Source organism: Bartonella sp. 1-1C (genome assembly GCF_002810325.1).
GTDB classification, from domain to species: Bacteria; Pseudomonadota; Alphaproteobacteria; order Rhizobiales; family Rhizobiaceae; genus Bartonella; species Bartonella rochalimae.
Genome location: NZ_CP019489.1, coordinates 690,690 through 748,360, shown reverse-complemented (window position 1 = coordinate 748,360; position 57,671 = coordinate 690,690). Strand labels below are relative to the sequence as shown.

51 protein-coding genes and 2 tRNA genes (1 of these 53 only partly in view) are annotated in these 57,671 nt (G+C 34.1%); 28 read left to right on the top strand and 25 right to left on the bottom strand.

What is annotated here, in order from left to right; genetic code table 11:
- Positions 1 to 1,062, bottom strand: the 5' portion of a protein-coding gene (gene recG, locus B11cv2_RS03405; protein WP_100693319.1) for an ATP-dependent DNA helicase RecG. Its footprint begins 1,044 nt before the window's first position; 1,062 of the gene's 2,106 nt are visible here — the first part of the coding sequence; its start codon is at positions 1,060 to 1,062; the stop codon falls past the left edge of the window.
- A 383-nt stretch (positions 1,063 to 1,445) separates the two neighbouring features.
- On the opposite strand from recG, the gene dnaE reads away from it, so the two are divergent.
- Positions 1,446 to 4,934 carry a DNA polymerase III subunit alpha gene (dnaE, locus tag B11cv2_RS03400; protein ID WP_100693948.1) on the top strand — a complete coding sequence of 1,163 codons (3,489 nt, stop codon included), beginning with the start codon at positions 1,446 to 1,448 and terminating at the stop codon, positions 4,932 to 4,934.
- Positions 4,935 to 5,189: 255 nt separating this feature from the next.
- On the opposite strand, the gene B11cv2_RS03395 is transcribed toward dnaE, so the two are convergent.
- Positions 5,190 to 6,449 (bottom strand): FAD-binding protein, encoded by a 1,260-nt coding sequence (locus B11cv2_RS03395; protein WP_100693947.1) that lies wholly within the window; start codon positions 6,447 to 6,449, stop codon positions 5,190 to 5,192.
- A gap of 22 nt (positions 6,450 to 6,471) precedes the next feature.
- Positions 6,472 to 6,720, bottom strand: coding sequence for a zinc-finger domain-containing protein (locus B11cv2_RS03390; RefSeq protein ID WP_100693318.1), 249 nt, complete (start codon positions 6,718 to 6,720; stop codon positions 6,472 to 6,474).
- 328 nt (positions 6,721 to 7,048) lie between these two features.
- On the opposite strand from B11cv2_RS03390, the gene B11cv2_RS03385 reads away from it, so the two are divergent.
- Together B11cv2_RS03385 and B11cv2_RS03380 are read left to right on the top strand one after the other, a co-directional pair.
- Positions 7,049 to 9,205: an RNA degradosome polyphosphate kinase gene (locus tag B11cv2_RS03385; protein ID WP_100693317.1), complete on the top strand. Its 2,157-nt coding sequence runs from the start codon at positions 7,049 to 7,051 to the stop codon at positions 9,203 to 9,205.
- 32 nt (positions 9,206 to 9,237) lie between these two features.
- Positions 9,238 to 10,752 (top strand): Ppx/GppA family phosphatase, encoded by a 1,515-nt coding sequence (locus B11cv2_RS03380; RefSeq protein WP_100693316.1) that lies wholly within the window; start codon positions 9,238 to 9,240, stop codon positions 10,750 to 10,752.
- A 56-nt stretch (positions 10,753 to 10,808) separates the two neighbouring features.
- Here the strand turns inward: B11cv2_RS03380 and rnd are convergent, their stop codons facing one another.
- Positions 10,809 to 11,963, bottom strand: coding sequence for a ribonuclease D (gene rnd, locus B11cv2_RS03375; RefSeq protein ID WP_100693315.1), 1,155 nt, complete (start codon positions 11,961 to 11,963; stop codon positions 10,809 to 10,811).
- A gap of 133 nt (positions 11,964 to 12,096) precedes the next feature.
- On the opposite strand from rnd, the gene aspS reads away from it, so the two are divergent.
- The 3 genes from aspS to trbL all read left to right on the top strand — a co-directional run bounded on the left by aspS (position 12,097) and on the right by trbL (position 15,578).
- A complete protein-coding gene (gene aspS / locus B11cv2_RS03370) occupies positions 12,097 to 13,887 on the top strand; it encodes an aspartate--tRNA ligase (RefSeq protein WP_100693314.1) in 1,791 nt (596 codons plus the stop codon).
- A 115-nt stretch (positions 13,888 to 14,002) separates the two neighbouring features.
- The gene (locus tag B11cv2_RS07140) at positions 14,003 to 14,149 is read left to right on the top strand and encodes a hypothetical protein (RefSeq protein ID WP_158521544.1); all 147 of its coding nucleotides are present in this window, start codon (positions 14,003 to 14,005) and stop codon (positions 14,147 to 14,149) included.
- Entirely contained in the window at positions 14,124 to 15,578 is a 1,455-nt protein-coding gene (gene trbL / locus B11cv2_RS03365; protein WP_245406994.1) for a P-type conjugative transfer protein TrbL, read from the top strand. The genes B11cv2_RS07140 and trbL overlap by 26 nt, the downstream gene beginning before the upstream one ends.
- A gap of 18 nt (positions 15,579 to 15,596) precedes the next feature.
- Here trbL and B11cv2_RS03360 read toward each other — a convergent pair whose 3' ends face one another.
- Positions 15,597 to 16,229: a recombinase family protein gene (locus B11cv2_RS03360; protein ID WP_100693313.1), complete on the bottom strand. Its 633-nt coding sequence runs from the start codon at positions 16,227 to 16,229 to the stop codon at positions 15,597 to 15,599.
- Between the two features lie 221 nt (positions 16,230 to 16,450).
- On the opposite strand from B11cv2_RS03360, the gene B11cv2_RS03355 reads away from it, so the two are divergent.
- The 3 genes from B11cv2_RS03355 (at position 16,451) to parC (ending at position 19,259) form a co-directional block, all read left to right on the top strand.
- Entirely contained in the window at positions 16,451 to 16,753 is a 303-nt protein-coding gene (locus B11cv2_RS03355; RefSeq protein WP_100693312.1) for a hypothetical protein, read from the top strand.
- Positions 16,754 to 16,833: 80 nt separating this feature from the next.
- A complete protein-coding gene (locus B11cv2_RS07135; RefSeq protein ID WP_158521543.1) occupies positions 16,834 to 16,992 on the top strand; it encodes a hypothetical protein in 159 nt (52 codons plus the stop codon).
- A gap of 17 nt (positions 16,993 to 17,009) precedes the next feature.
- The gene (gene parC, locus B11cv2_RS03350; protein WP_100693311.1) at positions 17,010 to 19,259 is read left to right on the top strand and encodes a DNA topoisomerase IV subunit A; all 2,250 of its coding nucleotides are present in this window, start codon (positions 17,010 to 17,012) and stop codon (positions 19,257 to 19,259) included.
- Positions 19,260 to 19,348: 89 nt separating this feature from the next.
- Here parC and B11cv2_RS03345 read toward each other — a convergent pair whose 3' ends face one another.
- From B11cv2_RS03345 to rpe, 10 genes are all read right to left on the bottom strand, one after another.
- Positions 19,349 to 20,602 carry a multidrug effflux MFS transporter gene (locus tag B11cv2_RS03345; protein WP_100693310.1) on the bottom strand — a complete coding sequence of 418 codons (1,254 nt, stop codon included), beginning with the start codon at positions 20,600 to 20,602 and terminating at the stop codon, positions 19,349 to 19,351.
- Positions 20,603 to 20,669: 67 nt separating this feature from the next.
- Positions 20,670 to 21,002: a Grx4 family monothiol glutaredoxin gene (grxD, locus tag B11cv2_RS03340; protein ID WP_100693309.1), complete on the bottom strand. Its 333-nt coding sequence runs from the start codon at positions 21,000 to 21,002 to the stop codon at positions 20,670 to 20,672.
- Between the two features lie 99 nt (positions 21,003 to 21,101).
- The gene (locus B11cv2_RS03335) at positions 21,102 to 21,335 is read right to left on the bottom strand and encodes a BolA/IbaG family iron-sulfur metabolism protein (protein ID WP_100693308.1); all 234 of its coding nucleotides are present in this window, start codon (positions 21,333 to 21,335) and stop codon (positions 21,102 to 21,104) included.
- Between the two features lie 63 nt (positions 21,336 to 21,398).
- Positions 21,399 to 23,612 (bottom strand): phosphoribosylformylglycinamidine synthase subunit PurL, encoded by a 2,214-nt coding sequence (gene purL, locus B11cv2_RS03330; protein WP_100693307.1) that lies wholly within the window; start codon positions 23,610 to 23,612, stop codon positions 21,399 to 21,401.
- 243 nt (positions 23,613 to 23,855) lie between these two features.
- The gene (purQ, locus tag B11cv2_RS03325) at positions 23,856 to 24,524 is read right to left on the bottom strand and encodes a phosphoribosylformylglycinamidine synthase subunit PurQ (protein WP_100693306.1); all 669 of its coding nucleotides are present in this window, start codon (positions 24,522 to 24,524) and stop codon (positions 23,856 to 23,858) included.
- 11 nt (positions 24,525 to 24,535) lie between these two features.
- Complete coding sequence (gene purS / locus B11cv2_RS03320) at positions 24,536 to 24,775, bottom strand: phosphoribosylformylglycinamidine synthase subunit PurS (RefSeq protein ID WP_100693305.1); 240 nt, start codon at positions 24,773 to 24,775, stop codon at positions 24,536 to 24,538.
- Between the two features lie 82 nt (positions 24,776 to 24,857).
- The gene (gene purC, locus B11cv2_RS03315; protein ID WP_100693304.1) at positions 24,858 to 25,622 is read right to left on the bottom strand and encodes a phosphoribosylaminoimidazolesuccinocarboxamide synthase; all 765 of its coding nucleotides are present in this window, start codon (positions 25,620 to 25,622) and stop codon (positions 24,858 to 24,860) included.
- 148 nt (positions 25,623 to 25,770) lie between these two features.
- Positions 25,771 to 26,319 (bottom strand): alpha/beta hydrolase, encoded by a 549-nt coding sequence (locus B11cv2_RS03310; RefSeq protein WP_100693303.1) that lies wholly within the window; start codon positions 26,317 to 26,319, stop codon positions 25,771 to 25,773.
- A gap of 8 nt (positions 26,320 to 26,327) precedes the next feature.
- Positions 26,328 to 27,629, bottom strand: coding sequence for an adenylosuccinate lyase (gene purB, locus B11cv2_RS03305; RefSeq protein WP_100693302.1), 1,302 nt, complete (start codon positions 27,627 to 27,629; stop codon positions 26,328 to 26,330).
- A gap of 9 nt (positions 27,630 to 27,638) precedes the next feature.
- Positions 27,639 to 28,313 (bottom strand): ribulose-phosphate 3-epimerase, encoded by a 675-nt coding sequence (gene rpe / locus B11cv2_RS03300; RefSeq protein WP_100693301.1) that lies wholly within the window; start codon positions 28,311 to 28,313, stop codon positions 27,639 to 27,641.
- A gap of 157 nt (positions 28,314 to 28,470) precedes the next feature.
- Between rpe and B11cv2_RS03295 the strand changes: the two genes are divergently transcribed.
- Positions 28,471 to 29,010: a flavin reductase gene (locus tag B11cv2_RS03295; protein ID WP_100693300.1), complete on the top strand. Its 540-nt coding sequence runs from the start codon at positions 28,471 to 28,473 to the stop codon at positions 29,008 to 29,010.
- Between the two features lie 671 nt (positions 29,011 to 29,681).
- Here B11cv2_RS03295 and B11cv2_RS03290 read toward each other — a convergent pair.
- Entirely contained in the window at positions 29,682 to 29,963 is a 282-nt protein-coding gene (locus B11cv2_RS03290) for a flagellar biosynthetic protein FliO (RefSeq protein WP_158521542.1), read from the bottom strand.
- 211 nt (positions 29,964 to 30,174) lie between these two features.
- Here B11cv2_RS03290 and B11cv2_RS03285 point away from each other — a divergent pair, with 211 nt between their 5' ends.
- Positions 30,175 to 32,727, top strand: a complete 2,553-nt coding sequence (locus B11cv2_RS03285) for a PAS domain-containing sensor histidine kinase (protein ID WP_100693298.1) — start codon at positions 30,175 to 30,177, stop codon at positions 32,725 to 32,727.
- A 235-nt stretch (positions 32,728 to 32,962) separates the two neighbouring features.
- On the opposite strand, the gene purN is transcribed toward B11cv2_RS03285, so the two are convergent.
- Both purN and purM read right to left on the bottom strand, forming a co-directional pair.
- Entirely contained in the window at positions 32,963 to 33,574 is a 612-nt protein-coding gene (gene purN / locus B11cv2_RS03280; RefSeq protein WP_100693297.1) for a phosphoribosylglycinamide formyltransferase, read from the bottom strand.
- Positions 33,571 to 34,656 carry a phosphoribosylformylglycinamidine cyclo-ligase gene (gene purM, locus B11cv2_RS03275; RefSeq protein ID WP_100693296.1) on the bottom strand — a complete coding sequence of 362 codons (1,086 nt, stop codon included), beginning with the start codon at positions 34,654 to 34,656 and terminating at the stop codon, positions 33,571 to 33,573. Before purM ends, purN begins: the two co-directional genes overlap by 4 nt.
- Positions 34,657 to 34,873: 217 nt before the next feature.
- On the opposite strand from purM, the gene B11cv2_RS03270 reads away from it, so the two are divergent.
- The 6 genes from B11cv2_RS03270 to B11cv2_RS03245 all read left to right on the top strand — a co-directional run bounded on the left by B11cv2_RS03270 (position 34,874) and on the right by B11cv2_RS03245 (position 38,808).
- A complete protein-coding gene (locus B11cv2_RS03270; protein WP_199570346.1) occupies positions 34,874 to 36,031 on the top strand; it encodes an AI-2E family transporter in 1,158 nt (385 codons plus the stop codon).
- Positions 36,028 to 36,717, top strand: a complete 690-nt coding sequence (hdaA, locus tag B11cv2_RS03265) for a DnaA regulatory inactivator HdaA (protein ID WP_100693294.1) — start codon at positions 36,028 to 36,030, stop codon at positions 36,715 to 36,717. Before B11cv2_RS03270 ends, hdaA begins: the two co-directional genes overlap by 4 nt.
- Positions 36,718 to 37,296: 579 nt before the next feature.
- Positions 37,297 to 37,373 (top strand) — tRNA-Pro (locus B11cv2_RS03260).
- A 93-nt stretch (positions 37,374 to 37,466) separates the two neighbouring features.
- A complete protein-coding gene (locus B11cv2_RS03255) occupies positions 37,467 to 37,772 on the top strand; it encodes an ETC complex I subunit (RefSeq protein ID WP_100693293.1) in 306 nt (101 codons plus the stop codon).
- Between the two features lie 34 nt (positions 37,773 to 37,806).
- A tRNA-Arg gene (locus B11cv2_RS03250) sits at positions 37,807 to 37,883 on the top strand.
- Between the two features lie 559 nt (positions 37,884 to 38,442).
- Complete coding sequence (locus B11cv2_RS03245) at positions 38,443 to 38,808, top strand: response regulator (RefSeq protein ID WP_035005772.1); 366 nt, start codon at positions 38,443 to 38,445, stop codon at positions 38,806 to 38,808.
- A gap of 71 nt (positions 38,809 to 38,879) precedes the next feature.
- On the opposite strand, the gene rpsI is transcribed toward B11cv2_RS03245, so the two are convergent.
- Together rpsI and rplM are read right to left on the bottom strand one after the other, a co-directional pair.
- The gene (rpsI, locus tag B11cv2_RS03240; RefSeq protein WP_100693292.1) at positions 38,880 to 39,365 is read right to left on the bottom strand and encodes a 30S ribosomal protein S9; all 486 of its coding nucleotides are present in this window, start codon (positions 39,363 to 39,365) and stop codon (positions 38,880 to 38,882) included.
- 2 nt (positions 39,366 to 39,367) lie between these two features.
- Positions 39,368 to 39,832: a 50S ribosomal protein L13 gene (gene rplM / locus B11cv2_RS03235; RefSeq protein ID WP_100693291.1), complete on the bottom strand. Its 465-nt coding sequence runs from the start codon at positions 39,830 to 39,832 to the stop codon at positions 39,368 to 39,370.
- A 236-nt stretch (positions 39,833 to 40,068) separates the two neighbouring features.
- Between rplM and recJ the strand changes: the two genes are divergently transcribed.
- Positions 40,069 to 41,853, top strand: a complete 1,785-nt coding sequence (gene recJ / locus B11cv2_RS03230) for a single-stranded-DNA-specific exonuclease RecJ (protein ID WP_100693945.1) — start codon at positions 40,069 to 40,071, stop codon at positions 41,851 to 41,853.
- A 17-nt stretch (positions 41,854 to 41,870) separates the two neighbouring features.
- Here the strand turns inward: recJ and parE are convergent, their stop codons facing one another.
- The 4 genes from parE to B11cv2_RS03210 form a co-directional block, all read right to left on the bottom strand.
- A complete protein-coding gene (parE, locus tag B11cv2_RS03225; RefSeq protein WP_100693290.1) occupies positions 41,871 to 43,949 on the bottom strand; it encodes a DNA topoisomerase IV subunit B in 2,079 nt (692 codons plus the stop codon).
- A gap of 94 nt (positions 43,950 to 44,043) precedes the next feature.
- Positions 44,044 to 44,781, bottom strand: coding sequence for a lipoyl(octanoyl) transferase LipB (lipB, locus tag B11cv2_RS03220; protein WP_100693289.1), 738 nt, complete (start codon positions 44,779 to 44,781; stop codon positions 44,044 to 44,046).
- Positions 44,782 to 45,042: 261 nt separating this feature from the next.
- Complete coding sequence (locus tag B11cv2_RS03215) at positions 45,043 to 45,894, bottom strand: YgcG family protein (protein ID WP_100693288.1); 852 nt, start codon at positions 45,892 to 45,894, stop codon at positions 45,043 to 45,045.
- Positions 45,895 to 46,542, bottom strand: a complete 648-nt coding sequence (locus tag B11cv2_RS03210; protein ID WP_100693287.1) for a LemA family protein — start codon at positions 46,540 to 46,542, stop codon at positions 45,895 to 45,897.
- Positions 46,543 to 47,214: 672 nt separating this feature from the next.
- On the opposite strand from B11cv2_RS03210, the gene B11cv2_RS03205 reads away from it, so the two are divergent.
- The 7 genes from B11cv2_RS03205 to B11cv2_RS03175 all read left to right on the top strand — a co-directional run bounded on the left by B11cv2_RS03205 (position 47,215) and on the right by B11cv2_RS03175 (position 54,275).
- Positions 47,215 to 48,057, top strand: a complete 843-nt coding sequence (locus tag B11cv2_RS03205; RefSeq protein WP_100693286.1) for a septal ring lytic transglycosylase RlpA family protein — start codon at positions 47,215 to 47,217, stop codon at positions 48,055 to 48,057.
- Between the two features lie 100 nt (positions 48,058 to 48,157).
- Positions 48,158 to 49,330, top strand: coding sequence for a D-alanyl-D-alanine carboxypeptidase family protein (locus B11cv2_RS03200; RefSeq protein ID WP_100693285.1), 1,173 nt, complete (start codon positions 48,158 to 48,160; stop codon positions 49,328 to 49,330).
- 42 nt (positions 49,331 to 49,372) lie between these two features.
- Entirely contained in the window at positions 49,373 to 50,014 is a 642-nt protein-coding gene (gene tmk / locus B11cv2_RS03195; RefSeq protein ID WP_100693284.1) for a dTMP kinase, read from the top strand.
- Entirely contained in the window at positions 50,011 to 51,066 is a 1,056-nt protein-coding gene (locus B11cv2_RS03190) for a DNA polymerase III subunit delta' (protein WP_100693283.1), read from the top strand. The genes tmk and B11cv2_RS03190 overlap by 4 nt, the downstream gene beginning before the upstream one ends.
- 63 nt (positions 51,067 to 51,129) lie before the next feature.
- Positions 51,130 to 52,671, top strand: coding sequence for a methionine--tRNA ligase (gene metG, locus B11cv2_RS03185; protein WP_100693282.1), 1,542 nt, complete (start codon positions 51,130 to 51,132; stop codon positions 52,669 to 52,671).
- Positions 52,672 to 52,680: 9 nt separating this feature from the next.
- Positions 52,681 to 53,454 (top strand): TatD family hydrolase, encoded by a 774-nt coding sequence (locus tag B11cv2_RS03180; RefSeq protein WP_100693281.1) that lies wholly within the window; start codon positions 52,681 to 52,683, stop codon positions 53,452 to 53,454.
- A gap of 8 nt (positions 53,455 to 53,462) precedes the next feature.
- Entirely contained in the window at positions 53,463 to 54,275 is an 813-nt protein-coding gene (locus B11cv2_RS03175; protein ID WP_100693280.1) for an MBL fold metallo-hydrolase, read from the top strand.
- Between the two features lie 80 nt (positions 54,276 to 54,355).
- Here B11cv2_RS03175 and pcsA read toward each other — a convergent pair whose 3' ends face one another.
- Positions 54,356 to 55,117, bottom strand: a complete 762-nt coding sequence (pcsA, locus tag B11cv2_RS03170; RefSeq protein ID WP_100693279.1) for a phosphatidylcholine synthase — start codon at positions 55,115 to 55,117, stop codon at positions 54,356 to 54,358.
- Between the two features lie 178 nt (positions 55,118 to 55,295).
- On the opposite strand from pcsA, the gene B11cv2_RS03165 reads away from it, so the two are divergent.
- The 3 genes from B11cv2_RS03165 to B11cv2_RS03155 all read left to right on the top strand — a co-directional run bounded on the left by B11cv2_RS03165 (position 55,296) and on the right by B11cv2_RS03155 (position 57,503).
- Positions 55,296 to 56,516, top strand: coding sequence for a UbiH/UbiF family hydroxylase (locus B11cv2_RS03165; protein ID WP_100693278.1), 1,221 nt, complete (start codon positions 55,296 to 55,298; stop codon positions 56,514 to 56,516).
- Positions 56,517 to 56,845: 329 nt separating this feature from the next.
- Positions 56,846 to 57,190: a hypothetical protein gene (locus tag B11cv2_RS03160; protein ID WP_100693277.1), complete on the top strand. Its 345-nt coding sequence runs from the start codon at positions 56,846 to 56,848 to the stop codon at positions 57,188 to 57,190.
- Complete coding sequence (locus tag B11cv2_RS03155; protein ID WP_100693276.1) at positions 57,168 to 57,503, top strand: hypothetical protein; 336 nt, start codon at positions 57,168 to 57,170, stop codon at positions 57,501 to 57,503. Before B11cv2_RS03160 ends, B11cv2_RS03155 begins: the two co-directional genes overlap by 23 nt.
- Positions 57,504 to 57,671 lie beyond the last annotated feature (168 nt).

Genomic DNA, 57,671 nt, shown 5'->3' with positions numbered 1-57,671 from the left:
GGCTGTTTGTAAACCGATTTTTTCAGCAAGGGGAGTGATTGTAGCAAAGTGTTGTCGCGCAAGAACTTCTGTTGGAACCATTAAGGCTGATTGCCCTGAATTTTCGGCAATTTGAGCTATTGCCATCAGTGCAACTACGGTTTTTCCTGTTCCCACATCACCTTGAAGAAGTCTTAACATGGGTTCAGGTGAAGCTAAATCATTTTCGATATCTTTTATTGCTTTTATTTGTCCATTTGTAAGCTGAAAGGGTAGAATTTCAAGTAATTTTTTAGTATAAGTACCTGTCGGTGGGCGAGAAGTACCTGAAAGTGATTTAGTCTCTAGGCGTACAAGGCCAAGAGCTATTTGGTTAGCAAAAAATTCATCATAAGCAAGACGCTTACGTGCTGTACTTTCTAGAGTAAGATCATCAGGGTTGATAGGGTCGTGAATACGGCGTAAAGAAACAGCAAAAGAAGAAAAGTTATGCTCCTTTTTTATACTTTCTTCTATCCATTCTGGCAAAGAAGGAATAGAATCAAGAGCTTTTTTCGTTGCTCGTCTTAGTGTCTTTGTAGAAAGACCCGCAGTAGAGGGATAAATAGGTTCAATAAATGGCATCTGATCGAGTTGTTCATAAAAAAGTATATGATCAGGGTGAATCATTGAAAGCTGCCCTTTAAACCGTTCTACTTTACCTGATACGACTACTTTTTTTCCTTTTGGCAATTGCTTCTCTAGCCAAGAGCGTTGAGCGTGAAAAAATATTAAATTTATTATACCTGTTTGATCATAACCAATGACACGATAAGGTGCTCGACTATGATTCGTTGGTGGTATATGTTGATCGATAATAATTTCAAGAGTAACAATATCTCCTTCTTGTGCGGAAAAAATATTTGGTTGTTTTCTGCGGTCTATAACAGAATGAGGCATCAATCGGAGAAGATCAATAAGAGTAGGTTCGCGTTGCCCAAGGTTAATATTTAAAACTTTAGCAAATAAAGAACATATTTTTGTATTAACTCCAGCGAGGGTGTTAATAGGGGTAAAAAGGGGATTCAGAAGGCTTGGACGCATACGAAAATTTAGCTTTCTTTGTTTTTTTCTAGTATTTAGAAAGAACTTTTTGAAGATAAATCACTCAGTATATAAAAAATAGTTGCATTATTGTTTTCTTAAGACATGTATCATGGAATTAAATAGTCCGATAATGAAGAAAATAAGAACATGATAAAAAGATAATCAACATTAATCGTTTTATATGGTACTCTACCTTATTTATATATTTTTTTATTGTGGCTATAGTCATTTGTTTGATGGTCATTTATCGATCTCAATGAGATTAGCCCGTCTTCTGGATATTCTAGAGTGCTAGAATTGTGGCTTTGGTGTAAGCCAAAATTGTTTTTACAAGAATAAAAATTGCAATTTGGTATCTATTTTAATGGGAAATAGTGCAAGTGTTAGGAAAAAAAAGAAAAACATCCGATAACAAAAATTCTCTCCCTCGCTTTATTCACTTGAGGGTGCACTCAGCTTATTCGCTTCTTGAAGGTGCTTTAAAAATCAAACAAATCATTCAGCATGCCATTTCTGATCGTATGCCTGCCATAGCTATTACGGATACAAATAATTTATTTGGTGCTTTAGAGTTTTCACAATACTGTTTTTCTGATGGTATTCAACCTATTATTGGTTGTCAGCTTGCTATTGATTTTGGTGATGAAAATTGTAATTCACCTTTAACTAAATTGCGTCATTCTTCTGATTATTCTTCCATTGTATTATTTGCTGCGAGTGAAACAGGTTATTCACATTTGGTTCGACTTGTTAGTCGTGCATATCTTGATAAGAATGATACGGATCTTCCCCATATTAAAGCCGACTTTCTCTTAAGACACCATGAAGGAATTATTGCTTTAACTGGTGGACCAGGAGGGCCTATTAATTCGGCTTTAACTGAAGATAAAAAAGAACGAGCTATTGAGCGTTTAACTTATTTGAAGAAAATTTTTGGTGATCGTCTTTATATTGAATTACAACGGCATGGTTCTTATGATCGGAAAGTGGAAGAAGCGCTTATTGAACTAGCTTACACCTATGAGATTCCTCTTGTTGCTACTAATGAGGCATTTTTTCTCAATAAAGAAGGATATGCCGCTCATGATGCGCTCATGGCTGTTGCGGAAGGGAAAGTTGTTTCTAATCCAAATCGTAAACGTGTGACATTAGATCATTATTTAAAGTCACAAGATGAAATGGTTTCACTGTTTTTTGATCTTCCGGAAGCTTTGGAAAATAGTGTTGAGATTGCTTTACGATGTCATGCTTATGCACCAATTAGAAAACCGATTTTGCCTGGTTTTATAGAGCGATCTGCAGATACATCCTCTGTTTTAGAAGCAGAAGCTAAGGAATTATTAGATCAAGCCAAAGCCGGTTTAAAAATGCGTCTTGAGACAATTGGTTTAGCAGAAGGTTATACAATTGCAGATTATGAGCAGCGGCTTAATTATGAAATTTCAGTTATTACGCGGATGCAATTCTCTGGTTATTTTCTCATTGTTTCGGATTTTATCAAATGGGCAAAAGCTCATGATATTCCTGTTGGTCCAGGGCGTGGTTCTGGTGCTGGGTCGCTTGTTGCTTATGCGCTAACGATCACTGATGTTGATCCTTTACGTTTTTCTCTTTTATTTGAACGTTTTCTTAATCCAGATCGTGTCTCTATGCCAGATTTTGATATCGATTTTTGCCAAGAACGACGCGAAGAGGTTATTCGTTATGTTCAGCAAAAATATGGTTGCGATCAAGTCGCTCAGATTATCACATTCGGTAAATTGCAAGCACGTGCAGTATTGCGTGATGTTGGTCGTGTTTTAGAGGTACCTTATCGTCTGGTAGACTATCTGACAAAATTAGTTCCTGCTACTCCTGGTAGTAATATTGAGTTAGCACAAGCTATTATAGATGAACCAAAATTTGAAGAAGAAAAGAAAAAGGACCCTGTTATTGGGCGCATGTTAGATATAGCACTTCAGCTAGAAGGACTCTATCGTCATGCCTCTACTCATGCTGCAGGGATTGTTATTGGTGATCGTCCATTATCAGAACTTGTGCCGATGTATCGTGATCCGCGCTCTGATATGCCTGTAACTCAATTTAACATGAAATATGTTGAACAATCTGGATTAGTAAAATTTGATTTTTTAGGTTTAAAAACACTTACTGTTTTAAAGATGGCTGTTGATTTTGTTGCACGAAAAGGCACAAAGGTAGATTTATCGCATATTCCGCTTAATGATGAAGCAACTTATGCTATGATGTCACGCGGTGAAACAGTTGGCGTGTTTCAAGTTGAAAGTGCTGGTATGCGTAAGGCACTTATCGGTATGAGGCCAGATTGTATTGAAGATATTATTGCTCTTGTAGCGCTTTATCGTCCTGGTCCGATGGAGAATATTTCGACATATAATATACGCAAACATAAAGAAGAAGAAATTACCTCTATTCATCCTAAAATAGATCATTTAGTTAAAGAAACGCAAGGTGTTATTGTTTATCAAGAACAAGTGATGCAGATTGCTCAGGAGCTTGCTGGCTACTCACTCGGAGAAGCAGATTTATTGCGTAGAGCTATGGGTAAAAAAATTCATAAAGAAATGCAAGAACAACGTGCACGCTTTGTAAGTGGGGCTGTTGATGGTGGCCTTGATAAGGAGCAGGCTAATGTAATCTTTGATCTTTTAGCAAAATTTGCGGATTACGGTTTTAATAAGTCGCATGCTACCGCTTATGCGATTGTTTCTTATCATACAGCTTATATGAAGGCACACCATCCTGTAGAGTTTTTGGCTGCATCTATGACATATGATATGACAAATACAGATAAGCTCAATGATTTTCGACGCGAGGCATTAAGATTAGGAATTGAGGTTATTGCGCCCTGTGTGCAAACATCACACCGCATTTTTGAAGTTGGTGAGAATTGTATTTATTATTCCCTTTCTGCTGTTAAAGGAGTGGGAGATATGGTCGTTGATCATATTGTGGCTTGTCGTGGAGATAAGCCTTTTAGGGATCTAGAAGATTTTTGTGAACGTATTGATCCTCGTATTGTGAATAAACGTGCTATGGAGAGTTTGATTTACGCTGGCGCCTTTGATTGTTTTAATGTTGCTCGTGAAGTTCTATTAGCAAGCCTAGTAACTCTTAATGCACGTGCTCTTCGTATTCTTGATAATAATTCTAGTGGGCAAGTCGATATATTTGAGATGGTAGGTGGGTTAAAAGAGCCTTTGATTTTATCTCAAGCCTCTCCTTGGTCTGTTGCTGAGAAACTTCATTATGAATTTCAGGTAATAGGTTTTTATTTTTCTGCTCATCCTTTGAGTGAGTACCAAGATGTTCTTATTAAAAAACGTGTTCAGACTTGGAACAATTTTGCTGCTTCAGTTAAAGGGGGAGCTACTGCTGCTCGGCTTGCTGGAACTGTTGTAGCAAAACAAATTCGTAAAACAAAATCTGGTAAGAAAATGGGAGTTATCCAGTTTTCTGATACGAGTGGGCAATATGAAGCAGTTATATTTTCCGAAGGACTTTCTGTGTACGGAGATATGCTGGAGCTTGGAAAATCTTTTATCATTACAGTTATTGCAGAGGATCGCTCTGAAGGAATTAGTTTGCGTATTGAAACAATTCAGTCCTTAGAAGAACAAGCACTGCAATGTCATAAAATGATGCGCATTTTTCTAAAAACAATAGATACGCTATCACAAATTGAGCAGAATTTGAATTCTGAAGGCAAAGGAGAGGTAGCACTTATACTAATTCAAGAGGACGGCCTTCGAGAAGTTGAGATAGCTCTTCCAGAAAGGTATAAAGTGAATGCTCATGTAGTCAATGCTATAAAAGTTCTTTCTGGTGTTGTTGATGTCGAGTTAAGCTAAAGTTTATAGGATCAAGATTATTTTTTTGAGCAAGTAGTATTATATTTCTTTAGTGTTGTGAAAGTTATATTTTAAGTCATCTTGCAATATTAAAGTAAACTAGTATTAGCAAATTGACATTTGCAAAATAAACGCTTTATTTGCTTTACAAATTGTATTATTGACGTTTAGAATTTTTTTATATTTACTATGAAAATAGAAGCGTAATTTTGGTTTCTCAAGGCAATGAGACTATAACTTTTATAAATTTTTTACTTAATGCTTTTTAATATTATTTTTCGTCAGGTTCATGGCGTCATAAGAGTATAGCCAATCAAGGCGAGACATAATATTTTCTGGTGTATGAATTTTCATAAAGAAATTACGTGCAATTGCTATCGGCCCAGTTGCATGATAAACAAATCTATTAAAATCTCCACGTTTTTTTACAGCAGTAATACGTGGCTTGCGTATTTTTTCATAAAGTGCAGTGGCTTCAGCGAGTGAGAGATCATCCAAAGAGAGTACTTCTGCTAATGTGGCAGCATCCTCTATTGCCATAGCGGCACCTTGTGCTGCGAAGGGTAAAAATGCATGGGCACAATCGCCTAAAAAGACTTGCTGTTGTAAACCTAAAAAACGATTATGATTCATTTGAAATAATGGCCAATAGCTCCACTCATCAATGTGATCAAAAATTTGCAGAATTTTTGGATTCCAATCATTAAAAAGAGATTTGAGCTTCTCTTTATTTCCTGTTTTCTTCCATCTTTTTCCTAGATTTTCTCCATGAGTGATGGCTACGAAATTGAATGTTTTTATTGACTGAATGGGATAGGCAACAAGGTGATTTTTAGGTCCCATCCAAGCAGTAATTGTTTTTATATTTTGTAATAAAGAACAAAATTTGGGAGAAAGATTCTCAAATGATTTTGTCGCTCGCCATGCGATGAAGTTAGTGAAACTAGCTTTTTCATGAAAGGGGGAAAACTGTCGCAATGTTGACCAAACACCATCACATCCAATGAGAAGTGGCGTTGAATAAAATTGATATCGTTGTACTCCAGTTTTTTTTTCTATTGTGATTGTTTTTATTTTAATATTATCCCCTGTAGATTGAGCAGATGATATGATGCTTTCTCCCATTTTGTATTTAATAAGAGGGTTCTTAATAACAGCATTGTATAAAACGTTCTGTAAATCAGCTCGATGAATTGTAATATAAGGAGATTTCCAGCGCTTTTCAGATAAGTTAATAAGGTCTACATGTAAATGCGTTTTCAAAGATATACCATCTTTTAATTCAAGAAAACGCGGTTTAATACCTAATTTAATAAGTGTATTAAGAATTCCCCAACGGTCAAGAATGCGTGTTGCATTTGGAGTAAGTTGGATACCAGAACCAATACTATCAAGTTGCTTCCGCTTCTCAATAATAGTACTTGCAATTCCTTTATGAGCAAGCGCTAAAGCAGAGCTTAATCCCGCAATGCCTGCTCCAATGATAATTGGAGATTGATCTTTTAGCTGTTTCATATCAAAGAAAAAGAGAATCTTTTTATAAAGAATCTTCAAGATGATATGTACATCCTATAGGATTTGTCTGATTATGTGGTAGTGTATGATTATAGCGATAAAGTGTTGAACAATAGGGGCAAATTTTTTCATCAGCTGCTCCCATTTCAAGAAAAATATGGGGATGATCGAATGGTTGCGTAGCCCCTATACACATAAATTCTTTTACACCAATTTCAATTGTTTTGTATCCATTATCATTTTGAAAATACGGAATATTGTAATCAGCCATAATGCGTAAACTCCAGATAAATTATCTTAATAAGGTATGATTTAAATCATGTGTTTTAATTATTAATTTGTAATACGATACACTATAATACAAGATGCTTTTTCAGATAACTTATAAATGAAGGTAGATTCAATGATTTTAAAATATTCATATAGTTAATATGGAGAAAGTTAGTCATTATATTATATGATTGAGCTTGGACTTTTGAAATTTTTGCAGTTTACAAAATTTAATAAAAAATAGATAAAATTAGGATCGTATCTTCATAAGAGCGGGATTTTTATTTTGTAAAGGTTTCTATAAAATATAAAGAATCTTAACTGGATATATGAAACAAACGCTGACAGATCAAATTACTATGCGGGATATAACGATGGACAATCCAGCGCGATTTGTTAATCGCGAGTTTTCATGGTTACAATTTAATAATCGTGTTTTAATGGAAGCTGCAAATTCGAAGAATCCTTTATTGGAACGGATACAATTTCTTTCGATTTCAGCAACTAATCTTGATGAGTTCTTTATGGTTCGTGTTGCTGGTCTTGCTGCCCAAATTCGTGCAGGGATTACAGAATGTAGTGCAGACGGACGTACACCGCAGGAACAGTTGGATTTTGTATTAACTGAGATTGCATATTTACAAGCTAATCAGCAACAAGAATTACGTACCTTGCGTTATGAGCTAAAACAAAATAATATTGAAATTATCTGTTCTAATAAGCTTTCAGAAGTTGAAAAATTGTGGCTTGAAAGGTATTTTTTAAAGGAAGTTTTTCCTGTTTTAGCACCTTCTCTTATTGATTCTATACACTCTTTCCCTTTTGTTCCTAATTTAGGTTTTTCCCTTGCATTTCAATTATTACGGCGCGTTGATCAGCGTTCTATAATGGTGTTTTTACCTGTCCCTAATACTTTGAAGCGTTTTATACTTCTTCCTCAAGAGGAAAATAGTTTTCGTTTTATTTTATTTGAAGATCTTGTCTGTCTTTTTATTGATCGTTTATTTCCTGGTTATGACAACAATGGGGCTGGAACATTTAGAATTATCCGCGATAGTGATATTGAAGTAGAAGAGGAAGCAGAAGACCTTGTTCGTTTTTTTGAAACTGCTTTAAAAAAACGTCGTCGTGGAGAAGTTATTCGAATTGAATTTAATATGAAAATGCCTGAAAATTTACGTCAATTTATAACGGATTCACTTAGAGTACCTAGTCATTGTGTGACTGTTATCAATGGTTTATTAGCACTGAATATGATTTCAGAAATTGTTTCTATTCCACGTGATGATTTAAAATTTATTCCTTATAATCCTCGTATTCCAGAATGTATTTGTGAGCATGGCGGTGATTGTTTTGCAGCTATTCGTGAAAGCGATATTGTTATTCATCATCCTTATGAAACATTTGATGTTGTTGTACAATTTTTACGTCAGGCTGCCAATGATCCTAATGTAATTGAAATCAAGCAAACTCTTTATCGTACATCAAATGATAGTCCGATTGTTAGTGCTCTTATTCATGCTGCTGAACGAGGTAAGTCGGTGACAGCTTTGGTAGAATTAAAAGCGCGTTTTGATGAAGAGGCTAATATTCGCTGGGCACGTGATCTTGAATGTGCAGGAGTTCAAGTAATTTTTGGTTTTATTGAATTAAAAACACATGCCAAAATGTCTTTAGTGGTAAGAGATGAAGAGAACTGTCGTCGCTTTTATGTTCATCTTGGAACTGGAAATTATCATCCAATTACTGCTAAAATGTATACCGATCTTTCCTTTTTTACAACTGATGATGACATTGCTCGTGATGTCGAACTGCTCTTTAATTATCTTACCGAATATGCACAGCCAAATAAATCAATGAAAATAGCTTTTTCACCATTAACATTGCGTAGTTGTATTCTTGAACATATCAAAAAGGAAATTACCAACGCACAACAAGGGCGGATAGCTGCTATTTGGATGAAGGTGAACTCATTGGTTGATCCTGAAATCATTGATGCTTTATACTACGCTAGTCAAATGGGGGTGCAGATTGATTTGGTTGTGCGTGGTATATGTTGTTTACGTCCTGGTATTCCAGGGATTTCAGATAATATTCGTGTGAAATCAATTGTAGGACGGTTTCTTGAGCATAGTCGCATTTTCTGTTTTGGTAATGGTGAGAATTTGCCAAATGAGAATGCTATTGTTTATTTGGGGTCAGCTGATATGATGCCTCGTAATCTTGATCATCGTGTTGAAGTATTGGTTCCAGTTTTAAATAAAATAGTTCATCAACAAGTTCTTTCAAAAATTATGTTGGCTAATATTATTGATAACCAACAAAGCTTTGATATATTGGCTGATGGAACATCAAGACGTAGAACGCTGCGAAAAGGTGAAAAGCTATTTAACGCGCAGGAGTATTTTATGAGTAATATGCTTTTTTTTGAGTATGAAAATTTTTTTCAGATTTCTACTTCACATTTAATTGAGTTGCTTCAGTAGCAGACGAAAACACGTAAAGACTGAAATATCGAATGACATATACAAATACTCAAGGTTGGCTGAAAGGGTGTAAACCCATTGCAGTTATCGACATTGGCTCAAATTCTGTTCGACTTGTTATTTATGAAGGCCTTGTACGTTCACCGGCAGTTTTATTTAACGAAAAGATTTTTTGTGGTCTTGGTCAAGGTGTTGCAAAAACTGGAGCTTTGGAAGAAAAATCAATTGAGGTGGCACTACAAACATTGAAACGATTTTATGCTGTCTGTCAACAGGTTGGTGCAGATGAAATCTATACTTTAGCAACAGCAGCAGTACGAGAGGCAAAAAATGGATTGGCTTTTATTCAAAGTGCTGAAAGTATTTTACAAAATAAAATATATGTTCTTTCGGGGGGTGAAGAAGCTATTTATTCAGCTTACGGAGTTATTTCTACCTTTTATCGGCCAGATGGTATTTCTGGTGATCTTGGTGGTGGAAGTCTTGAACTTATTGATATTCATGATTCTAATGTAGGTGAAGGGATAACATTGCCATTAGGCAGTTTACGATTGCAATATTTGTCAAATAATGATTTTATTTTAGCAAAAAAAATTGTTCATGAGCAACTTTGTAAATCTTCTATTGTTATGCGTAAAGATACAGCTCATTGTTTTTATGCTGTAGGAGGAACTTGGCGTAACCTTGCAAAATTATATATGGTCATTAAAAATTATCGGTTACCTGTTATGCATGGCTATGAGGTTGATGCACAGGAGATGAAGGAATTTTTGCTTCTTGTTATCAATGGTTGTATTGACAAGATAAAAGAAATTTCAGTTATTCCTCAAAAACGTCGTCAGCTTTTAGCATATGGAGCAATTGTTCTTATTGAATTGATTCAATACATGAATTTTAAAAAAATAGCTTTTTCTGGAGCAGGGGTTCGCGAAGGTTTTCTTTATTCAAAATTACCACGAGAAGATCGTGTTTCCGATCCATTAATTACAGCATGTTTAAAAATGGCTATCTTAAGAGCACGCTCACCCAAGCAAGCAAGTGAACTGATTGATTTTACCACAGGTGCATTTGAAGCTTTTGGAATTTTAGAAACTGAAAATGAATGTCGTTATCGTAAAGCTGCTTGTCTCCTTTCTGATATTGGTTGGCGTATACATCCAGATCATCGGGGTAATGAATCAGCCAATCAGATAGCATTAGGATCTTATCCAGGAATTTCACATAAGGGCCGTATTTATGCTGCATTAGCAGTTTTTTTCCGTAATACAGGCTTATCATTTAATAAGGAAGCTCCTGAGATTCTTAAATTAGCAACTAGCGATATTGTTGAAAAAGCAAGAATCCTTGGTGGAATTATGCGTATCGCTAATCTTTTTAGTGCTTCTACTGCAGGAATTTTACCTAATTTATCATGGCAAAAGAAGCTAGACAATATTGTATTACATATTCCAGTACGCTATGCAAATTTAATAAGCGAGCGGCCTTATAAATGCTTACAGCAATTATCAAAAATAACTAAATTTCCCTTAGCTTTTGAAGTTTTTTGATTCCTTTGCAAGGTGAAGAATCAAAATATCTATTATAATATTTTTATATTTATAAACTAAAGTTTTTTGATCGTTACTTCTCCATTGTTATAATAAAATGCTATTTGACCTTTTAACATTTGTTCAGCTTTTTGACCAAAAATTTCATAACGCCAACCATTCATAGCAGGGATATTATGAATAATATTGCCATTAGAAATTTTTTCTAAATCACTAGACGTTGCAATAATTTGAGGTGCAATATTATTTTCATTTGCAACAAGCTTTAATAATACTTTAAGAAGATCAATTGTAACAGCTGTTTTATCATCAATAGCATTATACTTGGGAAGGGCAGGTAAAGTAGCAAGATCAGCTTTTAAGCCTTGGTGTATGGCTTTGATTAATGTATGTACAGCTGGTGAATGATGCCAGCTTTTGTTAATGCTACGTAAACGATACAGAGCAGCTTCATCCTTTGGTTGTTGGATTGCAATTTCAATAAGACATTCATCTTTCATTATATGGCGACGAGGGACATTATATTGGCGTGCTTCACGTTCACGCCAAGCTGCTATTTTTTGCAATACGGCGAGTTCGCGTTTTTTTGTGATTCTTCCTTTTACTTTTTTCCAAGCTTCATTTTCTGGTATATCATATGTTGTCGGTGTTAAGAGGAGTGTCATTTCATCATGCATCCAATGAGTACGTTTTTTTTCCTCTAATTGTTTTTTTAGTGCAAGATAGACGTCTCTTAGATAAGTAACATCAGAAACTGCGTAGAGCAGTTGCTTTTCAGAAAGGGGGCGACAGCTCCAGTCTGTAAAACGAGATGATTTATCAAGGTGATGTCCAGTGCAACGTTGTACAATTTGATCATAGGAAATAGAATCACCAAATCCACAGATTGATCCTGCTACTTGCGTATCAAAGAGGGGAGAGGGAATAATTCCTCCGAGATGATAAATAATTTCGATATCTTGGCGTGCAGCGTGAAAAACTTTAACAACTTTTTTATCAATCATTAGATCAAAAAATGGTTGTAGATTAATATCTTGTACCATTGGATCAATAAGTATTGTAATATCTTGTGATGCAACTTGAATCAGGCAGAGCTGAGGCCAGAAGGTTGTTTCACGTATAAATTCAGTATCTACTGTTACAAAATTAGATTTGCGCAAAGCGGCAATAGAAATTTCAAGATCTATAGTGTTTGTAATAAGTTCCATTATTTTATTATAGCTAAGTAGATTAAATTTGTCTTTTATTGTATTTTTTTTTAGTCTTTTTAATCATACCTTGACAAATGATTGTTAAAAAGCGTTTGTAACGTATGTAAGGTAATTTACAACCAAAGGAAAAAATATGCACCGTTACCGCAGTCATAATTGCGCTGCTCTTCGTAAATGCGATATGGGAAGGCAGGTTCGCCTTTCTGGGTGGATTCATCGTGTCCGTGATCATGGTGGAATTCTTTTTATTGATCTACGAGATCATTTTGGAATTACACAAATTGTTGTTGATCCTAATTCACCAGCATTTACAATTATAGAAAAGGTGCGTTCTGAATGGGTCATTCGTGTAGATGGAGAAGTACGTGCTCGTGCTGATGAAGTTATTAATACAGCTCTCCCAACGGGTGAAATTGAAATTTTTGCGAAAGAAGTTGAAATTCTTTCAAAAGCTGATGAACTTCCTTTACCAGTTTTTGGTGAGCCTGATTATCCTGAAGATATTCGACTAAAGTATCGTTTTCTTGATTTACGTCGAGAGACTATGCACAAAAATATAATGCGTCGTACTGAGATTATTGCTTCAATAAGGCGGCATATGCAAGATTGCGCTTTTACAGAATTTACTACACCAATTTTAACAGCTTCATCTCCAGAAGGAGCACGTGATTTTTTGGTTCCAAGCCGTATTCATCAGGGAAAATTTTATGCATTACCTCAGGCACCTCAACAGTATAAGCAGTTGTTGATGATGTCTGGTTTTGATCGTTATTTTCAAATAGCTCCATGTTTTAGAGATGAAGATCCACGAGCAGATCGTTTACCAGGTGAGTTTTACCAATTAGATATTGAAATGAGTTTTGTTGAACAGGAAGATATTCTTGTAACTATGGAGCCCATTATACGCTCTATTTTTGAGGAATTTGCAGATGGAAAGTCTGTGACGCAAAATTTTCCTCGTATTTCATATGATGAAGCAATGCAGAAGTATGGTTCAGATAAACCTGATTTGCGTAATCCAATTATTATGGAAGATGTTTCTCAGCATTTCCGGGATTCTGGTTTTAAGGTTTTCTCTCAGATTTTAGCGAGCGATCAGAATGCATGTATTTGGGCTATTCCTGCAAAAAATGGAGGTAGTCGTGCTTTTTGTGACCGCATGAATGCATGGGCTCAGGGTGAAGGGCAACCAGGTCTTGGTTACATTTTTTGGCGTGAAGAAAATGGAAATTTTGAAGGAGCCGGCCCTATTGCTAAAAACATTGGTGAGCAAAGATCCGAAGCTATTCGTGTGCAACTTGGACTTGAAAGTGGTGATGCTTGTTTTTTTGTTGCAGGAGATCCAAAGAAATTTGCATCTTTTTCTGGAGCAGCACGTACACGGATAGGAGAGGAATTAGGACTTATTGATCGAGAATGTTTTTCTTTTGCTTGGATTATTGACTTTCCATTTTTTGAATGGAATGAAGACGAAAAAAAACTTGATTTTGCGCATAATCCTTTTTCAATGCCTCAAGGTGGTAAAAATGCTCTTGATTCTCAAGATCCTCTTTCTTTGAAAGCTTTTCAGTATGATCTTGTTTGCAATGGTTATGAAATTGCATCAGGTGGAATTCGTAATCATTCACCGGAAATGATGCTTAAAGTTTTTAATCTTGCAGGTCTTTCTCAAGAGGTTGTGGAAGAGCGCTTTGGTGGTCTTTATCGTGCATTTCATTATGGTGCACCACCACATGGCGGTATGGCAGCAGGTATTGATCGCATCGTTATGCTTTTGCAAGGTGTAAAAAATTTACGCGAAGTTTCTTTATTTCCAATGAATCAGCAAGCGCTTGATCTTTTAATGAGTGCTCCATCCGATGTGTCTGCTGTGCAGTTAAGTGATCTAGGGATTCGAATTACCCCAACAGTTAAAAATAATTAAGGGAGCTGAATTACACTATTTATGTATGTAACTTTGGATAAAATATCTATAATCTAACCAACTTTTACAAATCCGTGCCCTATTAACTGCTCAACAAACAGCTCAAGCAACAAAAATGGCAGCTGAACTAGATGAAAAAGCACGTACTGATGCTAGAGTAAAACAACAGACTACTTGGAAGTTTATACCAAGTGCTCCAAGAAATTGGCTCGACTATGATTTTGGAACAACAACCTATGATTATGAAACACCAAGTGATTAGTATGAGATATAAACTTACTTTAGGTCTCTTAATAACAGTTGGAACAGTAATATTTGTTGATTCAGCAATGGCGGAACAGCTTACCAGTAATGGAATAATGGATGACGTATTGGAACATTTTCATAACGCAGCTTTTATATGGAGAGAAACAATTACAACGGCCGCATCTCGGTTCTTTTGGGCATTAACTACGATTTCAATGGTCTGGACATTTGGCATGATGGCTTTGCGCAAAGCCGACATTGGCGAATTTTTTGCAGAATTTGTTCGTTTCACCATGTTCACTGGTTTTTATTGGTGGCTTTTGACAAATGCTACTGATGGCATGAACATTGCAGGTACTATAATAAAATCATTACAAACTCTAGGCGCTCAAGCAAGTAACTTACATATGAAAGCTTTTACACCATCCAGCGTTATTGATGTAGGATTTCAGATATTTCATAATACTATATCGAATGTTTCGTGGATGAGTCCATTTAGTTCATTGGGTGCTTTTTTATTGGCTGCTAGCGTTTTGATTATTGTAGCATTAGTTGCGATCAATCTACTTCTTGTCATGGTGTCAGCTTGGATTCTACTATATGCTGGTGTTTTTTTTCTCGGTTTTGGTGGAAGCCGTTGGACTTCTGATATAGCTATCAACTACTACAAAACAGTGTTGAGCATTGCTGTTCAACTCATGTCAATGATACTATTGATTGCAATTGGCCAGACTTTTCTTAATCACTATTATACACAAATAAGTAAAGGCATAACTTTGCAAGAATTGGCTGTTATATTGGTTATTTCTTTAACCTTGTTATCCTTAGTCAATAAGGTTCCTCTAATGATTTCTGGAATTATGACAGGTGCCAATTTAGGTGCAATCGGTAACACAGTGGGTGTCGGCACAGCAATAAGCGCCACTGCGGCAGCAGCCACAGGGGCAGTGATGACCGGTAAAGCGGTAGCAGGAGCTGTTTCCGAAGTAGCTGGTGGTGCGTCTGCTCTTAAAGCCGCATACCAAAAAGCAGCATCTTCTATGAATTTTAGTAATGATACGCCAAGAATTGGTGATGTACTTAAACAAAGCAAAAACAGTGATAAGGGTCAGGAAGTGGCCACTATGAGCAGTTCACCATATGCCCAAGCTGCCGGTTATGCCAATATGGATAGTTCTTCAAATATTAGAGGTTTTGACACAGTGGTTCAAGCCGCTAAATTGGCCACAGGAACCACTTCAGAATTGGCCAAAGGCATTGGCTCACAAATAAAGAAAGGATTACAAGAACGAATTAAAGAGACGACAGGTGGAAAAATCGCTCAATCTATCCGTGAAAGCATGGAGCCCAAAGAAGAGAGCCAAGAAAATCAATTCTGGGAAAATAGCTTGAGCAAAGCTGATATAAACGACGAAGTTGCAGCATTCGTGAACAAAAGAGATTAATCAATAGGAGCATATTTCTTAGATTAATTCATCGGCCTGCTTTCGTTGAGTCATTGCCCATACCCGTTTAACTTGACTTTCACTACACCCAGCTAATTTAGCCGTTTTCTTTATACTGTGTCCTGCTGTCCGCAATGCCACAATCCGATCATGCATAGCATGATCTGTCTTTCGTCCGATATACTTTCCAGCTTTCTTTGCTAATTCTATTCCTTGATGTAACCTCTTTCGTCGATTTTCGTAATCATCACGAGCCATCTGTAAAGCTAACTTCAAAAGCATATTCTGAACCGACTCCAAAACAATTTTGGTACTACCATCTGCATCAGCGGCCAATTCAGACAGATCGATTATACCGGGCACTGATAATCGTCCACCACGCTCCCTGATTGATGCAATCAGACGTTCAGCCTCGGGTAGTGGTAAGCGTGAAATATGATCGATCTTCTCGGCTAAAACAACGTCTCCTGGTTGCAAGTCTGCAATCAAGCGTAGCAGCTCTGGTCGATTAGCACTCGCACCCGACGCCTTTTCACGATAAACACCAGCAATATAAAAACCTGCAACCTTAGCATCTTCTATAATGCTGTCTTGCCGACTTAAATCCTGTTTGTCGGTGCTAACGCGCATGTAAATCCTAGCAATCTTCATGACATCCTACTAAGTTAATTTGGATATACTTTAATTGACTATTCTATCACAAATAGCTAAAAATAAAATTAGTGAGGTCTATTTGACTAGGTCATTTTTAACTATTCAAAATGGCCAAAATTTTACATAAAATATTTTTAATTAAAGGTACATATATTTTCTATTGTTCTTATTTCATTTTTAAATTAAAAATTAGGAATATATAACATAAGGAGTTTCTTATGAAAAAAATGCCTAAGAGTTATATAACTAATGCTGAACGCAAAAAATTGCAAGCAAGTGGGTTATCTCAAAATTGTATTTATATACTTGAAGCAGAAGCAGCAGAAAAAGCTAATGACGGCCAAACAAAATGGGAGTGGTTAGCAATGATTGAGTATCCAGCGCACTCTCTTTTATGCCTTAGAAAATGGCGTGGTGCACAGTTTATTCGTGATATGGGTTTTTCTACCAAGAGTGCAGATGAAGAATATGGTTCAGACTGGCTAGATAAAGGCGTTGTGATAGGAGGTAATCATTACTGATAAATTACAAGATTTTTTTTTAACAACATGTGTACGTACAAGAGCTTGAGAAGACAATAATATCAAAAGAATTGCATTATATGCGGAATAATTTTTGCAATTATCTCCGTGAAGTTGGTAAAAGTGGTGATTTGTCATTACTTATTGATACGGAGCACTATTGTATCGATGCTACTTTAGCACGCTATGCTAATAGCAAATTTGAGCGGTTTTATAGAAGGCTTGTTCCTTATTTTTAAAATTGCTACCTTACATTATGTCTGATGAGATGATTCGATCCTTTGATAAGGAGCATATTGAGCCAATAGAATTGCGATCTGCTTTGCAAGAACGCTATTTGGCTTATGCACTTTCTACTATTACACACCGTGCTTTGCCTGATGTACGTGATGGGTTAAAACCTGTTCATCGACGTATTGTTCATGCGATGCGCTTACTCAGACTTAATCCTGGACAAGCTTATGCTAAGTGTGCCCGGATTGTAGGTGATGTAATGGGAAAATTTCATCCTCATGGCGATGCATCTATTTATGACGCATTGGTACGTTTAGCTCAGAGTTTTTCTGTTCGCTATCCATTAATTGATGGACAGGGTAATTTTGGTAATATTGATGGAGATAATGCTGCAGCCATGCGTTATACAGAAGCACGTATGACTGAAGTGGCAATATTACTTCTTGAAGGAATTAATGAAAATGCGATTGATTTTCGTTTAACCTATAATGAAGAAGATGAAGAGCCTATCGTTTTACCAGGAGCGTTTCCTAATCTTTTAGCTAATGGTTCAGCAGGTATTGCTGTTGGTATGGCAACGTCTATTCCGCCACATAACGTTGCAGAACTTTGTGATGCCGCATTATATTTGATTGCTAATCCCCATGCAGATCATAAAGATTTAAGTCAATTTGTGCTTGGGCCTGATTTTCCAACAGGCGGTATTTTGGTTGAACCTAAAAAAAGTATTGAGGATTCTTATCGTACAGGGCGTGGATTATTTCGGTTGCGTTCACGTTGGCATCAAGAAGAGGGGAATCGAGGTTCTTATGTGATTGTTGTTACAGAAATTCCATATCAGGTACAAAAATCACGCCTTATTGAAAAAACAGCAGAGTTATTACTTGCTCGGCGGTTACCGATGCTTGAAGATATTCATGATGAATCAGCAGAAGATATTCGGATTGTACTCGTTCCAAAAAATCGCACAATTGATCCAGAACTTTTGATGGAGTCACTTTTTAAGTTAACGGATTTTGAAGTGAGGTTTCCTCTTAATCTTAATGTATTAACTTTAGGGAAAGTGCCTAATGTCCTTTCTTTACGTGAGAGTTTGCAGCAGTGGCTTCAACATCGTAAAGAAGTGCTTATTCGCCGTTCAAATTATCGACTGAATGAAATTGATTGTCGATTAGAGATTCTGCAGGGGTATCTTATTGCATATTTGAATCTTAATGAGGTGATACAAATCATTCGTGAACATGATGAACCCAAAAAAGAATTAATTTTGCGCTTTAAATTAACCGAGAATCAGGCTGAATCTATTTTAAATATGCGATTGCGTTCTTTGCGTAAGCTTGAAGAATTTCAACTTCGTAAAGAGTTTGATTCTCTTAAGATTGAAAAGGAAAAATTACAGAGTTTATTAAATTCCAACATCAAGCAATGGAAAGTTATTGCAGAGGAGATTACAAGAGTTCGTAAAATTTTTGGTCCTGAAACTTTCTTGGGAAAAAGGCGTACAACATTTGAAGATGCACCAAGGCATGATGAAAATGATATTCATCAAGCGATGATTGAAAAAGAACCCGTTACTATTGTTATTTCCGAAAAAGGTTGGGTGCGTGCTTTAAAGGGCCATTTGAACGATTATAAAACTCTTTCTTTCAAAGAAGGCGATGGTTTGAAGCTAGCATTTCCAGCATTCACTACAGATAAAATCATAGTGATAAGCACTGGCGGAAAGTTTTTTACTATTAGTGCCAATACTTTGCCTGGAGGAAGAGGTCATGGCGAACCAATTCGTATTTTAGTAGATATGAATAATGAGCACGATATTCTCACAGCTTTTGTACACAATGTGCAGGGCAAAAGACTTTTAATTTCATCCTATGGCAATGGCTTTATTGTTTCTGAAACTGATATTATTGCTAATACACGAAAAGGAAAGCAAGTGATGAATGTAAAATCTCTTGATAGTTTGAAGCTTTGCATTCCAGTAGAAGGCGATTACATTGCAATAGTTGGAGAAAATCGAAAAATGCTTATTTTTTCTATTGAACAAATACCAGAAATGAGTCGTGGTAAGGGTGTCCGCTTACAACGTTATAAAGATGGTGGTATTGTCGATGCCAAAACTTTTACTTTATCAGAAGGTTTGAGTTGGCAAGATACAGCTGAGCGTAGTTTTAATCGCCAGGCTAATGAACTCGTTGAGTGGATGGGAACGCGCGCGGGAACTGGGCGTTTAGTTCCGAAGGGATTTCCAAAATCAGGTAAATTTTCTAGTTAGTACGATGTAGTGTGTTTGATTGCTTGCTTATAAAAGTATCGTAAAAAATATTAAAGATTTTATTATAGCAAAAAACTTTATTTTATTAACTAGATTGATTCAGAATTATGTTGCGTAAAAAAACGCCCATGTTCAGCCCATAAGACAAGAAGAATAGCTGTGAGACTGAGAAAGAAAAATCCTGCTGAATTAGGAATTGTTGTTTCATCAAAGCATTGTGCTATGAAAAAGCCAAGGCCTGTACCGATGGATGTTTGAAGAAAACCAGATACAGAAGACGCAGTTCCAGCGATTTTTCCTAGAGGTTCAAGGGCAAGTGTATTGAAATTAGCCATAATACCACCACATGTAAACATTAACATACAGTATAATATCATAAAGAATGGAAAAGATATAACGCCGTCTTTTAAAACTGACCAAAAAAACCAAATGCATGAAATACTAGCAAACAGGAGAAGCATTGTATGAGAAATTCGTCGCATTCCAAAGTGCCCAACGAGACGAGAATTGAGGAAAGATGATACAGCTTGAAATGCAGCACCAAGAGCAAAGGCAGCAGGAAACCACATGCCTAAATTATAGATTCCTTCATAAACTTGTTGCGATGTATTAATAGCAGTAAAAATGCAACCTAAAATAATAGAAGTTGCGAGTGTATAGCAAAGTGTTGAACGATTAGTAATGATAAGCCGTAAGTTATTTTTGACGGAAGAAAAAGAAAGAGATCGTGGTGTATAAAGGGTTTCAGGCAAGCGTATTTGAATCCAAATCATCAATCCAAAACCAACAATTGCCATGAATATAAAAATTAATTGCCATTGTCCAAATAACAAAATAATTTGCCCTATTGCTGGCCCAATCATTGTTGCAAGAAGAAAAATCATCATGACTATGGACATGACTTCTGCCATTTTTCGACCGTCGTAGAGATCGCGTATAATGGATATTGTGAGCACACGCATGGCTGCTCCTCCAACACCTTGTAAGATACGTAGAATAAGTAATATATAAAAACTGGATACAAATATACATCCAATTGCTGCAAATGAGTAACAAGCAAGGCCTATAAGGGTAAGTTTATGCCGTCCATAACGGTCACTTATTGGGCCAAAAAATATTTGCGTAGCACCATAGCTAATAAGATAACAAGAAATGATATAATGCTGATCATTTTCATGAGTAGCATGCAAGCTGTTTAAAATATCAGGCATAGCGGGCAGCATGATATCAATTGCTATCGAGTTAATTGCCATAAGTGCTGCAATGAGGATAACGAATTCTTTATATCCAATTTTTTTTTTAATTGTATCTATATGCTTTTGTTCGTCGGCAGAATATGACATATGTATCCTTAAAATAAAAAATTGCGACTGAACAATACTTAAAAGAATTCGAATAAATTAGAGATATTTATGATTTAGTAAAAGTTATGCTTTTCTCTTTCAAAAGTTCTTGTAACTCATTGTTTTGAAACATTTCTTTGACAATATCACAGCCACCAATAAATTCACCTTTAATATAGAGTTGTGGAATTGTTGGCCAATTTGAATAATCTTTTATTCCTTGACGTAATTCATTAGAAGTTAAAATATTAACTCCTTTATAATTTACCCCTAAATAGTTAAGAATTTGAACAACTTGTCCAGAAAATCCACATTGAGGAGAACTAGGGGTTCCTTTCATGAATAAAACAACTTCGTTTGTTTTAATTTCATTATCAATAAAATTATGAACAGTAGTCATCATTATTCCTCAAGATTGTGGATTTAGAAAAACACACATTTATACCCATGTCATTTTTTAATCGTATTCACAGAATGAATGCAAGAGAAAATTTTGAGATTATTTAGGAACACTTGTTTGCAGACTTAAAGCGTGAAGAACGTTTCCCATATTTCCTTTAAGAGCATCATAGACCATTTTATGCTGTTGAACACGGCTTTTTCCTCGAAAAATTTCTGAAATAACTTCAGCTGCGTAATGTTCGCCATCTCCAGCAAGATCACGAATTGTTATTTTTGCATTAGGAATGCTTTCACGAATAAGGACTTCAATTTCATCTGCACTCATTGCCATGGACATTCTCCTCGATTTGTTTATTTTTTATGAAAATTAATCTATAATTAGTAGAAGTGAATATTATTTACCTTTGTCCATAAACTTTGGAAACCAATTTTCATAAGCCTGTGTAAGTTCAGTTATTGAAAGTGTGAATACATCTTTTATATCAAGCGTATCACCTTCAACTGTACCGAGCTCTATTAAAGGAATTGTATTTGTTTGTGCAAGCATTTTAAGATTATCTAATGCATCAGGTTTGACAGCTAAAAGGTAACGTCCTTGATCTTCACCAAAAAGTTCAGCATGATGTGGTGTTTGATTACTTAATTCTACTTTGATTCCTTTATCTGCTTTAATTATCATTTCCGCAAGAGCAATGGCTAAGCCTCCATCAGAGATATCATGAGTGGCATGAACAAAACCACTATGGATAACATTACGAACAAATTCACCATGTTTTTTTTCAAGATGTAAATCGACACAAGGTGGAGCTCCTGCCTCAATATTTAAAATATTATGCATATAGACTGATTGACCTAGATGTGATCCGCAAGAACCAACTAAAACAATAATATCTCCATTCTGCATACCATGGATCGTAGCCATTTTTGACCAATCATCAAGGAGCCCAACACCAGCTATTGTTGGTGTAGGAAGAATTGCCTCTCCATTAGTTTCATTATAAAGAGAGACATTTCCTGAAACGATTGGAAAATCAAGTATTTTGCAGGCTTCACCTATACCTTTGAGTGCTAAAACAAGCTGCCCCATAATTTCAGGTTTTTCAGGATTACCAAAATTGAGATTATCTGTAGCTGCAAGTGGTATTGCACCTGTGGTACTTATATTGCGCCAGCATTCTGCAACGGCTTGCTTTCCTCCTTCATAGGGATCAGCTTCGCAATAGCGTGGTGTTACATCAGTAGAAAAAGCAAGAGCACGTTTATCATTATTGCTTACACGAATAACACCCGCGTCACCTCCTGGTCTAACAAGACTGTTCCCTTGGATCAGGGTATCATATTGTTCATAAACCCAGCGTCGTGAGCTTTGATTCGCAGAATTCAAAAGTGTAAGAAGTACGTTACCAAGATTGTCAACTTTTTCAACTTCTTCTACTTTTAGAGTAGTCTTTTTAAAGGGTTCTGTCCAAGGACGATCATAGATAGGTGCTTCATTACCCAGTTCTTTGATTGGGAGGTTTGCTACTTCTTTTTCTTTATGTAGTACACGGAAACGTAAATCATCAGTAGTCTTTCCGATAACAGAGAAATGAAGTCCCCATTTGTGAAAAATTTCTGCAGCTTGTTCTTCTAATTCTGGCTTCAGTACCATAAGCATACGCTCTTGGCTTTCAGAAAGCATCATTTCATAGGCCGTCATATTATCTTCGCGAACTGGTACTTGATCAAGATTAAGTTCTATACCTAGATCTCCTTTTGCTCCCATTTCCACTGCAGAAGAAGTCAGTCCTGCCGCTCCCATATCTTGAATAGCAATCACAGCTCCTAATGCCATTAATTCTAAACAAGCTTCAAGAAGGCATTTTTCAGTAAAAGGATCACCTACTTGAACAGTTGGGCGTTTTTCATCAATTGTATTATCAAATTCGGCGGAAGCCATTGTTGCTCCCCCAACACCATCACGACCTGTTTTCGCACCAAGATAAACGACAGGAAGCCCTATACCTTTTGCTTTAGAATAAAAAATAGAATCTATCTTTGCAATACCAGCTGCAAAGGCATTAACAAGGATATTATCATTGTAGCGTTTATCAAAATTAACTTCTCCACCAACCGTGGGTACACCAAAAGCATTACTGTAACCACCAATTCCAGAAACAACACCAGAAACAAGATGACGTGTTCGAGGGTGGTCAGGAGAGCCAAATCGTAATGCATTCATAGTCGCAATAGGGCGAGCACCCATCGTAAAAACATCACGTAGAATGCCTCCAACACCTGTTGCAGCACCTTGGTAAGGTTCAATATAAGAAGGGTGGTTATGACTTTCCATTTTAAAAACAACGCATTCACCATTACCAATATCAATGACTCCTGCATTTTCTCCAGGACCTTGAATGACACATTTTCCTTTTGTTGGTAAGGTTTTGAGCCATTTTTTCGATGACTTATAAGAACAATGCTCATTCCACATGGCAGAAAAAATTCCAAGCTCTGTAAATGTTGGTTCTCTACCAATTAACTCCAAAATACGTTGATATTCATCAGTTTTTAAGCCGTGGTTTGCAATTAGTTCTGGTGTAATGGCAATATCATTGCAAAGGGTCATTAGTTTTCTTCCATTAAATTAATCAAAATTAATATTTATTACTGCCTTTAATCCAGTAATCTGGATTATTAATTTTTATTTTTAGATCAACAATAATGTGTCTATAGAGTAATATATTTCATTATGATGGGCGAGGAAACATAACTGATAAAATTTACTTTATATATTTTCGTATTACTAGCTATTCTGTATAGAGAGTTAATATGAAAACATTTGAGAATTCAAAAAAATATTTTTTTATGATCATGATACTAATTCTAAAACACTTTGAAAAAGTAAGCGACCATCAGTGCCACCATGCGCTGCTTCAATAAAATTTTCAGGATGAGGCATCATACCAAGTACATTACCAACTTTATTGATAATGCCAGCTATATCATTTATCGAACCATTAGGGTTTTCACCTTTTGCATAGCGGAAAACAATCTGTCTATTATCTTCCATTTGTTTCAATATATCATTATCAACAAAGTAATTACCATCATGATGAGCAACAGGGCAGCGAATAATTTGCCCTCTTTTATAAAGTCGGGAAAATTTCGTTTCAGCATTGGTTACTTCAAGTTTTACTTCACGGCAAACAAATTTCAACGAAGCGTTACGCATTAAAGCACCTGGCAATAGTCCTGCTTCTAACAAAATTTGAAAACCGTTACATACTCCTATAATTGCTACACCCTGTTGTGCTTTTTCGCAAACAGCTCGTAAAACTGGTGTTCTTGCCCCAATAGCACCACATCTTAAATAATCACCATAGGAAAAACCACCAGGAATAACAATCATATCCACATTGGGAATTGTTGTTTCTGTTTGCCAAATTTTAAATGGCTGAATACCTGTTATGTCATACAATGCTGCAATCATATCTTGATCACGATTTAATCCGGGTAATTGAATGATAGCAGTTTTCATGGCTAATTCACTTAAAGAAGTTCTATTGTATAATTTTCAATAACAGTATTCGCAAGCAATTGTTTACACATTTGTTCAAGTGTTTGTTTTGCAGATTCAATAGGCATATCATTAAGGACAATATCAAAAACTTTTCCTTGGCGGATAGATTGAATATTTGTAAAGGTTAAGCTATTTAAGGCATTAACTATTGCTTCCCCTTGTGGATCAAGGACGCTGTTTTTTAAAGTAACTGTGACACGTGCCTTCATTTTTTTTCCTATTATTTAAATAACTCTTTTTTGAAGAGTAGTATTTTTGTTAAGTAAGCTGAGATTGCACTATTTTTTCTTTTTATTTTACTAAAACTGGACCACTAGGTCGTGGAGGTTCGTTTTCATTCATGATACCAAGACGTCTTGCAACATCTTGATAGGCATCAATAAGCCCACCCATATCACGCCGAAAACGATCTTTATCCAGTTTTTCTTTTGTTTGAATATCCCATAAGCGAGAAGAATCAGGCGAAATTTCATCTGCGAGAACAATACGCATTGTTTCACCTGTCCATAAACGACCAAATTCTACTTTAAAATCAACCAACTGGATACCAACGCCTGCAAACAAACCAGAGAGAAAATCATTAATACGAAATGAAAGCTGCATAATATCTTCTACTTCTTGTGGAGCAGCCCACCCAAAAGCAACGATATGTTCTTCTGTTACCATTGGATCATCAAGAGCATCATTTTTATAGTAAAATTCAATGATAGATTGTGGAAGAGCTGTTCCTTCTTCTAACCCTAAACGCTTAGAAAGAGAACCTGCAACGATATTACGTACAACAACCTCTAATGGAATAATTTCAACCGCTTTAATAAGTTGTTCACGCATATTAATACGCTTAATAAAATGTGTTGGAATTCCTAAACGACCAAGCTGAGTGAAAATATATTCTGAAATACGGTTATTTAAGACTCCTTTACCATCGATGATTTCATGTTTTTTTGCATTAAATGCAGTGGCATCATCTTTAAAAAACTGAATATAAGTTCCTAGTTCAGGCCCTTCGTATAGGATTTTGGCCTTTCCTTCATAAATGCGGTGGCGACGATTCATCATATTTCTCTATTCGTTTAGAGGTGTAAAATGTTGCTATAAAGGAAAACATTATCCTAATTAGTAAGAATTCTCAATGATTGCTATAATATTTACTACAGTTTTTATTATTTAAGTATGTATATGTAAAAGAGAGTTTATAATTGACTTAGAGTTTTGCAAAGAAGTGAGAAAGAATTATTAATCCTTCTGGCCAAGGTCCATGTCCAGACTCTGCATTAATATGACCAGACTGTCCAGCATCAACGAAAAGCGCACCCCAATCATGAGCAAGTTTTTTTGCTACTGAAAATTGGCAAAATTCATCATTATGGCTAGCTATAACCACTGAAGGAAAAGGTAAATTTTTACGATGATATGGACCAAATGTCATTAAATGTTTGGGACGTATTTTTTCATTCTCTACATCTGGTGGAGCCACAAAGAAAGCACCACGGATTTTTTCTGGATTATGTGCAATTGCGTGAATAGCTGTTGGAACTCCTAATGAATGAGCAATAATAGCAATAGGTTTATTAGCCTGTCCAATAGCAATTTCAACAGCATTAACCCATTCTTCGCGGACAGGTTTTGACCATTGGATTTGTTGTACGCGGCGAGCCGTAGATAATTTTTGTTCCCAGCGTGTTTGCCAATGGTCAGGGCCAGATCCTTTATAACCGGGGATAATAAGAATATCGAGTTGATTTACTTTCATGAGATTTTTTATCCAAAAACCTGTTTAAAAATTGTATCAACATGTTTAGTGTGATAAGAAAGATCAAATTTTTCACGAAGTTCTGTTTCACTTAAAATCTTTGAGATATCTTGATCTTTTAGTAATTCTTCTAAAAAATCTTTCCCTTGTTCCCAGACTTTCATTGCATTACGTTGTACAATTTGATACGCATTTTCACGACTAGTACCAGCTTGTGTAAGTGCTAAAAGTACACGCTGTGAATAAATAAGGCCACAAAATTTATTGAGATTTTTTTTCATATTTTCTGGATAAATAATTAAATTTTCAATTACAGATGTTAATCGTGCAAGAGCAAAATCGAGTGTAATAGTAGCATCAGGGCCAATATAACGCTCAACAGATGAATGAGAAATATCACGTTCGTGCCAAAGTGCTACATTTTCCATCGCAGGGACTACAAATGCGCGCACCATACGAGCTAATCCAGTTAAATTTTCTGTTAAAACTGGATTACGTTTGTGAGGCATTGCCGATGATCCTTTCTGACCAGAGGAAAAATATTCTTCTACTTCAAGAACTTCTGTTCGTTGCAAATGGCGTATTTCTACGGCTAATCTTTCAATAGATGAAGCGATAATACCAAGTGTTGCAAAAAACATGGCGTGACGATCACGTGGTATAACTTGAGTAGAAATAGTCTCACTATGCATACCTAATGCTTTTGCTACATATTTTTCAACACGTGGATCAATATTAGCGAAAGTTCCAACTGCTCCAGAGATAGCACAGGTGGAAATTTCTTCTCGCGCGGCGAGCAAACGTTTATGACAACGAGAAAATTCAGCGTATGCGAAAGCAAATTTGACTCCAAATGTCGTAGGTTCAGCATGAATACCATGACTACGTCCAATAGTAATTGTATCTTTATGTTCAAAAGCACGTTTTTTCAATGCAGTAAGAAGATGGTCTATATCTTGTAGAAGAATATCAGTAGCGCGCATCAATTGGACATTGAGTGTCGTATCTAATATATCTGATGACGTCATGCCCTGATGAATAAAACGAGCCTCTGGTCCAATAAACTCAGCCAAATGAGTTAAGAATGCTATAACATCATGCTTAGTAATTGCTTCAATTTCATTAATACGATTCACATCAAATTTGGCAATTGCACCTTTTTCCCAGATGGTTTTAGCTGCTTCTTTAGGAATAATACCAAGCTGAGCCATTGCATCACAAGCATGTGCTTCAATTTCAAACCAAATACGATATTTTGTTTCTGGTGACCAGATTGCCACCATTTCAGGACGAGAATAACGTGTGATCATGATTTTTCCTTATTGTGAGAGGATTGCAGCTTGGCGCAGTGCATTAATACGTGTTTTGTAAAGCTCTTTGTTACCATTTTTATAAATTGCAGAGCCTGCTACAAATACATTTGCACCTGCTTTTGCAGTTTTTCCAATTGTATCAATGGTAATACCACCATCAACTTCAAGATCGATAGGACGATTAGCAATCATATTTTTTATTCGTTTTATTTTATCTTCCATGTCTGGAATAAAATTTTGCCCACCAAATCCAGGGTTAACTGTCATGATAAGGATGAGATCTAATTGATCCAGCAAATATTCAAGTACATGTTCTGATGTGCTTGGATTTATTGCAATGCCCGCTTTTTTATCCATTGCTTTGATCATTTGTAATGAACGATGAAGATGAGTACTTGATTCTGCATGAATGGTTATAATATCTGAACCCGCTTTTGCAAAAGATTCAAGATAAGGATCTACAGGTTTTATCATAAGGTGAACGTCAAAGACTGCTTTTGTTTGTGGACGTAAGGCTTTAACAACATCTGGCCCAAAGCTGATATTAGGAACAAAATGACCATCCATGATATCAAGGTGAATCCAATCTGCGCCAGCATCAAGAACATCTGATAGTTCTTGACCGAGTTTAGAAAAATCAGAAGCTAAGAGTGAAGGGGCGATAAGATGGGAACGGGACATTAAGATCTCCTTAGTTGATCTTTTTTAGCATGTAATTTTATATGATAAAATATACATTTTTATTGTTCGTATATGATATTAAGAGAGTGATAGTGTATAATAAAAGAAAATATTGAAATATATTTTGAAATTTTAACAGCTATATAAGTAAAAAATTATGTCTAAGCATAAAATACATTTAACATCGAAATCTCAATCAATAGTTCCTGTTTCATCTCAAGAATATCGCGATACAATGAGCCATTTTGCAGGAGCTGTGCATATTGTAACAACAGATGGTATTAAGGGTAAGCGTGGGGTGACAATTTCAGCTTGTTGTTCTTTATCAGATAATCCTCCAACACTTCTTGTCTGTTTAATGCGTTATAAGACTGAAAATAAGCTGTTTATGGAAAACGGAAATTTTTGTGTCAATAGTTTAACAGGAAAACATCGTTTATTAGCCGATGTTTTTTCTGGACGCCATCGTTTCACACAAAATGAACGTTTCGCTGCAGCTGAATGGGGTATTTTGCAGACCGGTGCTCCTAGTTTATTAAACGCTTTGGCTTCGTTTGACTGTAATTTGATTTGTTGTCATGAACATCCAACACACTATATTTTAATTGGTGAAGTTGTTGCAATAAACCGGAATCAAGAAAAAGATGCTTTAATGTATTTTAATCGTGACTATCAGACCTTATCTTTGCCTTTGTAAGCGTGTTTTTCAAATATTAGTAATTTACTTATTAGTGTATTTTATTTTCTGATTAGCTTATTCTAGAGCAAAAAATCTTTGCTAAATCACACTGATATTTAAAATATAGGCATATTTTGTCTTGCAAGATGATCGATCAGTTAAATTAGGTTGATTAACACTTTTTTGCACTTTTTCTAAAGCTTCACATGTTTTCCCTTATATACTATTTTTTCAGAAAATTTAATTTGGTGCAAAAATATGCTTTTTACTGCTCATTTATGAAAAAAATCGCTTTTACTAGCACAATATTTATCATCATTCATTCCGTGAAATTTCCATATATGATGGTATTTATAGATTTTGTGAGAAAAATGAAGAGATTAAAGTATAAAGCACTTTTGAAGTTAGACGAATTGAAGTTTGGTGTTAGTAATACAAGAACGCTATGCAAAATGAGAACAAATCTATCGTGAAGATTAAAAAATCCTGTTTGGGAAAGAATGAATCAATTAAAATTACCATTTAAATTTTAATATAACGATAAAGAGAGAGACAATACTAACTATAAAGAGGTATCAAAATTTATGGAAGAGGATTTTCTTTCTAAAAGTTATAGGCATAAAACAAATATTGATATCTGCTATATCAATATTAACTAGCTAATATTTTGTTGATTTGTATGAGATATTTTATGCTGTATATTTTCTAACAATATCTGATTCTACACTGGTAATATTTGATTCTATAATAGTAGCTGTTGGTCCACCGATAAGAACCAAATGTTCTGTATCGTCTCGGCGTATTAAAACAAGACGATGTGTACGATCGATAGCGACTGTACCGCATATAGCTAATCGTGGCTGAGACTTGCTATTAGTTCTAAATTGTATTTTATTTAGGTTAGTTAAAAGCTTAATAACTATAGCGATTGCTACAATTATTACCATGAGATACAAAAAGTTGATCATCACTTGTGTTATCGGCACGTTTATATAATCTGATAACCAACCTTTCATATTATCACTCCTAAATATTAATAATAAGATCTGTTATTTTTTATTTAATATTATAAAAATTTAGACTTTAAAAATTATAGTATGAAACATAGTATTTTTATATCAATAATTTATAGAAACCGTAAAGGCAATTTGTGACATAAAAATAGTCATAATTGAGGCAAAAATGGATAAAAATTTTGAGAGTATTAATAAATTATTGTCTACTTTCGTACGCTGGGAAATTACAATTGGAGTTACTGTTTTTACAATAATTTTTTTATTCATTATTGGATCAATAGGTTTTTTGTATCCGCAAGGCTATTTCTATAGGACTGCTTTGATATTTCTTTTTATTTTAGCAATAATAGGTATTATAGCACTTTTTTTATTAGGAGTGAACATTTTCAAATGTAGTGCTATGCAATTACATAAAGATTTGGATTTTAATATTTTTAACGAGATAGATGATGTAATTATAGTCTCTGATTTATCGGGTTTTGTTTATTATTCCAATCAAAGTTATCAAAAAATTTTTACTTATAAGCCTGAAGCTTCTTGTTATGTCGTTATTTCTGATCTTCCAAACACTGGCGCACTTTTATACCGCTTAAAAGCAGCAATATTAGGTGGTTCTGCAGCCCAAGAGGTCTTGAGAACAGATCGATCAATTTTTATTAATTCACAACAGAAAGACGTTATTTGGTATAATATTTCTATTCACCCTACGGTTCATAGAGGAAAAAAGCTTTTATTTTGGCGTATCACAGATGTTTCTCATTTGCAGCAATATCATCAGTATAATGAAACCTTTTTCTTAAATTCACAGGAAGTTATTGGTCATTTAGATGAAGCTCCTATTGGATTTTTATCTGTGAATGCGCAAGGAATAATTACCTATTTGAATACTGTTTTTGCTAAATGGTTTTTAATCGATTTAACGAATTTTACTGTTGGTCAATATAGTTTTGATCAATTATTTCATTCTGTTAGAAATAATAGCACATGGAGTGATATTCGTCGAAACAATAATAAATATCAAAATTTAAATGGCACGATACCCTATACATTCTCTTTATATTCTATTTCTGAAACTGGTAATAAAAGAATATTGAATTGTTTTATGTATGCTTCTTCTCTTATAGAGAATGAGGCTATTTATCGCATTATTATGATACCACAGAAAATAGAGAAGAATGAAAGTAATAACCAATCAAAGTTGCCAAGCATATTAACTAAATATTTTAATGTAAGCCCTTTTGCGATAGCTGTCGTTACTCAAAAAGGACAATTTATATATGTAAATAATGCTTTTTTGTTGCTTACGGGAAAATCTAGTAAAGCTGTTAGTCTTTATGATATTATATCTCCCTGTGATCATGTACAGTTAGAGCATGTATTTCAACAGATTATAGAAAATAAAAACTATTCAGCTCCAATAGAAACGGTATTAGAAGGTGATCAAAAACGCTATTTACGTCTTTATACTATGCTTGTAACATTAGAGCATGATAATGCATTACAAGATTTGGTGATTGTATCTGGAATAGAAATAACAGAACAAAAAATGCTTGAAGATAAAATGATACAAAACCAAAAAATGCAAGCTGTTGGACAGTTAGCTGGTGGTATTGCTCATGATTTTAATAATGTTTTAACAGCAATTTTAATGTCATGTGATTTTCTTTTAAATACACATCGCAGTTTTGATCCAGCATACGCTGATCTTATTAACATCAAAAACAATGCTAATCGTGCAGCTGCACTTGTACAACAATTATTAGCTTTTTCCAGAAAGCAAACACTTCGACCTAAAAAAGTTGATTTTACAGAGCTTTTATCAGATATACGTAATCTTATCTTACCTCTTTTAGGGAATAATATTCAATTAAAAATCATTCATGGAAAAGATCTGTGGGATGTTAAAGTTGATCAAGCATCTTTTCAACGCGTTATTATGAATTTAGTTATCAATGCACGTGATGCTATGCTTGATGGAGGAATAGTAACAATTACGACAAATAATATTACAAAACAGCAAAGTGCAAAATTTAATTATGCTGGTTTTGTTGTCGGTGAATATGTGCAGTTAACTGTTTCAGATACAGGAACTGGTATATCCGCTGTTATACAAGAAAAAATGTTTGAACCATTTTTTACGACAAAGGAAGTTGGTAAAGGCACAGGGCTTGGCTTATCAATGGTTTACGGTATTATTAAACAGACAGGGGGATATATTTACTGTGATAGCCAAGAAGGAGAAGGGACAACATTTCATATTTTTCTACCACGTTATATTTCTGATATGAATAGAGAGGTTTCTCAACAGATTGAAAAAATAGAAGAACAGGAAAAAAATACAGATTTGACAGGTTCTGCCACTGTTTTATTAGTTGAAGATGAATATTCTGTAAGAATGAGTAGTGTAAGGGCTCTTCAAATGAGAGGATATACGGTTTTAGAAGCTGCAAGCGGGGTGGAAGCGCTTGCCATACTTGAAAAAAATAAAGGTGCTGTTGATATTATTGTTTCTGATGTAGTTATGCCAGAGATGGATGGACCTACTTTACTCATAGAAGCACGTAAAAATTATCCTGATATAAAAATCATTTTTGTTTCTGGATATACAAAAGATGCTTTTACTAAAAATCTTCCAGAAGATACTGTTTTTGGGTTCTTATCTAAACCATTCACACTTAAACAGTTAGCGCTAGCAGTTAAAGAAACATTGGCACAATAGAATACACATTTTTAGCTTTTAAAGCCATAAAACTTCAAGATTTCTGATTGTTATATCTTAAATAATAAAGATATTTCAGTAACTATATTGTTAATTTTTTATTTTAAATTATACATTTAAATCAAGTAAAACAAAAAATATTTAAATTGAATAAATGCTGCATGTGTTCCTATTTCAGATATTCTTTTAGCAGTTTTGTTTTTTTATCTTAAGATTCTTGATAGAAAATTTTAGTTTAAAAAGAAAAAAGCTGTTGTTGGTAATCTGTTGTTTTATTATTTCCTTGAATAAATGCTTTTAAGGCTTCTGGATAGAGTTTATGTTCAGCTTTTAAAACTCTCTCTGCTAAACTTTTTACAGTATCATCAGGGTGTATTGGAACCGCAGCTTGAGCAAGAATTTTTCCTGAATCCATTTCTTCTGTAACCAGATGAACAGTACAGCCAGTAATTTTTGCTCCTGCTGCTAAAGCTTTTTCATGGGTATTTAAGCCTTTAAATAAAGGAAGAAGAGAGGGATGAATGTTAAGTATTCGTTCTTCATAAAGTTTGATAAAATATGATGAGATAAGTTGCATATAACCAGCAAAACAGATCAGGTCTGGTTGATATTGGGATAAAATAGCGAGGATGGCTTCTTCATGTGTTTTTTTCGTTGGATAATTTTTGCGATCAACGACATGAATAGGTATATTATTATCATGTGCCTTTTTAATGCCAGCAGCCTGAGGATTATCACAAATAACTGCAACGATTTTGGCAGGATATTCTGTTTGTTGGCTAGCCTTAATAAGCGAAACCATATTGGATCCGTCACCGGAAATAAAAACAATTATTTGTTTTTTCATAAATTAAGTTTACCTTTATAAGTAACTTTTTTATTTTGACATTTTGTTAAAATACCAAGTGGAGTAACGGTTTCCCCTTGAGCTTCAAGTGCTTTCGTAACAGTTTTAGCTGAATTTTGTGCCACAATAACAATCATGCCAATACCACAATTAAAGGTTCGAATCATTTCTGTTTCTTCTATTTTACCTTGTTGAGCAATCCATAAGAATATTGGTGTAATAGGAATTGCAGAGAGATTAATTTCAGCACAAAGAGAAGATGGTAGAACACGCGGAATATTTTCAGAAAAACCACCTCCTGTAATATGTGCGAGAGCTTTAATTCCTGTGTTATTCCGTATAACTGGCAGAAGAGATTTTACATAAATACGAGTTGGTATTAGAAGTGTTTCACCAAGAGTTATTTTAGGATTAAAAGGAGCAGGGGAATTCCATTTTAGATCATTTTGTTTAATAATTTGTCTTATGAGAGAGAAGCCATTTGAATGTACTCCAGATGAGCTAAGACCTAAGATGATATCTCCTTCTGCAAGGTCTTTTGAAGGTAACAATGAATTCCGTTCAGCCGCTCCTACAGCAAAACCTGCTAGGTCATAATCTCCTTTTGCATACATACCAGGCATTTCTGCAGTTTCTCCTCCGATAAGAGCAGCTCCTGCTTGTTGACATCCTGCTGCAATACCAGAAATAATTTCTACTCCTTGTTTTGCATCCAGTTTTCCAGTCGCAAAATAATCTAGAAAAAATAGGGGCTCTGCACCTTGTACAATTAAATCATTAACGCACATGGCTACGAGATCAATACCAACAGTATTATGAATACCTATTTCAATAGCAATTTTTAGTTTTGTGCCTACTCCATCATTAGACGCTACGAGAATGGGATCTATAAAACCTGCTGCTTTTAAATCAAATAGACCACCAAAGCCACCAATCTTTGTATCTGCACCTGTTCGTTTTGTTGAGTACACATAAGGCTTAATTTTTTCTATCATTGTATTGCCCATGTTAATATCAACGCCACTATCTGCGTAGGTAAGACTCTTATTAGTTTTTTTATTTACTAGTTGTTGATTGCTCATTCGAGTCTTCCTTATAGGAAATCAGATTTTGATATTTATGCCATGCCATGATAAAATTATCTCTGCAAGAGTTATTGGATTTATTATTTAAAATACAATTATTGTTTACTTGACTCAAGCAAAAGAAATTCCATAATCTTTTAAGAGAATTTCAACGATATTTATTAAATGGATATCAAGTAGTTAAAAGAACTTTTTACCGCCAATGAATAAAAAAATGAATAAAAAAAACAAGTCTCATGATTATTATACGGCTTATATACCTGCTTATGCCCAAGTACCATTACCAAATAGTATGAAAAAACAAATTTTTTTCTGGTTAGGTACATTGATTTTTTTCATTGTTTTTATGTTTATTTTTGGAGCAATTTTATTTCCTTTTATAGCAGGGATTGTATTAGCTTATTTTCTTAATCCAATTGTACAAATATTTGAAAAAATTGGAATTCATCGTGTTTTTGGCACTATATTAATCACTTTGTTTATTATTATTATTTTTGTGGTTTCTTTAATAATTTTGATTCCTATTATTAGTGGACAAATACAACAATTTATAAGCAATGGTTTACCGATTTATGTCAATCGCATTCAAACTTTTTTTGTTGAGCATAATTTTAGTTGGGTAAGGCGTTATTTTGATAGTGATCCAAATCAGTTACATACTAATATTAAAATGCTTTTAGGGCAAAGCTCCGACTTTATTACATCTCTATTGAATTCGCTTTTGAAGTCAGGAAAATCTATTGTTAATATTATTAGTCTATTTGTAGTAACGCCAGTAGTAACATTTTATATTTTATTAGATTGGCCACATATGGTTGAGGTCGTTGATTCTTGGATACCACGTAGTCATCTTACAACTGTCCGCAGTCTTTTTCATGAAATGGATAGAGCTGTTGCAGGCTTTGTACGTGGACAAGGAACTGTTTGTTTAATTCTGGCAGGATATTATGCTATTGGCTTAACTATTACAGGACTGAATTTTGCTCTTTTAATTGGTATGTTTGTTGGTCTCATAAGTTTTATTCCTTACATTGGCACAATGATTGGTTTTATATTATCTATTGGTGTTGCATGGGTTCAATTTTATCCAGATAATTGGGGTTGGATTATTATTGTAATGATAGTTTTTTTTATTGGGCAATTTATTGAAGGTTATATTTTGCAACCGAAGCTTGTTGGTTCATCAGTTGGCCTTCATCCAGTTTGGTTGATGTTTGCACTTTTTGCTTTTGGTTCATTATTTGGTTTTACAGGTATGCTTGTTGCTGTTCCTGCAGCTGCTATCATTGGCGTTCTTGTTCGTTTTCTTCTTCATATTTATCTGAATTCTCAGATGTATGCTCAAAATGAGAATTTGGAGTCAATAAAATGAATAAGTATGAAACGCAGTTACCATTGGATTTTTCTCATAAATCAGTTTTTCAATTTGATGATTTGGTAATGACAGATAGCAATCGCATGGCTTTTCAATTGATTAATCATTGGCCAAATTGGGTGCCACCTGTTGCGATCTTAATCGGGGATAAAGGATCTGGTAAGACGCATTTTTCTAGTGTATGGGCTCAAAAAGCTAATGCCTTAAATGTTTGTCATGATGAAATTGATCAGGTTATCTCCATGGCTTCTTCAGGTAAATCATTTTTAATTGAGGATGTTGATTCAGGTGAAATCAGTGAAACTGGTCTTTTTCATTTGATTAATAGCGTTAAACAAGCAAATCTCGGGATAAATCAAGCTACTTTATTGATGACTGCACGTACATTACCATCTACATGGAATTTGCAGTTGAATGATTTGAAAAGTCGTCTTAACTCAGTTATGCTCGTTGTAATAAAACAACCTGATGATGCGTTATTAACTGCTATTGCTTTTAAGCTATTTTCTGATCGGCAAATTACGGTTCATCCCAGCGTTATTCACTATCTTATAAACCATTGTGAACGTTCTTTATTCTCATTAAAGTGTGTTATTGATTCCGTTGATCGATTAGCTTTACAAAGAAAAAGTAAAGTAACACGCTCTATTATTAGCGAAGTTATTAATATGCAAATTCAGTAAATAATTTGTGATATATTCTAATGCTTTTTTAGTTTAATATTCTCTAAATGTATGGAGAAGAAAAATGCGACTTCATTTTTTTAGCTATAATGTTTGTTTTTCAAGCAATAATTTCATTCGTAGTTTTTATTGTGGTTATAATTAATTTCTTGATTTTTTAGCAAATAATGAAAATTAGGAGGGTAATATTAATAGGCTATTTTTATTCTATAATCAACATACTTATTTTAAATAAGTCATAAAATAAAAAAATAACTCATCTAAAATAAGCAGTTTTTCAATTTTTCTGTGTATGTTATCTTTTGCAATCATTATAATAATCGAGTATTGTTATAATGAATTATTATTAAGTTTGTTGAAAATCTATGTTAAGGATATTTTTATTCTACCTGCTATGGGTTTTACTTTTATAGATTGTTTTTTGATTTCTATAGTTTATCATTTGATAAAAAAGTGTTTAAAAGAATTATTATATGTTAACGAATAGAAAAATTAAAAAAAGTGTGTTTTGCTCTTGCACTTCTGCTATGAAAATTTTAGGGAAGGTAAATTAAGGTAAATTACATTAAATATAAATGACGGAGCGTAGCGCAGTCTGGTAGCGCACCTGATTTGGGATCAGGGGGTCGTAGGTTCAAATCCTATCGCTCCGACCATGCTTATTTGATTAAGGATAATATTATAAATTGGATGGCATGCGGTAAAGTTATTATGTAGCTATTGCTTTATTTAAGGGAAAAAGAAGATCTATGGTTGCACGTATTTATAGTCCTGCAAAAACACCAATGCAGTCAGGCAAAGCAAATACTGGTTTTTGGCTTCTTCAATATGAGCCAATGCAGGCAAAAATGATTGAACCTCTTATGGGTTATACGACGACCTCTGATATAAATAGTCAAATAAAAATTCGGTTTCAAACAAAAGAAGAAGCAATAAATTTTGCTATAAAAAATGCTATTCCTTATCGTGTAGAAAATTTGCATAAAACTTTACGACGCGTTATTTCTTATTCTGATAATTTTCATAGTAGTCGACAACAGCCTTGGACACATTAACGAGGATATTACTTAATTAAGATGTTTCTTGTTTGGTCCCGTAGCTCAGTTGGATAGAGCAACGGCCTTCTAAGCCGCAGGTCACAGGTTCGAATCCTGTCGGGATCGCCAAATATCAATAAAATCAATAGGTTATCTAAAAGTTAGGGATTTTTGATTCCATTGATTTTATTTATTAATTTTCTTTGTATTGTTAGTAATCTTTGAGAATGCCACCATCATGATAGAAAAAAGTTTGGAAAGCATTAATAGATACCATAAACTTTTCAATACTTAAAAAAGTATAGGCTGTGTTCATTTTAAACTCCAGATATATAGATTTGATTTCAGAATTGTTGAGTTTCTTTTTGGATTTCAAATCATAAGTTTGTCAGCTTTTTGAGTAATTTAAATATTATTTTTTAGCAAAATGATATCTGTAATTAGCTTATGAGCTGTCAAAAGTTTTAATATATTTGTCTCCCAAATAAACAATAATGCAATTGTAGAAACATTATAGCTTTTTAGTGTTTAGGAAAATATCATAAGTGATACTATAGATAATGAAAACATGCTTCTATTATGATTTATTTAGATTTTTCAAAGTTTACAGTTTTTCATTATCTTTGCTTATTGATAATATATTTTAGTATATAATAGCCTTTATAGAAAGGGTAGGAGAGTTATACGAATGTTAAAAAAAGTCATGATCGTAGAAGATAACGAACTTAATATGAAATTATTTCGTGATCTTATAGAAGCATGTGGTTATGAAACCGTTGAAACGCGTAATGGCCTTATTGCGTTAGATCTAGCTCGTTCCTCAAAACCTTCTCTTATTCTCATGGATATTCAATTGCCTGAAGTATCAGGGATTGATATCATTAAGCAATTGAAAGAAGATGAAGAACTCAAATCTATCCCCGTTATTGCTGTAACCGCTTTTGCTATGAAAGGAGATGAAGAACGAATTCGCGCAAGTGGGTGTGAAGAATACATGTCAAAACCCATTTCTGTTCCTCACTTTATTACAATGGTAAAGTCCTTTTTAAACTAAGAGCCTCATTTTAGACAATAACAATAAAAAATCCTGATTGAAAACAAGACCTCAATATACCATTATAAAAATTAACGTTTTGAGAATTGGAAAGAACGTCGTGCTTTTGCTTTACCATATTTCTTACGTTCAACAACACGGCTATCACGTGTAAGAAATCCTCCTTTTTTTAAAATAGCGCGGAGTGCAGGCTCGTAATAAGTTAGCGCTTTTGAAAGTCCATGCCGTACTGCACCCGCTTGACCCGAAAGGCCTCCTCCAGCGACAGTTGCAACAACATCAAATTGAGTATCCCTTTTGGTTGCCACAATTGGTTGACGAAGAATCATTCTAAGAACAGGACGAGCAAAATATTTATTGAATTCCTTATTGTTAATAGTAATTTTTCCAGATCCTGGTTTGATCCATACACGAGCAATAGCATCTTTACGTTTGCCTGTTGCATAAGCACGTCCTTGTGAGTCAAGTTTTTGTACGTGAATAGGAGCAACATTTTCGTTAGACTCTACAATACCTGTTACAGTACTAAGTTGAGAAAGGGAATTGAATTCAGCCATATCTAAGCAATCCTTTTATTTTTGCAATTTAAAGCACCTACATCAAGAATTTCAGGCTGTTGTGCTACATGTGGATGTTCACTACCAGCATAAACACGCAAATTTTTCATTTGACGACGACCAAGGGGGCCACGAGGGATCATACGTTCTACAGCTTTTTCAATAACTCGTTCAGGAAAACGCCCTTCAAGAATTTGACGAGCTGTGCGTTCTTTGATGCCGCCGATATAACCGGTATGCCAATAATATTTTTTATCGGTATATTTTTTTCCAGTAAGAACTACCTTATCTGCATTTATAACAATAACATTATCTCCATCATCAACATGTGGAGTGAAAGTAGCTTTGTGTTTTCCACGTAAGCGGTTAGCAACGAGCGTGGCAAGACGACCCAAAACGAGGTTTTCTGCGTTAATAATAACCCATTTTTTCACCACTTCAGCTGGCTTTTGTGAAAAAGTTGCCATAGAAGTATCCTTTATAAGAATCCCTTTAGAAAGTAAGGGCATTTTTTGTTGCTTGATGTTGTGTATTATTATCACAACAAAATACACTGCAAATATGCTATTTATTTGATATAATGTCTGATGATTTGCGTCAAGAGAAAATAAAACTTATATAAATGTGCTGTTATGATAACTTTGCCAATGATGATTTACTCATTATTATATTTTTGTTATTTATTGGAGTATTATCAGCAGTAATGGGACGATTTCGTTATTTACTTAATATTCAATCTTCTGCTTGTAATCAAGTTTGGATTGATGCTCTTGATATTGATAGGACTAATAACGCTCGTGCCATTTCTCAAAAGTTTGGTTTACCAGAGCAGCTTGCTCGGGTTCTTGCAGCAAGAAATGTTGATGAATCAGAAGCTATGGTTTTTATTAATCCCACACTGCGTGTTTTAATGCCTAATCCAAAAAAATTTACAGATATGGATTGTGCAGCGGAGCGTTTAGTTAAAGCTATTATAAACCAAGAAAAAATTGCTGTTTTTGGCGATTATGATGTTGATGGTGCTTGTTCAGCAGCGCTTTTAGCACGTTTTTTACATTGTTTTGGTATAATAGTAAAAATCTATATTCCTGATCGTATTATTGAAGGGTATGGTCCAAATGAACAGGCAATGAAAGGATTAGTACAAGAAGGAGCGAGTTTAATTATTACAGTTGATTGTGGTGCGAATAGTCCCAATGCTATAAGAGCGGCGAGGCTTGCGGGTGCTGATGTTATTGTTTTAGATCATCATCAAATGGAAAATATTCATGAAGAAGCAGTTGCCCTTGTTAATCCTAATCGTCCTGATGATTTTTCTGAGCAAGGACATTTATGCGCTGCTGGTGTTGTATTTATTACATTAATGTGGGTTAATCGTTTATTGCGGGAGAAAAAATGGAAAGGGGCGCTACCTGATCTTTTAAGTATGCTTGATCTTGTTGCATTAGCTACTATATGTGATGTTGTTCCATTACAAGGCGTTAATCGTGCTTTTGTGGTTAAAGGGCTTCAGGTGGCTCGTTCTATGCATAATCCTGGAATAGCTGCTTTAGCAAAAGTTGCACGTATAGGAGAACCACTTAATAGTTTTCATTTGGGTTTTTTATTGGGGCCTAGGATCAATGCAGGAGGACGTATAGGAAATCAGGCCTTAGGGGCATATTTACTCAGCTGTAACGATAGAGATGAGGCAGATAGAATAGCGCAACAACTAGACCAACTTAATAAAGAACGCCAAGAAATGGAGATATCTCAATTAGCTCAAGCCGAAGCTTATATTGATTCCATTTATCAAGAAAGGACAATACCATCATCATTTGTAATTGCTCATAAAGGATGGCATCCGGGTATCATTGGTATTCTTGCAGCCCGTTTAAAAGAACGTTTTTTCTGTCCTGTTTTGATAATAGCTTTGAAGGAAGATGGTAGTGGTATTGGATCAGGTCGTTCAATTAGTGGTATAGATTTGGGAGCGCTTGTTCATGAAGCCGTTACATTAAATTTATTAGAAAAGGGTGGGGGACACAGTATGGCTGCAGGATTTACAATTCAATCAGACAAAATTGAAGCTTTTCGTGAATGGTTAGAAGAAAAAATATCTTTAATAGTTTCGCAATTACGTGCCGAGAAGTCTCTTAGTATAGATGGTTTTCTTTCTGCTTCTGGTGCTAATAAAGATCTTTTTGATATGATTGAAAAGGCTGGTCCTTTTGGCTCAGGAAATGCTACACCTGTTTTTGTTTTTCCTTCTCACAGGTTAGTTAATTTATATGAAGTTGGAAAAGGCCATTTGCGTCTTATTATTTCTAATATTGAAGGCGAAAAATTGCAAGGAATAGCTTTTGGTGCAGTAGGAACAACTCTTGGTAAGTTTCTTTCTGAAAATATTGGTAAAACAATTCATTTAGCTGGTAATCTTAGTTTAAATCATTGGAGAGGAAGTATCAGCCCACAATTACGTGTTATTGATGCAGCTGCAGTGGTTTGATAAATATATTTTGAAGATCAAATATCTAAATTATCTGCAAAAGTAGAATTTTCTTGGATGAATCGAAACCGTGCTTCTGGCTTAGTTCCCATCAAACTTTCTACTGTATTTTTGGTTTCTTGCATATCAACTGCATCGATAGCAATGCGTAAAAGTGTGCGTTTTTGGGGATCCATAGTTGTTTCTTTAAGTTGTTCGGCTCGCATTTCTCCAAGGCCTTTAAAACGTCCAATTTCAATTTTAGCTTTTCCAGTAAATTCAGTTTTTAATAATTCATCTTTATGGTTATCATCACGCGCATAAGCAACTTTTCCTCCTTGTGATATTCTATAGAGAGGAGGCACGGCAAGATACAAATGTCCTTGACGAATAAGATCAGTCATTTCTTGAAAGAAAAAGGTAATCAAAAGTGATGCAATATGAGCACCATCAACATCTGCATCTGTCATAATAATAATACGTTCGTATCTTAGATCATCTTCACGATATTTAGAACGTGTTCCACATCCTAAAGCGAGGATAAGATCATTAATTGTTTGGCTTGCACTCATTTTTTCATGGGCTGCACTAGCTACATTTAATATTTTTCCACGAAGAGGTAAAATTGCTTGATTAACTCTATTTCGCGCTTGTTTGGCAGAACCACCAGCAGAATCACCTTCAACAATAAATAATTCTGCTCCAATAGCAGAGTTTTGACTACAATCTGCTAATTTTCCAGGTAATCGTAATTTACGTACAGTTGTTTTTCGATTTATTTCTTTGTCTTGGCGCCGTTTTACGCGCTCTTCAGCACGCTCAACAATCCAATCAAGAAGTTTTGTCGCTTCTTGTGGAGAATTAGCGAGCCAATGATCAAAAGGATCGCGTATTGCATTTTCAACAATACGTTGCGCTTCAATTGTTGCTAATCGATCTTTAGTTTGCCCAACAAACTCAGGCTCTCTGATGAAAACTGAAAGGATTACAATTGCTGAAATCATTACATCATCAGAGGTAATAATAGCAGAACGTTTATTGCCTATTAATTCAGCATAGGCTTTTAGACCACGCAAGAGAGCTTGTCGTAATCCTGCTTCGTGTGTTCCACCTTCTCCCGTTGGAATAGTGTTACAATAAGATTGTACGCAAGCATTGCCACCATACCAAGCGATAGCCCATTCAACGGAACCATGACTTCCATGCTGTTTTGTTTTACCAGAAAAAACTTCAGATGTTACGCGATATTCATTTTTCAATGAGGATAACAAATAATCTTTTAATCCATCTGGAAAATAAAAAACATCTTTTTCAGGAACGTTTTTTATACCTTCAAGCATTTTAGGATCACAATTCCAGCGGATTTTTACTCCACCAAAAAGATAGGCTTTAGAGCGAGTCATTTTATAGATTTGCTCTGGTTCAAAGGCTACGTTCTCACCAAAAATTTTACTATCAGGATGAAAGCGAACGCGCGTACCGCGACGATTATAAATATCACCTAGATTTTCTAAACTAGATTGAGGAATGCCACGTGAAAAACGTTGACGGTAAAGTTTTCGATCTCGTGCCACTTCAACTTCCATATCATCAGAAAGAGCATTAACAACAGAAATACCTACTCCATGTAATCCACCAGAGGTTTGGTAAGCTTTTCCATCAAACTTTGCGCCTGAATGAAGTTGTGTCATAATGACTTCAAGAGTAGATTTATCTGGCATTTGAGGATGATTTTCAACAGGAATTCCGCGTCCATTATCCGTAACTGTTAAATAACCTTGCTTATCCAATGAGACATCAATTAAATCGGCATAGCCAGCAACAGCTTCATCCATTGCATTGTCGATGATTTCAGAAAATAAATGATGAAGTGCTTTACTATCTGTTCCACCAATATACATTCCAGGTCGTAAGCGTACAGGCTCTAAACCTTCGAGTATTCGGATAGATAAAGCGTTATATTCACCTTCTTTTATCTCATTTTTAGATTCGGATGTAGAAATTGCCAGAGATGTTTCTTGTGGGGTTACTGAAATTGGCTTATTTTTCTCTTTTGCGTCTATGCGGGACTGAGCATTATTTAAAATACTAAAAAGATCTTTATTATTATCGCTCATATCACTTGATCGTCTATCTAAATTTAAATTGTATAAATAAACCTTTAATCAGAATTAAATTTTATGCCTGTTTTTTAGTTAAAAATCAATGCACTTAAGAACTATCAATTGTCGGACCAAAAATTTGTTCAAAAGTTTGTTTCATAGCAATATCAACATCATGCATTGTTATAGGTAAACCTAGATCCAGTAAACTTGTTACACCGTGATTTGCAATTCCACAGGGAACAATTCCTGTATAGTGAGATAAATCGGGATCGATATTAATACAAATTCCATGAAAGCTTACCCATCTACGTATACGAATACCAATAGCAGCAATTTTATCTTCAGCAAACGTTCCGTTTATTGTCAGTGGGCGATCAGGTCGAATAACCCAAACACCAACTCGATCTTCGCGGCGTTCTCCTTTAATATTAAATTGTGCAAGCGTTTGTATGATCCACTGTTCTAGTGCACTAATAAAGGCACGTATATCTTGTTTTCGGCGTTTAAGATCAAGCATAACATAAGCAACACGTTGTCCTGGACCATGATATGTAAATTCACCACCACGACCAGCTTCATATACAGGAAGAGAATGAGGAGCTAATAAATCTTTTTGTTGAGCACTTGTTCCCGCTGTATAAAGGGGAGGGTGTTCAAGAAGCCAAACTTGCTCATATGCAGTTTTTGCGGAAATATTTTCTACGCGTTCTTGCATATAGCGTAATGCTTCAGGATACTCGATTAAGCTATCACTTATTTTCCACTCAACTGGTGAAGCATGGTGAGTTGCTTTAAAATGATGTAATAAATAATTGCGATCAGTATGTTTCAATTTAGACATCATTAAAAAATATATTTGAAGTTATATAGGATATGATATAGGTTTGTTTATTGAAATGAAAATAAAGAATAGAAGGTGTAGATATTTTTTCTTAAAATCATTAAAAATAAACTCTATTATTTTGAATTATCATAGTCTAATAAAATCTTAAAATGACTAAGAATTTTTTAATTCATAATTTAAGTTATTATTTTTCGTTATATTATTGTTTTTAAAAGTTTATTCTATTTAACATAGAAGTAATTAATCTGTATTAAAGATACTTTACCATCGTCCTGACGCACCACCACCACCGGATGAGCCTCCTCCACCTCTAAAACCGCCCCTATTTGAATGTCTTCCAAAGATATTACCAGAGCGTTTATCATCTATATTTAAATTGATAAACCAAAGAGTAAAAATGATTCCCATCCAACGATATTTTTGTGGGCCTACTTTTTGGCCAAAAATCATTGCTAAAATAGGTAAGCCAATCGCCATAAAAAAGATTAAAAATATAATTGCATTAATTATCATTTCTTCTTGTTTTTCTTGCTTACGCTGTATTTCAACAGCTTTGGCCTTTTCCTTGATTCGGGAAATAAAATCAGAATCATTTTCTATAATAATTTTGGTAATTGCGTTGATTGCGTCGATAATGCCTTGTTGATAATTCTTATTACGAAAATTAGGAAGAATAAAATTATTAATAATGACTGAAGAAACTGCGTCTGTTAATTCTCCTTCTAAACCATAGCCTACTTCAATACGTACTTCACGTTCGTTTGGAGCAATAACAAGTAATACACCATTGTTCATTTTCTTTTGACCTAGGGCCCACTTACGGAAAAGTAAATTACTATAGGTTTCAATACTAATTCCAGAAAGCGTAGGAACAGTTACAATAACAATTTGATCACCCGTTTGTTCTTCTAAAGCAGAGAGTTTTGTTGTCAAATTTTTTATTGTTGTATGGTTAAGTAAGTGAGCTGTGTCATTAACGTGGCCAGTTAAATGAGGAAATGAGATTTGCGAATAGGCAATACCATTCAACGTAATAATTAAATATAAAAAGCTTATACAAGCTAAAAAAACTAAAATAATAATACGTTGAATAGAATATCGAAATGGTATCATTTAATTGAAATTAACCTGCGGTGTTTGTTGAGCATTACTATCAATTGTAAATGTCTGCATAGATTTTGCATCGCGAAACCATAACTTTGCCCAAATCATTGTTGGCATTGTTTTGAGTGCAGTATTGTATAAGCGCACTGCTTCAATATAATCACGGCGGGCGACAGAAATACGATTTTCAGTTCCCTCTAATTGTGATTGAAGAGCTAAAAAATTTTGATTTGCTTTAAGATCAGGATAATTTTCAACAATAGCCATCAGACGTGAAAGAGCACTTGATAAATTTGCTTGATTATTGAGATATTGTTGCATAATTTCTGGGTTGTTTAGCATATCAGCGTTAATGGTTGTTTGCGTTGCTTTCGCACGTGCTTCGATCACATCAGAAAGTACGTTTTTCTCATGTGATGCATAACCTTTAACAGTTTCTACAAGATTAGGGACGAGATCTGCACGGCGTTGATATTGGTTTAAAACTTCACTCCATGCTGCATGTGCTTTTTCTTCATTTGTTGGTATTACATTAAATCCACATCCACTTAAAAATGGTATTAAAAACGCTAAAAAAATAGTAATAAAAAATGATTTTAATATTTTTAATTTAGGATAGATAGCTATAGTTCGTTGTGTAGTTAGTGCATCTAGCATAAAATATCTCCGAAAACTTATCCACGTATATAGGGTATATTTTATAATAGGGTATATTTTATATATGGCAAAGTATTTTGAGTTTTGAAACCAACTCATTGATATTAAGATTTTTAATGTTTGTTATCAATATTGCTCATTTTAGGGACACATCAAAAACTCTTCCTTAAAATAGTTCAGGCTTTTAGAAATGTGAGTAAATGGATTTCATTGTAGCATATAATTCTGCAACTCGAATTCTTGCATGCTCATCAATAATGTTTTTCAATAGATTCTATGCATAAATTAATAAGAAATTGTCGAGCCGATTCGTTAAACATGTCTGTCTGTACTCTTAATTAAGAACGACTTATAAGTTATTCACATAAAATATATGCTGTTTATTTCATAACTTATATTATGATTATTTTATTCAACCTTCTATTTTAAGAAATTGATTTTATTAAATTTTAATGACTATTTTATCTTTATTAAAATGGTATTTATTATTCTAGTAAAATAATAAATGTTTTAACGTTGTATTAACCTCTTGATAAAAAGTAAATTTTAATAATACCATATATACTTACGTGGGAGTAAAGATTTTCATAACGTTAATTCCCTTAAAATCATACGTAGGGATTTGGTTTTGTTTGTGTACATGATGTAAAATAGAAATAAGCGGGTTGATAAATGCTTTTAGATAGCAAAGAAAAATTTATTTCCATTAAATTAATATTTCGATTTATTTTTATAATAGTTTTTACTCAATTATTGACAGCTTGTGCTAACCCAATAATGCAACTTTCAACAAAAAACGTTGGTAATAGTAAAGTTGTAAAAGCTAAAGCTATTTCTGTGCCTGAAAGAATTTTAAATGGACAGAATAGATTAAAAAACAAAGTTGCAAAACGAGTTGTTGTCGGTAAGCCTTATCAAATAAAAGGAAAGTGGTACTATCCAGAAGCTGACCCAACGTATCAGCGTGTTGGGCAGGCATCGTGGTATGGTTCATATTTTCATGGACGCTTAACTGCAAATGGTGAAGTCTATAATATGAATCTTTTAACTGCAGCACATCCTACTATGCCATTACCTAGCTATGCTCGCGTTACTAATTTGAAAAATGGATCTTCTATCATTGTTAGAGTAAATGATCGTGGTCCTTACATAAAAAATAGAATTATTGATCTATCAAAACAAGCTGCAGCAATGCTTGGTTATTTAAATCAAGGCACAGCAGATGTTAAAGTAGAATATATTTCTGAAGCGCCTATTAATAATTATGATAGCGAATATTTAATGGCTTCTTATAACCCTGGAAATTATAATCCATCTATGCTTATGGCATTATCAGAGACCGTAGAAGCACAAAAAGATATTAAATTGTTTACTGTTAATGCGAATGATTATTATACGAATAATCAAAAGAAAAAAAATGAGACTATTTCAATAAGATTGCCGGAAATTGGTCCAGTTTTGCTTGATAAACCTACATCATTCTATCAAATTGCTTCTATTAAAAATGGTGTTTAAAGTATTTTTATAATCTATCAACACTTTATTAAAAAAAGAATAAACCTTTTCTTGTCTAATAACTGCTTTATGTTGATTCTAAAAGAGAGGGAGAATCAGCATGTATCTGCTATTGAAGGTTTTATTTTCCTTAATTTGGATATTAATATTCAATGAACAAGGACAAACAAAAAAATTTCAAACATCCGCATTACAATTACTGATATTGGATGACAATACAGATACAATACTTTTTGAAAAACAAAGTGATGTTGTTTTTTTTCCTGCTTCATTAGCAAAATTAATGACAGCTGAAGTGGTTTTTTATCAACTCAAAAAAGGACTTTTGAATAAAACACAAAAATTTAAGGTTAGTGAAAATGCTTGGCGAAAAGGAGGAGCGCCTTCTGGTGCAACTACTATGTTTGCAAAGGAAAAGACGGAAATTAGTGTTTTTGATCTTTTACATGGCCTTGTTATTGTTAATGGAAATGATGCAGCTATTACTCTTGCTGAAGGAATAGCTGGTAATGATGCTAATTTTGCAAAATTGATGAATAAAAGAGCTAAAACGCTTGGATTGCTAAACAGCCATTTTGTTAATGCAACAGGGCTGCCTGAAAAAGGACAATTTACAACCTTACGTGATATAATTACATTAGTACGCCATATTGCTCGTGAATATCCTGATTACTATGCTCTTTATCGTGAGCCTAATTTTACTTGGAATAAGATTACTCAGCGTAATAAAAATTCCCTTATTTTTCAAGAAAATGATGTAAAAATAGAGGGGCTAGGTTTTGGTTATAGTGAAGAAGTAGGTTTTTCAACTGTTATTTCTGCTTATAATAATCAGCAACGTATTTTTCTTGCAATTAACGGTCTGCAAAATAAACAAGAGCGTACAAAAGAAGTAAAGCGCATTCTTGAATGGGCTATGACAGCTTTTGATCTTAAAACAGTTTTTACAAGAGATGAGACGGTTGGTTATGCTTCTGTTTATGGTGGAGCAAAAAATTCTGTCCCGCTTATTGTTAAAGAACCAATAAATTTTATGCTTTTAAAGCAAAAAAATTTTAATGATGTTAATGCAATAATTCAGTATCATGGTCCATTAAAAGCTCCAGTCACTCTAGGACAAAAAGTTGGTATTATTCAAATTTTTTCAGATAAACAACTTCTTGTTGAAAAATTAATTTGGGCTGGAGCAGATGTTCAAAAAGGAAATTTTTTTGCAAAAGTAAAAGACGCATTTTATGAAATAACAATTGGATGGTTACGAAAATATTTATAATGAGTAAACATGCACAAAAATAAGGAATTAAGAGATTCATACATGTCAGGCTACTTTATTACATTTGAAGGAGGAGAAGGTGTAGGAAAAACAACTCAAATTTCTTTGCTTTCTCAATATCTAGGTAGAAAAGGTTATGATGTTATTATAACACGTGAACCTGGAGGAACAGCAGGGGCAGAAGCAATACGCTATATTTTATTATCAGGTAGTGTAGCACAATATGGACCATTTATTGAAACGTTTTTATTTACAGCAGCACGTGCCGATCATGTTTCTGAAATCATTATACCTTCTTTGCAAGCTGGAAAAATTGTTTTATGTGATCGGTTTATTGATTCTACACGTGTTTATCAAGGAATAAATAATAAAGTGGATGCACATATTTTTTCTATTTTAGAGCATATTGGTATGAAGGGAATAAAACCTGATTTAACGTTTTTATTAGATATACCTACAAAACTTGGTATAGAGCGTGTAAACTTACGAAGAAAAAGAATAGAAAAAATTGATTATTTTGAAAAAGATGATCTCGCTATTCAAGAGCAAAGACGTCAAGCTTTTCTTGAATTAGCAAAACATGAACCTCATAGATTTCAAGTTATTGATGGGACATGTGCAGTTGAAGTAATTGCGGATCAGATAAAAGATATTTGTCATCAGTTATTACCGGCTTTCTCATGAATGATGTAAATTTTTTATGTCAATATGATGATATTGACGGTATTTTACCACCTTCACAGAATAACATCCTCATTGGCCATGAAGAGGCTCGCCATTTTTTAGAGCAAATGCTTAGAGAAGGGTGGTTGCATCATGCACTATTATTTGAAGGGGAACGTGGGATAGGAAAAGCAACGTTAGCATTTCACTTTGCTTGGAATATTTTAAACTCTCAAAAAGATAAATTTTCACAACCAGAACAAGATTCAATTATATGGCGCCAAATTAAGCAGGGTACTCATCCCAGTATTATACATGTCTCACGTCGTTTTAATACAAAAACAAAAAAGTTCAAAACAGGTATTACAGTTGATGATATCCGCGATATCAAGCATTTTTTAAATCAAACGTCTCAAGATAGCTTATGGCGTATTATCATTATTGATTCTGCAGATGATATGAATAAAAATGCTACAAACGCTATTCTTAAAATGCTTGAAGAACCTCCAACAAAAACTTTATTTATTATTATTTCGCATTCTTTAGGAAAGTTGCTCCCAACAATTCGTTCACGTTGTCAAAAAATCTCTCTAAGACCTTTACATAATGATGAAATGCAAAAAGCTATTTTACATTTTTTTTCCAATCAGGTATTAACTAATCCGAAAAATATTGAAACAATTATTCACAAATCTCGGGGGAGTCTTCGAAAAGCAGCATTGCTTCTTTGTTATGATGGGCTTGAAGTTATTCAAACTATTAATCAACTCTTAGAGCAATCTATTTGTAATCCGGTTATTGTGCATAATCTTGCTCAAGTGCTTTCATCATCTGATGCGGAGATACAATTTCAACAGTTTTGCAATGAAATTCTTGATATAATTCACAAAAAAGCTCTTAAGTTAGTAGAAGAGGGAGCTATTCATTTATCAAAAAAGTATGCGCAAACGTGGCAAGATATTTTTCAAGAAATGATAGAAATACAATCATTTAATCTTGATAAAAAGCAATTTGTGATTAATCTTCTTTTTAAAATTCATGAGATTGTTTATGAAAATAAGTTTTTTCCGTGACAATGTTATGAGCAAACATTATGTCACTATATTCTTTGGTTGTATTTTACAATGGGTATAATTATGCGTGACATATACTATATAACGACTCCAATTTTTTATCCCAATAGTGCTCCGCATATTGGACATGCCTATAACGCAATTGTAAGTGATACTTTGGCTCGTTTTCAAAAAGCTGATGGAAAAAATGTATTTTTTCTATCTGGTACGGATGAACATGGTCTAAAGATGCAACAAACAGCAGAAATGTTAAATATAACACCTCAACAACTTGCAGATCGCAACAGTGCCGTTTTTCAAAAAATGCTTGCAGTGCTTAATTGCTCCAATAATGATTTTATTCGCACAACGGAAGAACGGCATCATAAAGCTTGTCAAGAACTTTGGAAAAAAATGGAAGCTAAAGGTGATATTTATCTTGGTTGTTATGCTGGTTGGTATTCAGTTCGTCAAGAATCTTACTATGAAGAGAAAGATACTGAAATTGACCAAGAAGGAATTCGTCGTGAGAAAGAGTTAGGATCTCCAGTTGAATGGAATGAAGAAGAAAGTTATTTTTTCAGACTTTCACGTTATGAAAAAGCACTTCTTCAATATTATGAAAAATATCCTGATTTTATTGGGCCTAATGAGCGACGCAATGAAATTATAAGTTTTGTTAAATCAGGCCTGAAAGACATTTCCATTTCACGAACAACTTTTGATTGGGGCATTCGCGTTCCGGGAAATCCAAAACATGTAATGTACGTTTGGGTTGATGCACTAACAAATTATCTTACTGGAATTGATTTTTTTAATGAGACGTCAAAAAAACGTAATTTTTGGCCTGCAGATGTCCATATTATTGGTAAAGACATTACTCGTTTTCATGCAATTTATTGGCCAGCATTTTTAATGTCTGCTGAAATTGAATTACCTAAACGAATTTTTGTACACGGATTTTTACTTAATCGCGGTGCTAAAATGTCAAAGTCTATTGGAAATGTAGTTGATCCTTTTGAAATGGTTGATCGTTATGGTCTTGATCAAGTACGTTATTTTTTTCTTCGTGAAATACCATTTGGACAAGATGGTAGTTACAATCATGATAATTTTGTAAATCGCATTAATGCTGATCTTGCTAATGATCTTGGTAATTTAGCGCAGCGTTCTTTATCTATGGTTGAAAAAAATTGTAATATGAAAATTCCTACGCCAGCTGCATTTCTAATTCAAGATGAACAACTGTTGAAACAATCTTTTCAAGTGCTTGAAGTTGTTCGCCAAACTATGTCAAATCAGGCCCCACATTTAGCACTTTCGGCTATTTTTTCAGTTGTAGCAGATGCCAATCGTTATTTTGCTAATGAAGAGCCTTGGAGTTTGCGTAAAAATAATCCAGAAAGGTTTTTTACAGTCCTCTATATAACTTTAGAGGTTTTGCGGCGAGTGGGGATCATGCTTTTACCTTTCATTCCACAATCAGCAACTAAACTTCTTGATAGTCTTGCAATTGCTGAAGAGGATCGATTATTGCATCATATTAGTGATTTAAGAATTAAAGAAGGGACAGTACTTCCAATACCAGCACCAATTTTCCCTCGTTATATTTCTAAAGAAAGCTGATATTAACTAATGCTAATTGATACGCACTGTCATCTTGATTTTGAGGATTTTTCGCAAGACTTGAATGGAATTATTCAGCGAGCTCTAGCTGCTAATGTTGGACGCATGATAACAATTTCAACACATGTTCATAAGCTGGATAAGCTTTTAGAAATTACACAAACTTATGATCAAGTCTTTTGTTCTGTTGGAACTCATCCTAACTATGTACATGAAGAACAAAATATTCAAGTTGAAAATCTTATTCATTTATCAAGGAATCCTAAAATCGTTGCATTTGGTGAATCTGGACTTGATTATCATTACAATTATTCTTCGCCTCAAGAGCAAAAGAAAAATTTTATAAAGCATATTATTGCTTCTCAAGAAACACAATTACCTCTTGTGATTCATTCGCGCAATGCTGATTTAGATATGGAACAAATATTACGTGAGAAAATAAAAGAAAAATGTTTTCCATTTATTCTTCATTGTTATTCTTCTGGAATGCAACTTGCTCATGCCGGTATTGAACTTGGTGGCTATATATCTTTTTCAGGTATTCTCACTTTCAAAAATGCTTCTGAAATTCGTGAAATAGCGCAGATTGTTCCTCATAAGCGCCTATTGATTGAAACAGATGCTCCGTTTTTAGCACCTGTTCCTTATCGCGGTAAAACAAATGAGCCATCTTTTTTGTATCATACAGCTACTGTTCTTGCTAAAACTATTAATTTAAGTATTGAAGAAACAATACAAATAACAACGCAGAATGCTTTTCGTTTGTTTAGTAAAATGAAATAGAGCAAAAAATGTGTCATCGATACCGTTTTACAATATTGGGTTGCGGTTCATCACCAGGAGTACCACGTCCTAATGGCTATTGGGGAGCTTGTGATTCAAATAATTCTAAAAATAAACGCTATAGGACTTCTTTATTAGTTGAACGAATTCATAAATTAGGAATGAAAACAACAGCCATTATTGATACTGGTCCAGATTTTCGTTCACAAATGATTAATGCGCGTGTTAGCCATCTTAATGCTGCTGTTTATACGCATTTCCATGCAGATCATACTCACGGTATTGATGATTTACGCAGCTATGCCCTCGCACAAAAATGTTTAATAGATATTTATGCAGATGCTTTTACATTAAAACACCTTAATAAAGCTTTTGGTTATTGTTTTCAAACCCCAAAGGGATCACATTATTTACCTATTTTAAAAGAAAATCTTATATGTGAAAACAGTGAGTTTACAATTCAAGGGGAGGGTGGAGACATTATTTTAAAAGCACATTTACAAATTCATGGAGCCACTCATTCTTTGGGTTTTCGTATTGGTAATGTTGCTTATTGCACAGATGTTAACGAATTTCCTGAAAAAACACTATCAGGTCTTATGAATTTAGATGTTTTAATTATTGATGCTCTTCAATTTGAGTCTCATCCAAGCCATTTTTCAGTTGATCAAGCATTATACTGGATAAAATATTTAAAACCAAAACGGGCTATATTAACACATATGGATAACTCGCTTGATTATAATGATGTTGTAAATTATGTCCCAGCACATGTTGAGCCAGCTTATCAAGGACTTACTTTTGAAACAAATGTATTATAAGATGGATATTTATAAATTATCGCATAATATATATTATGGAACTTTAATTCATTAAAATTAACATAAGAATAATCGCTCTCTTATTTTTTCTTATTTTTTACGCCTAATTTTGGAAAAAATTGCATAACAGCACCAATACAATAAATGTAAAAACCAGAGATTGAAATTCCAATTTTAATCCAATTGGGAGCATTTAGCTGGTAAAAAAGTGCAGCTATACCAAAGCAGCACCATATAAGAAAAATTAAAAAATTAAGTACACGTAATCGGATAACTCTCACTGGATGGATAAAGTAAATAGGTAAAAAAGATACAATTGCCGATAAAGAAATAATAATGAAGGCAACATATTCTCCCGGTCTTAGTACAAAAAGCATAAAAACTATCATATTCCAAACTACAGGAAATCCTTTAAAAAAATTTTCTTCAGTTTTCATTCCAGTATCTGCGTAATAAATAGCTGATGAAATGACGATAATGGCGCTTAATATAAATGATAATCTAGGATTCATAAAACCACTTTGATAAAGCGCAAATGCTGGAATTAAAACATAAGTTATATAATCAATAATATTGTCCAGTATTTCACCAGACCAGGTTGGAAGTACACATTTTATGTCTAATTTACGTGCAATTGGTCCATCAATACCATCAACAAAAAGAGCAAGTCCAAGCCAGAAAAACATAGAGACCCATTCTTTTTCGGATGCAGATATTAGAGAGAGAAATGCCAAAAATGAGCCTGAGGCTGTTAATAAATGAACAGAAAATGCTTTTACTTGCAATACTGTTATTATTTTTGGATATAAGCTATCCTCATTGATTTTAGTCTTAGGTTTCAAGGTTTTCTATCCTAATTAGAGCTTTTCTTTATTTTTTAAAATGCTATCTCTGTTTATTTTATGACTGATATCTAAAAAGAGTACAAGATAATTACTTTATATTTATTTAGGTAATATAATAAGATATAATTTATGTGAAGATGCTATAACGATTAATATTAAAAAGGCTTAAACAATCTTGATATCTAAAAAAAATATGCATCAAAACATTGCTGTCATTGGTGCTGGCCAAATCGGTATGTTGGCAGCACTTAATCTTGCTCATAAAGGGCATTCCGTATCTCTGATTGGTCCGCCTGCTAAAAGAGATGAACTACGAACAACTGCTATTATGATGCCTACAATTCATATGTTGCAAGCTCTCAATATTTGGGATACTCTTAAATGTCATGCAGCAGCCTTATCTTCAATTAGAATTATTGATACAGCATCTCGAATTATACGAGCCCCTACCGTAAACTTTCGCTCCATTGAAATTGGTGAAAAAGCTTTCGGTTATAATATACCTAATTTAAAATTAAATGACGCTTTAATCAATACTATCAAACACACACCAAATATTAAAAGGTTTTTTTCTTTAGTAAAAGACTTTAACCATCAAAAAGATCATATTTGCATTATTCTTGAAGACGGACAAGTTATTAAAGCGCTACTCGTCGTTGCTGCTGATGGACGTTCTTCTCCAACAAGAGCAGCAGCTGGAATTAATATCAAACAATGGAATTACCCACAAATAGCACTTGTTTTCAATTTTTTACATAATTTACCTCATCAAAATATATCAACTGAATTTTATACAAAAGATGGTCTTTTTACGCAAGTTCCTTTACTAGGCAATAAATCTAGTCTTGTGTGGATTGGTAACCCCTCTCGTGCTAAAGAGCTTTTGAATATGGAATTAGAAGGGGTTGCAAAAATGATTGAAAATCAAATGCAATCAATTCTTGGTGAAATAAAAATAGAAACTAAGATTCAAACATGGCCTCTTTTAGGTCTTATTCCTGATCTTTTTGCTGCTAATGGAATAATTTTAGTTGGTGAATCAGCTCATGTTTTTCCTCCTATTGGTGCACAGGGATTTAATTTAGGGATACGTGATGTTCAAACCTTGGTTGATCTTATACCCGATGAAATATCTACTGCTTCTTTAAAAGAAATTACTGCGAATTATAATCAACATCGTAAATCTGATATATTTATTCGAAGTGGTTTCGTTCATATACTTAGCTATGCTTTACTCTCCAATATGTTACCTGTTCATGTTTTACGCAGTGCTGGGCTTGAATTGTTACGTAATTGCTCACCATTACGTCATTTATTTATGAGAGAAGGAATGGATTATGGTTATGGCTTTAAAACAATTATGAATATGCTTACAACCAAATCAGATAATAATTAAATTATTGAATAATGAAGAAATATATTTTACTCGTCTAAATACAAGTCTAACCATATAAAAATGAAAATCTTTAACTTTTTCTCATTATTAATATAAGTTTTAAAAGCTAGAAAATGTCTAAAAAGTTTTTTTATGAATAAAAACTAATATATAAAATGCGCGCGCATTAAAATAAACGCTCATACAATTTGTTAAAACGAAAATAATCTCACTTATTCTATAAACAGTATTGAAAATAAAATATTAGGGAACCCATTAAGAATAAAAGGGTTAAGTTAGTATGAACGTAAATATTTGAGGAAGTTTTTCCCATCAATGGGACGCAAACAATGAAATTAAATAAAAGTTTGAGATTAACTATTCTTTTTATGGTAATTGTTTGTATTTCGCCTACTGTTATCGCTTTACCAATAAATATTTACTACGATCCCTGTTATCTAACATCCAAATATATTTTCTTTCAAAAAACAAGCAAAGTAGGAAAAAATTCTTTTACCGCTTCACAAATCAGAAATCATCTTACAGAAAATGGTTTTAAAAATATTAAACGGTTACGTTTAGATGATAAAGGTATTTGGCGCGCTTTAGCAGAATTTAAAAACTGTTATTTTCTTATATCTATTGATTATTCTGGAACAATAAGCATTCAAAATGAAAGCAAAAAATATGATTAATTTAAAAGCTTATAGTGATATTAATTCAGAAAATTATGGAAGAAGTTTTTTGAAAAGAATTTATTATTATATTAAAGATTTAGCATTGATTGGAGCCCTCAATGGTAGTTTATCAGGAGCAATTGCAGCAATTCTTGCGAATTATGGCTATATTTCTCTTCCAGGATTTGGTCCAATTATCGCAATAGGTATACGCCTAACACTTCCCGCCGGAATAATAATTGGTGTTACAATAGGATTAATAATAGGTATCATTATTAGTATTATTTTTAATTTTTTAAATATTTGCAAGTTTTGTGATGATAAAATTTAGTTATTTATATTATATATGAATTAAAATATACATTAATTCTTTTCTTTATAGTATCATTATAGATCTTTATTTAAATTATCTCATTATATCTTGCAAACATGTTAATTGATATTTATTGAGGCATTATGCATTTTCTGTATTTTCTCGTAGCAAATGTTATAAAATATT

Bases quoted from the DNA above. Each gene is read 5' to 3' on its own strand.
- B11cv2_RS03395 (WP_100693947.1), bottom strand. From the start codon at position 6,449: ATGAAACAGCTAAAAGATCAATCTCCAATTATCATTGGAGCAGGCATT.
- B11cv2_RS03390 (WP_100693318.1), bottom strand. From the start codon at position 6,720: ATGGCTGATTACAATATTCCGTATTTTCAAAATGATAATGGATACAAA.
- B11cv2_RS03385 (WP_100693317.1), top strand. From the start codon at position 7,049: ATGAAACAAACGCTGACAGATCAAATTACTATGCGGGATATAACGATG.
- B11cv2_RS03380 (WP_100693316.1), top strand. From the start codon at position 9,238: ATGACATATACAAATACTCAAGGTTGGCTGAAAGGGTGTAAACCCATT.
- aspS (WP_100693314.1), top strand. From the start codon at position 12,097: ATGCACCGTTACCGCAGTCATAATTGCGCTGCTCTTCGTAAATGCGAT.
- B11cv2_RS07140 (WP_158521544.1), top strand. From the start codon at position 14,003: ATGGCAGCTGAACTAGATGAAAAAGCACGTACTGATGCTAGAGTAAAA.
- trbL (WP_245406994.1), top strand. From the start codon at position 14,124: ATGATTATGAAACACCAAGTGATTAGTATGAGATATAAACTTACTTTA.
- B11cv2_RS03360 (WP_100693313.1), bottom strand. From the start codon at position 16,229: ATGAAGATTGCTAGGATTTACATGCGCGTTAGCACCGACAAACAGGAT.
- B11cv2_RS03355 (WP_100693312.1), top strand. From the start codon at position 16,451: ATGAAAAAAATGCCTAAGAGTTATATAACTAATGCTGAACGCAAAAAA.
- B11cv2_RS07135 (WP_158521543.1), top strand. From the start codon at position 16,834: ATGCGGAATAATTTTTGCAATTATCTCCGTGAAGTTGGTAAAAGTGGT.
- parC (WP_100693311.1), top strand. From the start codon at position 17,010: ATGTCTGATGAGATGATTCGATCCTTTGATAAGGAGCATATTGAGCCA.
- B11cv2_RS03345 (WP_100693310.1), bottom strand. From the start codon at position 20,602: ATGTCATATTCTGCCGACGAACAAAAGCATATAGATACAATTAAAAAA.
- grxD (WP_100693309.1), bottom strand. From the start codon at position 21,002: ATGACTACTGTTCATAATTTTATTGATAATGAAATTAAAACAAACGAA.
- B11cv2_RS03335 (WP_100693308.1), bottom strand. From the start codon at position 21,335: ATGGCAATGAGTGCAGATGAAATTGAAGTCCTTATTCGTGAAAGCATT.
- purL (WP_100693307.1), bottom strand. From the start codon at position 23,612: ATGACCCTTTGCAATGATATTGCCATTACACCAGAACTAATTGCAAAC.
- purQ (WP_100693306.1), bottom strand. From the start codon at position 24,524: ATGAAAACTGCTATCATTCAATTACCCGGATTAAATCGTGATCAAGAT.
- purS (WP_100693305.1), bottom strand. From the start codon at position 24,775: ATGAAGGCACGTGTCACAGTTACTTTAAAAAACAGCGTCCTTGATCCA.
- purC (WP_100693304.1), bottom strand. From the start codon at position 25,622: ATGAATCGTCGCCACCGCATTTATGAAGGAAAGGCCAAAATCCTATAC.
- B11cv2_RS03310 (WP_100693303.1), bottom strand. From the start codon at position 26,319: ATGAAAGTAAATCAACTCGATATTCTTATTATCCCCGGTTATAAAGGA.
- purB (WP_100693302.1), bottom strand. From the start codon at position 27,629: ATGATCACACGTTATTCTCGTCCTGAAATGGTGGCAATCTGGTCACCA.
- rpe (WP_100693301.1), bottom strand. From the start codon at position 28,313: ATGTCCCGTTCCCATCTTATCGCCCCTTCACTCTTAGCTTCTGATTTT.
- B11cv2_RS03295 (WP_100693300.1), top strand. From the start codon at position 28,471: ATGTCTAAGCATAAAATACATTTAACATCGAAATCTCAATCAATAGTT.
- B11cv2_RS03285 (WP_100693298.1), top strand. From the start codon at position 30,175: ATGGATAAAAATTTTGAGAGTATTAATAAATTATTGTCTACTTTCGTA.
- purN (WP_100693297.1), bottom strand. From the start codon at position 33,574: ATGAAAAAACAAATAATTGTTTTTATTTCCGGTGACGGATCCAATATG.
- purM (WP_100693296.1), bottom strand. From the start codon at position 34,656: ATGAGCAATCAACAACTAGTAAATAAAAAAACTAATAAGAGTCTTACC.
- B11cv2_RS03270 (WP_199570346.1), top strand. From the start codon at position 34,874: ATGAATAAAAAAAACAAGTCTCATGATTATTATACGGCTTATATACCT.
- hdaA (WP_100693294.1), top strand. From the start codon at position 36,028: ATGAATAAGTATGAAACGCAGTTACCATTGGATTTTTCTCATAAATCA.
- B11cv2_RS03255 (WP_100693293.1), top strand. From the start codon at position 37,467: ATGGTTGCACGTATTTATAGTCCTGCAAAAACACCAATGCAGTCAGGC.
- B11cv2_RS03245 (WP_035005772.1), top strand. From the start codon at position 38,443: ATGTTAAAAAAAGTCATGATCGTAGAAGATAACGAACTTAATATGAAA.
- rpsI (WP_100693292.1), bottom strand. From the start codon at position 39,365: ATGGCTGAATTCAATTCCCTTTCTCAACTTAGTACTGTAACAGGTATT.
- rplM (WP_100693291.1), bottom strand. From the start codon at position 39,832: ATGGCAACTTTTTCACAAAAGCCAGCTGAAGTGGTGAAAAAATGGGTT.
- recJ (WP_100693945.1), top strand. From the start codon at position 40,069: ATGGGACGATTTCGTTATTTACTTAATATTCAATCTTCTGCTTGTAAT.
- parE (WP_100693290.1), bottom strand. From the start codon at position 43,949: ATGAGCGATAATAATAAAGATCTTTTTAGTATTTTAAATAATGCTCAG.
- lipB (WP_100693289.1), bottom strand. From the start codon at position 44,781: ATGATGTCTAAATTGAAACATACTGATCGCAATTATTTATTACATCAT.
- B11cv2_RS03215 (WP_100693288.1), bottom strand. From the start codon at position 45,894: ATGATACCATTTCGATATTCTATTCAACGTATTATTATTTTAGTTTTT.
- B11cv2_RS03210 (WP_100693287.1), bottom strand. From the start codon at position 46,542: ATGCTAGATGCACTAACTACACAACGAACTATAGCTATCTATCCTAAA.
- B11cv2_RS03205 (WP_100693286.1), top strand. From the start codon at position 47,215: ATGCTTTTAGATAGCAAAGAAAAATTTATTTCCATTAAATTAATATTT.
- B11cv2_RS03200 (WP_100693285.1), top strand. From the start codon at position 48,158: ATGTATCTGCTATTGAAGGTTTTATTTTCCTTAATTTGGATATTAATA.
- tmk (WP_100693284.1), top strand. From the start codon at position 49,373: ATGTCAGGCTACTTTATTACATTTGAAGGAGGAGAAGGTGTAGGAAAA.
- B11cv2_RS03190 (WP_100693283.1), top strand. From the start codon at position 50,011: ATGAATGATGTAAATTTTTTATGTCAATATGATGATATTGACGGTATT.
- metG (WP_100693282.1), top strand. From the start codon at position 51,130: ATGCGTGACATATACTATATAACGACTCCAATTTTTTATCCCAATAGT.
- B11cv2_RS03180 (WP_100693281.1), top strand. From the start codon at position 52,681: ATGCTAATTGATACGCACTGTCATCTTGATTTTGAGGATTTTTCGCAA.
- B11cv2_RS03175 (WP_100693280.1), top strand. From the start codon at position 53,463: ATGTGTCATCGATACCGTTTTACAATATTGGGTTGCGGTTCATCACCA.
- B11cv2_RS03160 (WP_100693277.1), top strand. From the start codon at position 56,846: ATGAAATTAAATAAAAGTTTGAGATTAACTATTCTTTTTATGGTAATT.
- B11cv2_RS03155 (WP_100693276.1), top strand. From the start codon at position 57,168: ATGAAAGCAAAAAATATGATTAATTTAAAAGCTTATAGTGATATTAAT.